This window comes from Vreelandella indica (genome assembly GCF_037070225.1).
In the GTDB taxonomy this organism is placed as follows: Bacteria; Pseudomonadota; Gammaproteobacteria; order Pseudomonadales; family Halomonadaceae; genus Vreelandella; species Vreelandella arctica.
On record NZ_JBANSO010000028.1, the window covers coordinates 1 to 57,671 of the forward strand.

The following is a 57,671-nucleotide window of genomic DNA, read 5'->3' on the forward strand; positions in this document are numbered from 1 at the left end:
GGAAGTGTATCTGAACGACGGAAAGTGGTTAAAAAGTAGGCAATTTAAGATGTACCAATAGGTTTTTAATAGCATGGCGGCCTGGGTGCGGTACTTGCTGAGGTGCTATGAGAAATCCGGGCTAGTAGATTTTGTAAAACTATTGATCAATCGATATTTTTTATCCGCATATCGTTTGCCATAACGCTTCAAGTCACAAATATAAGGTGGAAGCTTTTTAACTCTATCGTAAAAGGCACTTCGCCCAACAGCTACAAACTTATCATCTGGATTTTCATTATTATGGACTAATATTAAATCCTTATAAAATTGATAAGTGGTCGCAACAGACCCCCTCACTCTTGTAAGATATTTCTTTTCGATTGCGTCCCAAAAAAAAGTATCATTTGAAAAAGATTTAAAATCACAAAAATTATTTTTTATAGCTCTCATATCAACCAAGCAAAGCAAATTTTTATCGGCACGATACTTTGCATTCCATCTAGCTACGCTTTGCCACCCAGGCTTTTTATCTATAACACCTTCACTATACATTTCATAGATAATTGGCTCTATATTCTTCTTCGTCCAGCCTCCATTAAGCCTTTTATTGACCAATTTTATTACTTTATACCTGAACAAAGCTTTATCGGCGTACTCCTCATCAAGATCATCTATTGTTATGAATGCCACATCCTCAATTTCATCACGGCTTTTTTTACTCGCTGTATGCGAGAAATCTATGCCTGCTAAAGACTCATCAAAAAAAGGATCTTCCAACATAAGTCACCTCATGCCCAAAGAAGCAAATCGTCACCAATTTCTTTTTCCAATATATTGGCCTTTAATTTCCCAGAGGCTATTAACGAAACCAGTGAGCGAATAACTCTAGGACGGAAACTAATTTCATATAGAGCACAAATTTCATGCATAAAAATGGGGGAGTGTCTTATTACAAGGCCATAAACACTATCATACAACTCACAATGGCTTTGAAAACCAGCGTAACGATGTAGCAGCTTAAAATTATTCAAGACTGGATACTTTCTGATTTGAAGCTCAGTTACTAAGCTCAGCTCGAAACCTAACTGGCATGCTGCTTCTTTTTTTGCCTGGAATTTTTGAACAAATTCTGGATGGAGGGTTTTACTATAGGGCTTGACCTCAATAAAGGCTATTTTTTGATTATTATTTATTATCTTAAAATCAGGAGTATAAGGATTAGTTTTCCCATGAATTGAGTAAGTAAAACCTATAGGCTGGGCGATGAAAGACTTAACTTGAGGGGAGTATTCAAAATGGTAGCAGGCATCAAATTCTAGGGAAGACTCTACAGTGTGAGCAGAAGCAGTTTTGAAGCTAGCAAATTTGTAGAGGTTCTTGACACGGGAATGACGGAGCTTACGCCTGTACATGACAACACCCCATTTCGTAGGTTTACTACAAAAATAGGTTATGTCATGAGAAACCGCAAATTATGTCATTTTAACCGGAATTTATGTCAAAACAGACCGGAAACGACACCAAAATGGAGGCGGCCCCAAAAGCCACATCCCGGCACACGCAGCCACCACTACCGTTGCTCCCTTCCGGGCCTGGCGGGGTTCGCAGTTTAGCGTTGCGGGAGGACCTAAGGGGCCACCATAACGGCACACGCGGTTGTTAAGTAAGTGTGCTAATGCTGATGTGGTGGCTACGCCCTGATTTGAACAGGGGACCCCATCATTATGAGTGATGTGCTCTAACCAGCTGAGCTACGTAGCCTTTCCTCATCAACGGGTGCAGATTATGCCTATCTTAACGATGAAAGGCAAGCCGGATTCCGGCTTGCCCTGCTAGTTAACAAAGCGTATCGAAATTGACTTATTGAATAGCAGTACGCACGGCCTCAGCACCAGGCTCGCCGTTGCGTGTGGTCACGCCGTCTAACCACTCGTCCAGCACGCCATCATTGGCCTTCAAGTAATCACGCGCGGCATCACGGGGGTCTTCGCCATCATCCATGATCGCGCTCATTAGCTGGTTTTCCATTTCCAGGGTAAACGTCATGTTGCGCAATAGCGTGCCCACATTTGGGCACTCCTCCACAAAACCTGCCCGGGTATTGGTGTGCACCGTGGCGCCGCCCAGATCTGGGCCAAAATAGTCATCGGCATCAGAAAGGTAGGCCATCTCAAAGTTGGAGTTCATGGGATGCGGCTCCCAGCCCAAAAACACCATCCACTGCTCGTTGGGTACTCGGGCGCGCAGTTCTGCCAGCATTCCCGCTTCGCTGGAATCGATTACCTGCCAATCGCCAAGGCCATAAGCGTCATCATCGATCATCTGCTCGATCATCTCGTTGCCGTCGTTACCCGCCTCGATACCATGCAAGCTGCGATCAAACTGGTCGGCATGCTCCGCTAAATCGTTAACCGATGTCACGCCAGCATCGTAAACATACTGGGGCACTGCGAGGGTGTACTTCGCCCCTTCCAGGTTAGCCACCAAGCGCTCAACCTCGCCACGCTCGATATAGGGGTCGCTGATGGAAGCCATCGAAGGCATCCAGTTACCCAAGAAAACATCAAAATCATTGTTGCGCATGCCTGCGTAGGCGATCGGCACGGAAACCGTATCCACGCTTGGCTCGTAACCAAGCCCTTCAAGTACTTCACTGGCTAGCGCCGTCGTCGCGGTGATGTCCGTCCAGCCCACTTCTGCAAAGCGCACGCTGCTGCACTCGTCGGCGTAAGCCACCGCTGGTAGGCCTGCTGCCAGCAATAAAGCACCTGCGTAGCGTGAAGAAGTTCTGCTCATGATCGTGGTTCCCCTTAAACGTCTGCTGCGAACACTCATTGATGGCTAAGGTCGCATCCAGTGTAAATGTCGGCGCCTTTTTATTGATTGAACGTTCAATAAAAAAATGCCATCATGGTTAGGTAATCATGCCTGCGCCTGGGTTTCAAGCACCTACCCAAGTTAGGCATTCAACGAATTAGGAGAACGCTGTGCCAAAGGTGGGAATGGAACCGATACGCCGCCAGCAGTTGATCAACGCGACCATGGTAGCCATTGACGAAGTCGGTCTGGCAGAAGCCACCGTCATGCGTATTGCACGTCATGCGGGCGTTTCAGCGGGTATTATCAGTCACTATTTTGGCGGGAAGGATGGGCTGCTTGAGGCCACCATGCGGCAAATTCTGACCGATCTTACCAAGGCCGTGGCAGTGCGCCGCCATGCGCTGGAAGACGACGCCCCGGGTGCTCATATCGGTGCCATTATCGAGGGCAACTTTGACCGCACCCAGGTCACCGGCCCAGCCGCCAAGACCTGGTTAGCCTTCTGGGCCAGCAGCATGCATAAACCCATGCTACAGCGGTTGCAAAACGTCAATGATCGCCGCCTTTACAGCAATTTATGTCACCAGTTTAAACGCGTCATGCCCCCTACCGAGGCCCGTAACGCGGCCCGCGGCTTGGCGGCCATGATTGATGGCTTATGGCTGCGCGGCGCCCTGACGCCTGAAGGTCTTGACGCGGCAGAAGCTCGCCACCTTGCGCACACCTATCTCGACCAGCTTTTTGCTCATCATGGATGCACTACGAAAGCATCCAACATTTACCGTTAATTTTCTTATTCATGGAGACCGACATGGCCGCTCAAAACGTACAGCCACTCTATATTGATGGTCGCCAGGTAGACGCCACATCAGGCGACACCTTTACAGTCACCAACCCTTTTGATGGCAGCCTACTGGCCACGATTGGTCAAGCCAGCCAAGCGGATGTCGATACGGCCGTAGAAGCTGCTCAGCGGGGCCAGCGAGAATGGGCTGCAATGACCGGCATGGAGCGCTCGCGCATCCTATTGCGCGCCGTTGCGCTATTGAGAGAGCGCAATAACGAGCTTGCGGAGCTTGAAACCCGCAATACCGGCAAGCCGATCAGCGAAACGGCTAGCGTCGATATCGTCACCGGCGCAGATGCGCTCGAGTACTACGCTGGCCTAGCGCCTGCTATTCAAGGCAGCCAGATTCCCCTACGCGACAGCTCTTTCGTGTATACCCGCCGCGAGCCGCTAGGCGTAATTGGTGCGATTGGCGCCTGGAACTACCCCATTCAAATCGCCTGTTGGAAAGCCGCCCCGGCACTGGCCGCAGGCAACGCGGTGGTGTTCAAGCCCAGTGAAGTCACGCCACTCACCGTGATGAAACTGGCGGAAATCTTTACCGAAGCTGGCCTGCCCAACGGTGTCTTTAACGTGGTACAGGGCGATGGCCGCGTAGGCGCCATGCTCACTGAGCACCCCGGAATCGCCAAGGTATCGTTCACCGGCGAAGCGGGAACCGGCAAGAAAGTCATGGCCGCCGCCGCTAGCTCGACGCTAAAAGACGTCACCATGGAACTAGGTGGCAAATCGCCGCTGCTGGTCTTTGCAGATGCTGACCTTGATCGCGCTGCAGACGCCGCCATGATGGCCAACTTCTACTCCAGCGGCCAAATTTGCACCAACGGAACGCGGGTATTTGTTGAGCGCAGCGTAAAAGACGCCTTTGAAGCTAAGCTGGTAGAACGCGTCAAGCGCATCAAAGCAGGCGACCCGATGGATCCCAGCGTCAACTTCGGCCCGCTGGTTAGCTTTGAACATCAAGAGAAAGTGCTTTCGTATATTGCTCTGGGCAAGGAGCAAGGCGCTCGCCTGCTCGTAGGCGGCGACGATTGGAACACTGGCAGCTTTGCCGATGGCGCCTGGGCAGCGCCTACCGTGTTCACCGACTGTACCGACGAAATGCGCATCGTGCGTGAAGAGATCTTCGGCCCAGTAATGTCGGTACTCGCCTTTGATGACGAAGCAGAAGTCATTCGCCGTGCCAACGACACCACCTATGGCCTTGCCGCCGGTGTCTTCAGCGAAAGTTTGAACCGCGCCCACCGTGTCATTCACCAGTTGGAAGCGGGTATCTGCTGGATCAACACCTGGGGCGAGTCTCCCTCCGAGATGCCGGTAGGCGGTTACAAAGAGTCGGGTATTGGTCGTGAGAATGGTATCGAGACGCTTAATCACTATACCCAAACCAAGTCAGTTCAAATCGAGATGGGGCCTTTTGAGTCAGTTTTTTAAATCAAAGCACCATTTTTTGCGCACTAACTGACCAGGGCGCTGGGGGTGGCTTGTAGCGAGGGTCTTTTCCCATGGATGGGAAAAGTAGCGCCCAGGGATGGGTTCACAGCGCCCTCGCGTAAAGCTACCGCCAGGAAGCCCCGCCCCATCTTCAGCCTCGGTAATTCACTATGTCTCAACCACGCGAATTTGATTACATCATTATCGGCGCAGGCTCAGCGGGCAACGTGCTCGCTACCCGCCTCACCGAAGACAGCAGCGTCAGCGTACTGCTGTTAGAAGCGGGCGGGCCGGATTATCGCTTCGATTTCCGCACCCAAATGCCCGCTGCCCTGGCATTTCCGCTACAGGGCAAGCGCTACAACTGGGCGTTTGAAACCGACCCCGAGCCGTATATGGATGGTCGCCGTATGGAGTGTGGCCGCGGCAAAGGCCTGGGCGGCTCCTCGCTAATTAATGGTATGTGCTATATCCGCGGCAATGCGCTTGATTACGACAACTGGGCCAAGCAGCCCGGCCTCGAAGACTGGGACTACTTAAGCTGCCTGCCCTACTTCAAAAAGTGCGAAACCCGCGACACTGGCGCCAATAGCTATCACGGCGGCGATGGCCCGGTCAGCGTGACCACGCCAAAGTCCACTAACAACCCGCTCTATCGCACCTTTATTGAAGCTGGTAAACAGGCAGGCTACCCAGAGACTGAAGACGTCAACGGCTACCAGCAAGAGGGCTTCGGCCCCATGGACCGTTTTGTAACGCCCAAAGGCCGCCGCGCCTCCACGGCCCGGGGCTACCTGGACACCGCCAAGAAGCGCCATAACCTTACTATCGAAACACATGCCGTTACCGATGTGATTGAGTTTGAAGGTAAACGCGCCGTTGGTGTTCGCTATGAACAAAAAGGCGAAAAACACCAGGCCTACGTACGCCGCGAAGTGTTGCTATGCGGTGGCGCTATCGCCTCGCCGCAGATTTTGCAGCGCTCAGGCATTGGCAATCCAGAACTGCTGAACGAACTTAATATCGAGACGGTTCACGCCCTGCCCGGCGTGGGTGAAAACCTCCAGGACCACCTGGAAATGTACATTCAGTACGAGTGCAAAGAACCCATCTCGCTCTACCCAGCCTTGAAGTGGTACAACCAGCCCAAGATCGGTGCCGAATGGCTGTTCAATGGCACCGGCGTTGGCGCCAGCAACCAGTTTGAATCCTGTGGCTTTATCCGCAGCCGGGATGAAGAGGAGTGGCCCAATCTTCAGTACCACTTCCTTCCCATCGCCATCAGCTACAACGGCAAGAGCGCGGTGCAGGCCCACGGTTTCCAGGCCCACGTCGGCTCGATGCGCTCTGAAAGTCGCGGTCGTATCCGCCTGACGTCAAAAGATCCACACGCGGCGCCCAGCATCCTGTTTAACTACATGGCCAAAGAGAAAGACTGGCAAGAGTTCCGTGATGCGATCCGCCTGACTCGCGATATCATCGCCCAGCCAGCCTTTGAGAAGTACCGCGGTCGTGAAATAGCGCCGGGGCCAGACGTACAGTCCGACGCCGAACTCGACGCCTTCGTCAAACAGCATGCCGAAACCGCCTATCACCCCTGCGGCAGTTGCCGCATGGGCGAAGGCGAGATGGCCGTTACCGACGGCCAGGGGCGCGTGCATGGTATTGAAGGCCTTCGCGTCGTAGATGCCTCACTGTTCCCGGTGATTCCTACCGGCAACCTGAATGCCCCCACCATCATGCTGGCGGAAAAGATCGCCGACCGCATCAAGGGTAACGAGCCGCTGCCCCGGTCGAGTGTGGACTACTACGTCGCCAACGGCGCGCCTGCCAAACGCGCCTGAACATTCCCTCTGTTCGCCTCTCAACATGCCATGGCTTCACGCCATGGCATTTTTTTATATCTAACAAGGCATCCGGGTGTAAACATACCTAAAGGCTTGCATAAAACCGCGCCTATCTGCCAATATTCAAACAAGTGTTCGATTAACGCGCTCATTAACAACAGCAGGCTGTCGTTATAGGCCTGAAACAGAGAGAACTACTATGCTCACCCTACTCCTTATCGTGCTCGCCATTGGTGGCCTGCTCGTGGTCATGCGTCGCGAAGCAGGCGCCCCCGCGGCGCTTGTGGTACTTGGCGTATTGGGCCTTGTCGGCCTGCTGTTAGACGCTGAAGTGATCGGCGTTCTGCTATTGATTGGCGCCGCCGCTGTCGCCGTGGCAGGCCTGCCCGTCTTGCGTCGCAAATGGCTGACGCCGCGCCTATTCGCCACCTTTAAAAAAGTGGCGCCCAAAGTATCCGCCACCGAGCGCACGGCCCTGGAAGCAGGCAGCGTCTCTTGGGACGGTGAGCTATTTTCGGGCAAACCCCAGTGGGAAAAGCTGCTCGCCTTTAAAGACGAAGGCCTGCGCGACGATGAAAAAGCCTTCTTAGCCAATCAGTGTGCCAAAGCCGCTGGCATGTGTAACGCCTGGGATATCGCCCAAGAGCGCGCCGACCTGCCCCAGCAGCTTTGGGACTACCTGAAAAAAGAGGGCTTCTTCGGCATGATCATTCCGAAGGAGTACGGCGGCCTGGGCTTCTCTGCCAAAGCCCAGTCGATGGTGCTGCAAAAACTCTCGGCCAACGAAACCCTAATGGTTACCGTGGGCGTACCCAACTCTCTCGGCCCTGGCGAGCTGCTGCTGAAATACGGCACCCAAGAGCAGAAAGATCACTACCTACCGCGCCTTTCCGATGGACGTGAAATTCCCTGCTTTGGCCTCACCGGCCCGCGGGCAGGTTCTGACGCCACCTCACTTCCCGATACCGGCGTGGTGTGTAAGCAAACCATCAACGGCGAAGAAGTACTTGGCCTGCGCCTTAACTTCGAAAAACGCTGGATCACACTGGCGCCTATCGCCACTGTGGTCGGTCTTGCCTTCCGTCTTTTTGACCCGGAAAAACTGCTGGGTGACGAAGAGGATCGCGGCATTACCCTCGCGCTGATCCCTCGTGATACCGCCGGTATGGAAATTGGCCGCCGTCACCACCCCATCGGCAGCCCGTTTATGAATGGCCCTATTATCGGTAACGATGTTTTTGTACCGCTAGACACGATCATTGGTGGCCCGGACATGATCGGCCAAGGCTGGCGGATGCTGGTCGAGTGTCTCTCGATCGGCCGCTGCATCACGCTACCCTCCGGCGCTACTGGTACCGCACGCTACGCCTTGGGTTGGAGCGGCGGCTTCACTCGCGTACGTCGCCAGTTCAACGTGCCGGTGGCCGAAATGGAAGGTGTGCAAGAGCCCCTTGCTCGCATGGCGGCGCTTGCCTATATCTCCCAGGCCACCGTGTATCAAACTGCCAACATGATCGACCATGGCGAAAAGCCTGCGGTGCCCTCGGCCATCCTGAAAAGCCAGCTGACCGAGTTCCAGCGCGTGCTGCTTAGCGACGCCATGGACGTTCACGGCGGCAAGGCGGTGACCCTTGGCCCACGTAACTACCTCGGTATCGGCTACAGCGCCAACCCAGTGGCGATTACCGTGGAAGGCGCCAACATCATGACCCGCAACCTGATGATCTTTGGTCAGGGTGCTATCCGCTGCCATCCCTACGTGCTGGACGAGCTGGCGGCGAAAGACGCCAATGATATGCAGGCGTTTGATAAAGCCTTCTTCGGCCACGCGGGCTTAATCTTTGGTAACGCGGCCCGCGCCTTTACTTTGGGCTTTGGCATCGGCAAAGCCAGCGTGCCCTTCGATGGCCCCGCCACCGTCTATGCTCAGGATATTGCCCGTCTCTCCGCTGGCTTTGGCCTGTGCGCCGACGCCGCCATGGCAAGCCTGGGTTCAGCGCTCAAGAAACGCGAAATGATCTCTGCGCGGCTGGGAGATGTGCTGTCTAATCTTTACCTAACTTCGATGGTGCTCAAGCAGTGGCAAGCGGGCAGTAAAGTAGAAGGTGAGGAAGCACTACTGCATTACAGCTGTCGTTTCCTGCTTCAGCGTGCAGAACAGGCGTTTGTGGAGATTTTCGATAATCTACCCAACCGCGCCCTGGGTAAAACCCTCAACGCCGTAGTGATGCCGACCGGCCGCCGCTGGAACAAGCCTCACGACGACCTGGCGCGGGACATCGCCAAGCGAATCTCCACCCACAGCGCCCTACGCACGAAGCTGCTGGAAAATACCTGGGATACAGACGACGGCGAACAGCGCAACCCGCTGGCGCGCTACAACGCTTTGTTGGTCGATTATGACCGCGCCGAAGCGATCTACCGCACATTGAACAAGGCATATGCCAAAGGCGAACTCCCGCAAACGGCGCTGCATCCAGAGGCACGTGTAGAGGCCGGTCTGGAAAAAGGTCTGATCAATGAAGAAGATGCCGACTTCATGCGCACCTTTGAGGCCGAGGTTCTGGAAATGCTCACCGTGGATGATTTTGCCTACGACGCATTTGCCAAGAACAAGTCCACGCTGATCGATCACAACGGCAAAACAACATCTGCACCACAGCAGGAAGAAGAAAACGTTAAGTAACCACTTATTGTTCAGTAAGTTACTGATAGGGATAGCCGACTACTGCGCGACAGTAGTCGGCTTTTTTGTGTTCGCTTTCTACGCCTAAATGCCTAGTCCTATCGCCCAAAAACGCGTTGCAAGTTCGCAAGTGATCAACTAGCCTTTCGTAAACGAAAGCGGCCTCACCTATTTTGTCGCCTTTCTAATAGCATGCTCCAATAACAATGACGCTAGCGAGATCGGCATGTCCTTACATTTGCAAAATATCGATCACATCGTTAACGGTGTGCCTCATATCAGTGGAATAGACCTAGCGCTTGAGCCAGGCTCATTCAATGTGCTGCTAGGGCGGACGCTGGCCGGAAAAACCACTCTAATGCGTCTTATGGCGGGGCTTGAGCCCCCTACCCGCGGAAAGATCATCATGGATGGCAAGAACGTCACTAACGTTTCCGTGCGCAAGCGCAACGTCTCCATGGTGTACCAGCAGTTTATCAACTATCCCAGCCTCACCGTTTACGACAACATTGCGTCGCCACTGAAACTGGCCAAACACCCGAAAAGAGACATTGAGAAGCGAGTAGGCGAAATTGCTGAAATGCTGCATATCGAGCACCTGCTTAACCGCTACCCGCAAGAGCTTTCCGGCGGCCAACAGCAGCGCACCGCCATGGGGCGGGCCTTGATCAAAGATGCCGACTTAATTCTGTTTGATGAACCGCTGGTCAACCTGGATTACAAGCTCCGCGAAGAGCTGCGCGATGAGCTGCGTGATCTCTTCAAAGCACGCAACTGCATCGCGGTGTATGCCACCACCGAGCCCAATGAGGCGCTGGCGCTGGGTGGAAACACCGCGGTACTGCATGAAGGCAGATTGCTTCAGTATGGCCCTACCGAACAGGTTTACCGGGAGCCAAACGGCCGCTTCAGCGCCGAGATGTTCTCCGAGCCGCCAATTAACATTGTTCCCGGTCAGCTTACCGATACCGAAATCACTTTCGATCAAACGTTACACTTTCCCTGCGATGACAAGCTAAAGCGCTTAGAGCCGGGTGACTATGATTTTGGTGTCCGTGCTTCACACCTCACCCTGCAACCACAACGAGCCGATGACCTAGCGCTGGATGTCCATGTGGATGTAGCTGAAATCAGCGGTTCTGAAACCTTCCTGCATGTTCACCACGAGCGCTTCCCCTTAGTGCTGCACTTAGCAGGCATCCACCAGTTTAGTGTTAATGAACCCCTGAAGGTTTACTTCCCCACCCATCAACTTTACGCCTTCGACAAACAGGGACACACGGTTCATATTCCTGTAAGTCAAGGAGGAGCTGCCCATGGCTGAGATCACTTTAAAGGGTCTGGCGCACTCCTATGAAAAAACGCCCAAGGGTGCAGCGGATTACGCTATTCGGCAGATGGATCACGTGTGGCATCAAGGCGGTGCCTATGCGCTCTTGGGGCCATCGGGTTGCGGTAAATCGACGCTGCTCAATATCATTTCCGGCCTGCTTGAACCCTCAGAGGGTGACGTCCTTTTTGACGGTCAGCGAGTTAACGAACTCCCCCCCGAAGAGCGCAATATTGCCCAGGTTTTTCAGTTCCCTGTGATCTACGACACCATGACGGTGTTCGACAATCTCGCTTTTCCCCTGCGCAATATGAATACCCCTGAGTACCGGGTAAAACCCAAGGTACTCGAAGTCGCCGACATTCTTGAACTGACACCGCTGCTGGATCGCAAGGCCAAAAACCTGACCGCCGACGAGAAGCAGAAGGTCTCCATGGGGCGTGGGCTGGTGCGCGATGATGTGACAGCGATTCTATTTGATGAACCTCTCACCGTGATCGACCCCCAATTAAAGTGGAAACTGCGCCGCAAGCTCAAAGAGATTCACGAGCGCTTTAATATCACCATGATCTACGTCACTCACGACCAGTTGGAGGCGTCGACCTTCGCCGACAAAATAGCCGTGATGTATGACGGCCAAGTGGTGCAGTTCGGTACGCCCCGAGAGCTGTTTGAACGCCCGGCCCACACCTTTGTAGGCTATTTCATCGGTAGTCCCGGCATGAATTTCATGGCCGTCGAGTATCAAGATGAACAGGCCATGTTCGGCCACCAATCACTACCGGTCAGTGAACCGATCAAACGTGCCATTGCGCGTGCCAGCAGTAACAACATCAAGCTGGGTATCCGTCCCGAGTTTATTGACATTAGCGCAAGCCCAAGCGCTGAAAGCGTGCCCGTCGAGGTCATCAGTGTGCAGGATCTCGGCACTTACTCCCTGCTGACCTATAAGCTCAACGGACAAACCTTCAAGGCACGCCTTCCCGAAGGGCACTCACCCGTGGGAGAAGCGGCGTTTGCTGAGTTTGATACAGCAAAACTCGCCCTCTATATCGATGAATACCTCGTGGAGACCGGCCATGAATAACAAGGTACCCAACAACAAAGCGTGGCTGCTGGTGCTTCCCATGCTGGTATTGGTGGCGTTCTCCGCCATCATTCCACTGATGACCGTCGTCAACTACTCAGTGCAGGATGTGCTCGGCCCTAACGCCAGCTTTTTCACTGGCACCGAGTGGTTTAAAACCATGCTTAACGATGAGGCGCTACAAGCGGCGTTTCTGCGCCAGATTTCGTTCTCATTAATTATTCTGGCTATCCAGATTCCGCTGGGAATAGGGATTGCCCTGATCATGCCTAAACGGGGCTGGCAGGCCTCGGCGGTGTTGATATTAATTACCCTGCCATTGCTGATCCCTTGGAACGTCGTGGGCAGCATCTGGCAAATCTTTACCCGTGGCGATATTGGCTTAATGGGCTGGGGGCTGCGCGAACTGGGCATCAGCTACAATATCACCGGTGACGCCAGCGATGCCTGGGTAACCATCGTGCTGATGGATGTATGGCACTGGACCCCGCTGGTCGCCATGCTTTGCTACAGCGGCCTGCGCTCGATTCCTGAAGCCTACTATCAGGCTGCACGTATCGACCGTGCCTCCAAGTGGGCAGTGTTTCGCTATATCCAGTTGCCCAAGCTCACCAATGTGCTCGTTATTGCCGTCCTGCTGCGCTTCATGCACTCGTTCATGATCTACGCCGAGCCCTTCGTGTTGACCGGCGGCGGCCCTGGCAGCTCGACCACCTTCCTGAGCCAGTCGCTGGCCACCATGGCGATCGGCCAGCAGGACCTGGGCCCTTCTGCCGCGTTCTCGCTGATCTACTTCCTCGTAATCCTGCTGGTGAGCTGGGTGTTCTACACCACCATCATGCACATGCAGAAAGACAAGCCCCCGCATGGAGGTGCTTAACATGAGCTACCAACTCGAAAACACCCAGCGCGGTGAAAAGTACAACACGATTTTTAGCAAAGTTTCATCTGCCAAGCGGCGTAACCGCACTGCTCGGGCGCATTGGCGCTCGCGTATCCTGCTTGGCCTTTATCTGGCGCTGATGATTCTGCCCATTTACTGGCTGATCAATATGTCGCTCCAGACCAATAGCGAAATCCTTGGTTCTATGACGCTATGGCCCCAGAACCTTACCTTTGATAACTATATCGGCATCTTCACCAACTCAAGCTGGTACATGGGTTACGTCAACTCGATGCTCTATGTGGCGATGAATATGCTCATCACCATCTGCGTCGCGCTACCCGCCGCCTACGCCTTTAGCCGCTACACCTTTATTGGCGACAAGCACCTGTTCTTCTGGCTGCTGACCAACTTGATGGCTCCCCCCGCCGTCTTCCTGCTGCCCTACTTCCAGCTCTACTACTCAGTTGGTCTGTTCGACACCCATATTGCTGTCGCGCTGGCTCACTGCCTGTTCAACATCCCGCTGGCCATCTGGATTTTGGAAGGCTTTATGAGCAGCGTGCCTAAAGAGATCGACGAAACCGCTTATATCGACGGCTATAGCTTTCCACGCTTTTTCGTCAAGATCTTTATCCCCATGATCCGCTCCGGCATTGGCGTCACGCTGTTCTTCCTGTTCATGTTCTCTTGGGTAGAACTGCTGCTGGCCCGGACATTGACCGCCACCGACGCCCAGCCCATCGGCATGATCATGACGCGCACCTCGACAGCATCGGGAATTGACTGGGGCACCCTGGCCGCCGCCGGTGTACTGACCATTATTCCCGGCATTCTGGTGGTCTATTTCGTCCGTAACCATATTGCCAAGGGCTTTGCCCTGGGCCGTACCTGAGGAGATCTCGCTATGTCTTGGATGGTATGGACAGTACCCACCGCCATATTCTTTTCATCGATCGCTGCCATGTTGGCGGGGATGACAATCTGGGAGATTTTGTCGCCCACCATAGAGCGCAAAGGGTTTTTACCCATTGCCACCACTCGCGGAGACCGGCTATTTATCGGCCTGCTCTCGGCGGCCTTTATCCACCTGGGAGTGATCGGTTTCACCTCACTATCTATTTGGATTGCACTAGCAGTATCAGCCGTATGGCTACTGGTTTTAATGCGCTGGGGCTAGCCCTTGAGACAGCTTCTTGAGATAGCCCTTAACAAGTTGTTGAAAAAGCAATTCAGCGTTTATTCGGTATCAAGGACGGCCAAGCCATCAAGGAAGAACACAACAAAACGAGGTCACCATGCAAAAGCACGACAATAAATCCAAACGGACTAAGTTCAAACTGACAACCCTCGCCGCCAGCTTGCTGCTGGCATCGGGTACGCTGTCAGCGCAGGAAGAGGATGCCCGCGCCATTGCTGAACGCTTGGTCGATGAGCACTTCCAGAACTCTACGCTAAGCCGTGAAGAGCAGATCGAAGAACTGATGTGGTTTGCCAAGGCTGCCGAGCCTTTCCGTGACATGGACATTCAAACCGTGGCGGAAGGCCTCACTACTCACGTTTATGAAAGCGAAGTGTTAGCGGAAGCCTTTAGTGAGCTGACCGGTATCAATCTGACCCACAACATCATTGGTGAAGGCGATGTCGTAGATACCATGCAGAACCAGATGCAGTCGGGCAACAGCATCTATGACGGTTTCGTCAATGATACCGACTCCATTGGCACGCATATCCGCTACGGCACCACCATCAACCTCTCTGAAGCGATGGAGAACGAGTGGGCCGACTACACCCTGCCCACGCTAGACCTGGATGACTTCATCGGCCTGCAATACGGTACCGGCCCAGATGGCAGCATCTACCAACTACCGACTCAGCAGTTCGCCAACCTTTACTGGTTCCGCCATGATTGGTTCACTGACCCCGACCTGATGGCCCAGTTTAAGGAAATCTACGGCTACGAGCTCGGCGTACCAACCAACTGGACCGCTTACGAAGATATCGCCGAGTTCTTCACCGAGCATGTCGGCGAGATAGACGGCACCAAGATTTACGGTCACATGGATTACGGTCGTCGTGATCCGTCACTAGGTTGGCGTTTCCACGACTCCTGGCTCTCCATGGCGGGCATGGGCAGCCAAGGGGTTCCCTTCGGCAACCCGGTGGATGACTGGGGTATCCGCGTCAATGAAGATAGCCAGCCGGTAGGCGCCAACGTTAGCCGTGGCGGTGCTACCAACTCACCGGCCTCCGTGTTTGCGATGCAGAAAGCCGTCGACTGGCTACGCGATTACGCGCCTGAAGAAGCGCAGGGCATGACCTTTGGTGAAGCAGGCCCCGTGCCCGCGCAAGGCCATATTGCCCAGCAAATTTTCTGGTACACCGCGTTCACAGCTGACATGACCGACCCCTCCGTTGCCGTGACCGATGATGAAGGCAACCCGCTGTGGCGCATGGCTCCTTCCCCCACCGGCCCATACTGGGAAGAGGGTATGAAGGTTGGCTACCAGGACGTAGGAGCATGGACATTCTTTGACTCAACGCCCGAAGACCGCCGCACCGCCGCCTGGCTGTTTGCCCAGTTCACCGTGGCAAAAACCACCTCGCTGGAAAAACTCATGCATGGTTTAACGCCGATTCGTGAGTCTGACATTTTCTCTGAGCAGATGACCGAAATGGCACCCAAGCTGGGTGGCCTGGTGGAGTTCTACCGCAGCCCCAACGAGTCCAACTGGACACCGACCGGTACGAACGTACCTGACTATCCGCGCATGGCACCACTGTGGTGGCAGAACCTTGCACCGGTCATGAGTGGTGAAGTCACACCCCAGGAAGGTCTCGACAAGCTAGCAGCAGACCTGGACAGCACCATGAACCGTTTGGCCCGCGCTAACGTCTTCGACAGCTACGCGCCTGTACTTAACGAAGAGCAGGACCCACAGGTCTGGCTGGATCAGGAAGGCGCCCCGAAAGCCAAGCTGGATAACGAAATGCCGCAAGGCACCACCGTTCCTTACGATGAAATGATGGAAGCCTGGATGGCCGCCGGTACGCGCCAAGAATAACTAAGCTTAATAACTAAGTTTAGGAAAACTACGCGTCAAAGCTTGCAGGGCGGGCAGTCGCCCGCCCTGCCAAGGGTTTCATTGGCGGTATGCCAGAGCAAAAGAGAGAACACCCACTGCAACCGGGCTATTGATTGGTTAATTGGATCCGCTATGAAACTGCGAAATAGAAACATTGAAAAGTTACCTAACGAAACCTTTGATGCTCTGATTATCGGCGGCGGCATCAATGGCGCGGCCACCGCAGCAGCGCTGGCGGGTAAAGGCGCAAAAGTTGCACTAATTGACCGCGGTGACTTCGCCGGCAGTACCAGCATGCACTCCTCCAACCTGGTATGGGGAGGCATCAAATACATGGAAAGCAAGGATTTTGCACTGGTTCGCAAACTATGCAAAAGCCGCAATCACCTGATCAAGAGTTACCCTTCCACGGTGCAGGAGATCCGTTTCCTGACCACAATTTCAAAAGGCTTCCGCCACTCTCCACGCTACCTGTGGGCGGGCACCTGGCTTTACTGGCTGATGGGCAACGGCTTCACCAAACTGCCGCGCCTGCTCTCGCCGAATAAAATCAAGCAGGAAGAGCCCATCATCGATATTGAGGGGGCCGTTGGCGGTTTCGAATATTCCGACGCCTACCTGCACGATAATGACGCTCGATTTGTCTTCAACTTTGTTCGCCAAGCGCTTAACTATGGGGCGATTGCCGCCAACTACGTCGAATCACTTGGCGCCGAGCGCCAGGATGGCCTATGGGTGACCAAGGCACGCAACGTGATGGATGGCAGCACCTTCGATATACGCGCCAAGGTACTCATCAATGCGGCCGGCCCGTGGGTGGATCAGCATAATGAGCTGACCGGCCAAAAAACCACTCACCACCACCTCTACTCCAAAGGTATTCACCTCATCGTTCCGCAATTAACGGATTCCCAGCGGGTGCTGGCGTTTTTTGCTGACGATGGCAGATTATTCTTTGTCATTCCCATGGGAAACCGTACCTGCATCGGGACGACCGATACCCATATGGAGCACCCGGAGGTGGAGGTTACCGCTGACGATATCGCCTTTGTGCTGGAAAATATCAACAAGCGTCTGACCCTGACCAAGCCATTGAGCCAAGACGATATTATTTCTACCCGCTGCGGCGTACGGCCGTTAGCGATCAAGGATGATCAAGGCAACGATCGCGACTTCCTGCAGCTATCACGCAAGCATGTAGTCGATACCAATGCCGAAAGTGCACATATCAGTATCTTTGGCGGCAAACTGACCGATTGCTTGAATGTGGGGGATGAAATTGCCGAAGAGATCAGCCAGTTGGGCGTTACCCTCACAGACCCTAAATTCCACTGGTACGGCGAACCACCCAACCCCGTCAAGCAGCAGTTTATGGATCAGGCCAAGCGCATGAACCTGGATGCCATGACCGCCCAGACCTCATCTGAGCTGCTCTCCACACGGCTCTGGCGACGTTATGCCGACCAGGCTATTCAGATGTTGGAGAAAATCCGCCAGGATCCTGCCCAGGGTGAAATTCTAATCGAGGGCACTGAGTACATTCGCTGTGAGCTTGAGCATGCCCGCGATCACGAAATGATCACTCAGCTTGAAGACTTTCTACGCCGTCGTGCCAAGGTCTCGCTGGTTGTGCCCCATGAGCAGTTGCGCCATTCAAACGGTCTGAAAGAAGCCTGCCGGGTATTATTTGGCGACGATGCAGATGAACGTTTTAACAGTTACTTTGAACAACACCGGGACACATCGCTGCCTTTTACACCCGTAGCCAATGCTTAATCGTTGATAAAACTAAAAAGCCCCCTTATATCAATAAGGGGGCTAAGGGTTATTTAAGCAATTGTTCTATTTTACTCTTCATCTTCAATACGAAGTTGAGAGTCTCCCGCGAGCACTTCATCCCAGGCTTCTTCCAGTGTGTAGCCTGAACGACTATCCACCGTGTCGATAACCTCAACCGCATGTTGCAGTGACTCACGATTACCCTTCAGCGCCACAACCAACCTGGCGAGATCTTGCTTGCTGAAGGAGCTGGCGATGCTATTGGCTTGTTGGCTCAGTTCGATGCAGTTCATTAGTACTACCTCATGGTATGGTCATCCGCTGCCTAACCGCCAATCGGTTTAAAAGCAGCCATCTTAATTAACGACGTATGGTGACGTTGCTACTCATGCTGGGCCGGATAAGTGCCCAGTTCGGTAACTGCGAAACGGTCACAAGCGTTACAAGACCTTCGCCCTTTAGCGCTAGGGTAATACTGAAGCGCTATCGTTCTGTAGCAGGGATTAGTTCAGTGATTCGGGATAACGAGTCACCTTCCTGATCCATGACCTCACTATGGGCTACAGCAGGAAAGCTCACAATGCGTCATTGGCCGCAGGCATGGTTGTAACTCGACTACATAAACGCTCAATAAGCGTTAATGGTGTTAAAGACTTTCATGAGGGGCGCTAAAAGCGAAGAAAGGCGGCCAATTGCTTAATTGGCCGCCGCATTATAAAGAATCGAAAGAGTGAATAGATAGTGTGCTTAAGTAGGAAGGCTGCACTTATTAGTTGAATTCAGGTCATTATCTAAGGCGTGGAGCGGACTCTCGACACCGCATCCAACCAACCCTGGTAAAGCTGCTCACGTGTAGCTTCTTCCATGGTGGGCATAAAGCTCTTCTCGCAGCGCCACAGTTGTTCGATCTCTTCCAGGGTTTGATACCAGCCCAGACGCAGACCCGCTAAATAAGCAGCCCCCAGCGCAGTGGTTTCCAATATGGTGGGGCGATCCACCTGCACGCCCAGCATATCGGCAAGAAACTGCATCACCCAGCTGTTTTTCACCATACCACCGTCAACCCGTAAATTGCCCGGCGGCGCCTCCATATCGTCATTCATGCAGTGCTGCAGGTCACGGGTTTGGTAGCACACCGCCTGGAGCCCCGCGGCGACTATTTCAGCAATACCGGTATCGCGGGTTAAACCAAAAATCGCGCCACGTGCTTTTGGGTCCCAGTGCGGCGCCCCTAAACCGGTAAAAGCGGGCACCAGATAAACGCTATGCCCGCTACGGGTCTTCTGAGCCAGCGCTTCGGTTTCCGAGGCATCGGCAAACAGATTCAGACCATCGCGCAACCACTGCACCGTCGCCCCGGCCACGAAAATACTGCCTTCCATCGCATAGGTCGGCTTACCGTTAAGCCGGTAGCCAATCGTGGTCAACAAACGATTACGCGAAAGCGAGGGCGTCTCACCGGTGTTCACAATCATAAAGCAGCCGGTACCGTAGGTACTCTTGCCCATCCCCGGCTGAAAGCACGCCTGCCCGACCAACGCAGCCTGCTGGTCGCCTGCTACCCCTGCGATGGGAAGCGGTGCGCCTAGCCAGTGCGCCTCGGTAGTACCGAAATCATCGCTGGAATCTTTCACTTCGGGCAGTAAATTGGCGGGTATATCGAATAGTGCCAGTAGCTCGTCATCCCACTCTTGGGTATGGATATTGAACAGCGCGGTTCGAGACGCGTTGGTAGCATCGGTGACGTGCTGCTGGCCGCCGGTCAACCGCCAGATTAGAAAGCTGTCGACGGTGCCGAAGGCCAGTTCCCCCCGTTCGGCGCGCTCACGTGCGCTCTCGACATTCTCCAGCAGCCAGGCAAGCTTGGTCGCCGAGAAATAAGGATCAATCAGCAGGCCGGTCTTGGCTTGAACGATCTCGGTATGCCCTTTATCCCGCAGCGACTGGCACAAATCCGACGTGCGGCGATCCTGCCAGACAATGGCGTTATACAGCGGCTTGCCGGTTTTTCGATCCCACAGGATGGTGGTTTCACGCTGGTTGGTAATGCCTATACCGGCAATCTGGTCTGGCGTAATCTCGGCACTGGCCATCACTTCTCGGCAGGTGGCCACTACCGTTTCCCAGATATCTTCGGGGTTGTGCTCAATCCAGCCGTCATGAGGGAAGTGCTGGGTGAATTCCTGCTGAGCGACGGCCGCCACCTGACCTTCGCGGTCAAAGAGAATAGCGCGCGAGCTGGTGGTACCCTGATCAATGGCGAGTATATAAGAGGACATGTCGAGTTCGCTTTGTTGTATTGTCTTTCGATTTTGTTGACTTGCTTTCGCTTTATTATGTTTTAAGGCTACTCCAGCCGCTCTAAATGCTCAAGGATGAAACTGCGACAAAGACGGCTAGGCTAGGCTAGGCTAGGCGATATGCAGCGCTACATCGTGCTGGGTCAGCAAGCGCTGGATCGCTTCCGGCGGTTTGCGATCGGTGAAGAGCGCATCCAACTGGTCCAGATTGCCCTGCCGCACCACCGGGTTACGGTGAAATTTGGAGTAGTCTGCCGCTAGGTAGATGCGCCGCGAATTGGCAATAATCGCTTGGGCGACACGTACTTCCTGGTAGTCAAATTCCAGCAGTGAGCCATCCTCGTCAATGCCACTGATGCCGATGATGCCGTAATCCACCTTGAACTGATTGATAAAGTCGATGGTGGCTTCGCCGATAATCCCGCCATCGCGAGAGCGCACCTGCCCCCCGGCGATGATTACGGTAAAATCCTCTTTATGCTGAAGAATGGCCGCCACATTCAGGTTGTTAGTAATGATCTCGAGACCCTGATGCTCCAGCAACGCGTGGGCAATCACTTCATTGCTGGTACCGATGTTGATGAACAGCGATGAGTGGTTGGGTATGTGTTGCGCCAAGCAGCGGGCAATGCGCTCCTTCTCTTCCAGGTGAAGCGTCTTGCGCGTGCTGTAGGCGGTATTCACCGTGCTGGATTCGATGCCTACACCGCCATGCACACGGCGCACACGGCCTTCATCAGCCAGGGTATTCAAATCCCGCCGAATGGTCTGCGGTGTCACCGCAAAGTGGTCGGTGAGCTGTTCGATACTCATGTAGCCGTGCTGACGAACTAGCTCGACAATGGCATCCTGACGAAATTGTTGGTTCATAAGCCCGGCCTGTTCGATTTTCTTGGTTTCTGAACGTAATAGGTTAGCAAAATTTTCGAAACCTAATAGCCTTCATCCCCTCTTCGCTACCATCACACCGACAGGCCGGACCGTTAGACGTTTTTTAAAGCGGCCATACCAGCAGAATAAGCGGGATAGCGGCAGCCAATACTACCAGTGAAAGCGGTAGCCCCAGTTTCCAGTAATCGCCGAACCGATAGCCGCCAGGGCCCAGCACCAGTGTATTCGACTGATGGCCGATGGGAGTTAAAAACGCACAGGAAGCACTTACGGCCACCACCATCAAGAACGGATCGAGCGAGACATCGAACCCATTGGCCAGGCTGACTGCAATCGGCGCCATCAGCAGCGCAGCCGCCGCGTTGTTGACCACATTCGAGAGCAGCATAGAGAGCAGGAACAGCCCCACCATGGTGACCACCACCGGCCAGTCGCTGCCAAAGCGCAGCAGTGCATCGGCAATCAGGTCGGCGCCGCCACTGGTTTCAAGCGCCTCCCCCACGGGTATCATTGCGGCCAACAGCACGATCACAGGGCCGTCGATGGCTTGATACCCTTCGCGCAACGGCAATACGCCAATCAGTAGCGAAATCAAAGCAGCGGTACTCATGGCGACTGCCGCAGGCAGCAGATCGAACAGCATGGCAATAATTGCTAAGGCAAAAATGGCGATCGACATTGCCAGCTTGCGCGGCTGCCCCAGATGCAATTCCCGGCTCGCTAACGGCAGGCAACCGAGGGAGGCCAGACTGTCGGACATTTCATTCTCACTGCCCTGCAGCAGCAACACATCGCCGTTCTTAAAGCGGATATCACGCAGACGCTGCTTCAAGCGCCCACCGTCACGGGCCACGGCCACCAAGTGCAGGCCAAACTGGTGATTCAGGCGTAACTGGCGCACGCTGCGGTTAATCATCATGGAATCATTGCGTACCACGGCTTCAATTAGCTGCAAGCCTTCGGTATCCACCGGCTGCCGGTCCTGTGCCGCATCTTTCGCTTCACCCATGCCAGCTTTCTCGCCCTCTTCGCCGCTTGCGGTGTGCTCAGGGCCGTCCGCCTCCTCTTCCAGTTCGGCTATCGCACTAAGCCCTACCTTATCTTCCAGCATCTGGAGTTCATCGGGTCCTGCTTCCAACAGCAGGATATCGCCCTCTTCCAAGGCGCCGTGGAAGTTATAGCCAGCACGACGGTTATCATCGCGAACGACCGCTAACACGGGGATGGTTTCGTCCAGCTCATCGCGCAATTGCTGTAACGTTAAGCCTTTGGCTTTCGACTCTTCACCTACTTTCAATTCCACCAAATAGTTGGCGGTATCGAACATTTCATCGGTAGAGGCTTGGCCGCTGCGCTTCGGCGTCAAGCGCCAGCCCACCAACACAATAAACACAAGCCCCACCAGCGCCACCGCAATCCCGACAGGCGAAAAGCTAAACATGCTAAACGCTTCACCCGTCACATCGCGCCGGTAACTAGAGATAATGATATTGGGTGGCGTGCCAATTAAGGTTGTCAGGCCGCCCAGCAGAGACCCGAACGCCAGCGGCATCAGCAGTAAAGAGGGCGAGGTATTATGTTCACGAGCCAACCGCATCGCCACCGGTAACAGCAGTGCGAGAGCGCCCACATTGTTCATAATGCCCGATAACAACACGACGGTACCCACCAGCACTAATAGCTGAAGCAGCAGGTTTTCACCCACTTTTACCACTTGATTGGAAATAATATCGACCACACCGGAGCGTTCAAAGCCCCGGCTAAGTACTAGCACGGCGGCCACTGTAATAACCGCCGGATGGCCGAAACCCATAAAGGCATTCTCGGCAGGCACTAGCCCGAGCATGACCGATCCCAGCAACGCCGCCAACGCGACTAGATCGTAGCGAAAGCGCCCCCATATGAACGCAACCAGCGTCAGGCCAAGCACGATAAAGACCAACGTACTTGGCGAAAGCGCCAACCACTCAAGCCCTAGCGCTTCAAGATTAAGACTCTCAACTCCTGAGCCCTCAGCACCTGAGCTCTCAACACTCATGTCCTCAGCCGACATCCTTTTCCTACTCCCTTGCCACCGTTTGATAGCGGCAGCATACGATTGATGCACTCCACGCCACAGGCATGGCTATTCCCCACGCACATTAGACGTTTACTATACACAGATATAGTCCCTGCATACGCACCGCCCGTTGAATAGCCGACCGTGGCATTCGGCCCTGAGCAGCTTGCCAATAACGTGGCAAGCGATGAGAGCCGAATGCGTCAGCTGAGTGTGTATGTAGGTGCGTATGTAGGGTATTTATGTAGGTAGGAATTAGGGCAAGAGAATAGTCGAGCCGGTAGTTTTACGGCTCTGTAGGGCGTCCTGGGCCTTACCCGCTTCTGCCAGCGGATAGCGGTTGGCGATGTCAATCTTGACCTTTCCGCTCTCGAGCATGGCGAAGAACTCCTGGCACATCATCTCCAGACGCTCGCGCGTGTCGGCGTAACCGTTAAGGCTGGGGCGGGTCACGTAAAGCGCGCCCTTCTGGTTGAGGATGCCGATATTAACACCATCCACCGGGCCAGAAGCGTTGCCGAAGCTCACCATCAAGCCGCGCGTCTTCAGGCAATCCAGCGACATCTCCCAGGTATCCTTGCCTACCGAGTCATACACCACATCGCACATCTCGCCGTTAGTCAGCTCGCGCACCCGCTCGACCACGTTCTCTTCGCTGTAATTGATCGTCGCCCAGGCACCATTGGCCATAGCCAGATCCGCTTTTTCCTGGGAACTGACAGTACCAATTAGCTTGACGCCTAATGACTTCGCCCACTGGCAGGCAATCGACCCTACCCCACCGGCAGCCGCATGGAACAGAATGGTTTCGCCGCCTTTCAGCTCATAGGTCTGGCGCAGCAGGTATTGCACGGTCAGGCCCTTGAGCATACTGGCCGCTGCCGTCTCGAAATCGACAAAATCGGGGAGCTTAACCACTTTCGCCGCAGGCAACGTATGCAGTTCTGCATAAGCGCCCAAAGGCCCTTGGGCATAAGCGACGCGATCACCGACGCTTAAGTGCGTCACGCCAGCGCCGACAGCATCGACTACACCGGCGCCTTCGGTGCCAAGGCCAGAAGGCATCGCGGGGGCAGGATAAAGCCCGGTACGAAAATAGATATCAATAAAATTGAGGCCAACGGCTTTATTGGCGATACGCACTTCGCCCTGGCCGGGTTCAGCGGGGGTCACGTCGACCAGTTCAAGCACTTCGGAACCGCCGGTCTGGGCAAATTGGATACGCTTAGACATTAGGGTGTCCTTTCATTGTTGGGTTTGTACAAGATAGTCAAGACAACAGGTGCCGCTATACAAGCGCGTCGCGTGCTATAAATCAAGCTAGTACGCTATCACCGGTTGCGGCTGAACACTGGCGCGATGAAATCCTGTTGTCATGCACTCATGTTAGAATCAATACTCCTTTATCGTCCAAGACTTAGAGCGCTGTCATGACGCATCCCGCTATTCAAGTTCCCTCGCTGATTGCCCACCGCGGCTACTCTGCCGCTGCTCCCGAAAACACCTTGACCGCAGTGCGCGCCGCCCATCAGGCGGGCGCCACCTGGGTAGAGCTGGATCTGCAATTGCTCGGTGATGGCACCCCGGTCATCTGGCACGACGCCGACGTGTCACGCTGCTCAAATGGCCGCGGTAGCCTGGCCTCAATGAGCTGGGCAACAGCGCAAACGCTGGATGCGGGCAGCTGGTTTGGTGATCGCTTTGCAGGTGAAAAAATGCCCAGCTTGGGAGAGATGCTGGCGCTGCTTAACGAGCTGGAGATGGGCGTCAACATGGAGATCAAGGTTAACAAAGGGCGCGATCCCATCGCGCTGGTTGAGCGCGCCCTACCTGAGATGCTGGATACCCTGCCTTCCGAACGGCTGATCATCTCCTCCTTCAATACCGAGGCCCTGACCCACTGCCGCCAGTTAGCGGGCAAGGAGCGTCTGGCGCTGGGCGTGCTGTACAATGGCGTACCCAAAACTTGGCGAGCACAGTGCGAAGCCATTGAAGCCTTTAGCGTGCATCCCTCCTGGTCACGCCTGAAGCGCGCCCAAGTCGACGCCATGCAACGGGACGGCTATCAGGTTCTGTGCTATACCGCCAATGACCCCAGTGCCTTCCATAGCCGCTGGGCGTGGGGTGTCGCCGGTGTGATTACCGACGAACCCGCCGTGTTCAAGCGCTTTCTAGATAGCCATTGATCCATTCAGATACTTGAATACGTTCAAACAATGACAAGGAGTCCGTTGTGAAATACCTGGGAGCCCACGTGAGCGCAGCTGGCGGCGCAGACCAAGCCGTTCACCGGGCGGTAGAGATCGGTGCCGATGCCTTTGCGCTGTTCACCAAAAACCAGCGCCAATGGAAAGGCAAGCCGCTCACCGATGACGCGATTCAAGCCTTTCGTGACGCCTGTGCTAAACACGATTTTTCACCTGGGCAAATTTTACCCCACGACAGCTACCTGATTAATCTGGGTCACCCGGAGCAGGAAGGCTTAGCCAAATCACGGGAGGCCTTTTTAGATGAAATGCAGCGCTGCGAGCAGCTCGGCCTCACGCTGCTCAACTTCCACCCAGGCAGCCATCTAAACAAGATCAGCGAAAGCGACTGTTTAAAGCGTATTGCCGAGTCCGTTAATGAGGCGCTTACACATACCCAAGGTGTCACGGCAGTGATTGAAAACACCGCTGGGCAAGGCACCAACCTGGGCTGGCGCTTCGAGCATCTGACCGAGATCATTGACCATGTAGACGATAAAACCCGGGTAGGCGTATGTATTGATACCTGCCATGCATTTGCCGCTGGCTATGACCTGCGCAGTGCAGAAGCCACACAGGCAACGCTCGATGAGCTGGGTAAAGTGGTGGGGTTCAACTACCTGCGAGGCATGCATTTGAACGATGCCAAAAGCGGATTCGCCAGCCGTGTGGACCGCCATCATAGCCTGGGCAAAGGCAATATCGGGCTACCCGCCTTTACCACCATCATGCAGGATGCCCGGATTGACGGTATCCCCTTGATACTGGAAACCATCGAGCCAGCTATATGGGCCGAGGAGATCAGTTGGCTGCGCGCCCAGGCGCCCGAAGAAGCCACGCCGAGCCATTAAACTCTGCACGGCTGCGGCTTCTGCATGGCGCGGCTTTTGCACCCCAGGCAATGCTTGCCTACCCTTAGATTCCTTTCCCAAGCCCAGCCGACGTAAGGAGTATGCAATGAGCGGTACCGATCTTGGCAGCCTGGATGCCCAAACCTTAGCTCACTTGTTCGAAAGCCGTGAGGCTTCACCCCTCGAGGCGACCCGAGCCGCCCTTGAGCGGATTGAGCGCTTCAATCCGGACGTGAACGCTTATGTTCACGTGGATACCGAAGGCGCCGAATCAGCGGCAAAAGCCTCGGCAAGGCGCTGGGGGCAAGGTAAACCGCTCAGCCCCATCGATGGGGTGCCGGTATCGCTGAAAGACCTGACTCAAGTGGCAGGCATGCCATGTCGGGAAGGGTCACTGACCTCCTCCGACGCGCCATGCGATACAGATGCGCCTCCGGCCCGCATGTTGCGCGAAGCAGGGGCGGTGATACTGGGCAAAACCAATACGCCCGAATTCGGCTGGAAAGCAGTCACCGACAACCGCGTCTTTGGCGCCACGACCAACCCCTGGAATACCCGTTTGACCCCTGGCGGCTCCTCCGGCGGAGCCGCTGCAGCCGCAGCTCTCAATATGGGCGTGCTTCACCAGGGCGGCGATTCAGGTGGCTCGATCCGTATTCCTGCGGCGTTTACGGGGGTATTTGGCTTCAAGCCCACCTACGGCTGGACACCTCAATGGCCGCCCGCAAAAGAGCCCAGCCTTTCACACCTGGGACCACTGACGCGCACCGTGCGCGACGCGGTCAGCATGCTAAATGTAATAGGCCGCTACGATTATCGAGACCCCTACGCCACTCGCGGCCAGCCGGAGTGCTGGGGGGTCGACCTGGACAAGGGATTAACCGGGCTACGGATTGGCTACTCCGCGGATCTTGGTTACGCCAAGGTAGATCCGCAAATTGCCGAGCGTGTGTATGAAGCAGCCATGAGACTGGAGGAGTTAGGCGCTGAAATCGTCGAGATAAACCCAGGCTTTTCGTCGCCACTGGAAACTTTTCGCAAGCTATGGTTTACCGCCTCATTAGAGCAGTGGTCGCAAACGAGCCAACATCAGCGCACGCTTTTAGATCCCGGCATGGTAGCCAATGCCCGCGAGGCGGAGCCCTGGAAAGCCGTTGAGCTGTTTCGTGCCCTGGCCGACCGCGCGGCATTAACGCAACGCCTGGAACACTTCAATCAAGGATATCATTTACTGATGACGCCCTCAGTGGCAGTCAGTCCGTTTGAAATTAATCAGGAAGTGCCCCCAGGTAGCGGTATGCAGGACTGGGAAGAGTGGGCGCCGTTCAGCTACCCCTTCAACCTCAGCCAGCAACCCGCCGCATCGGTACCCTGCGGGTTTACTAATGAAGGCTTGCCGGTTGGCTTCCAGCTCGCCGGCGGCAAGTTTGATGACATCCGTGTTTTACGCGCTTGCCACGCTTACATGGAAGCATACCCGCCGCGTTTTCCCAGCGTTCCCAATCCTGCCCAGTATGCGTAACATATATACTCAGCATAAAAAAACCCAGCCCGGCAGAAAGCCGGACTGGGTTTTAGCGAGCAGCGTTAAACGTTACATCGCGGAAAGCTTTTCCTCGTCCAGCACGCCTGACATACGCACCATGGCCAGCGCTTCATCGAGGCTACCCATTTCTTCAATCATGACTAACTCGCTCTCTAAGCTCACCGGCTGACCAGCCTTCTCAGAGAGTATTTTTTCCAGGGAAGCCACATCCATAGCGTCGTCTAAGTGGTGAACATCTACTGAGGCGCTGTTGCGGCCGGGCAGATAGATGGTGCCATTAGAGAAATCCACGGCGTAGGCAATCACCCCAGGTACGATAAAGAACAATAACCCTACCCCATTGGCAATAGCGACAACCGGATCAATATCGCCACTCATCTGGCCTTTTCGCTCAGGATGAAACAATGTACCACAACCACTTAATGACACGATGGAAACGCCAATCACGGCGCCTGTCAACCAGCGACGAACTACTTGATGCATGAAGATTCCCTCAATCAAAAAAATAACCATAGTCGGCGTAACATGCTGTCGTGCAGCATTTTTTTATGGCTATTCATTGCCGACTATCGCGCTCTAAACCAGCGTAGTCTAGCACAGCCTGCCAAAAGCATAGATGATTTGGCGATAAGCACTATTTTGCCGCTTTAACCGCTAGGCCGTACAATGGTCCTATTCAACGCTAATGGGGCTAAGCCCCGATGGTGAGTAAGGCTTCTTCCAAGCACATTTTCTTCTAAACGCTATTTTCTAAGCTCTAAGGAATGCTCTAACCCATGCGCGCCAGCCAATTATTGATTGCCACTCTGAAAGAAACCCCGGCCGACGCCGAAGTCATTAGCCACCAGCTAATGCTACGTGCTGGGATGATTCGCCGTTTAACCTCAGGGCTTTATACATGGCTGCCGCTTGGCCTGCGCACACTGCGTAAAGTAGAAGCCATTGTGCGCGAAGAGATGAACCGCGCCGGTGCACAAGAAGTATTGATGCCGGCCGTTCAGCCGGCAGAGCTTTGGCAGGAGTCTGGCCGTTGGGAGCAGTACGGCCCTGAGCTGTTACGTTTAAAAGACCGTCACGATCGTGACTACTGCGTTGGCCCGACCCACGAAGAAGTCATTACCGATTTGGTGCGTAAAGAGATCGCCAGCTACAAACAGTTGCCGGTCAACTTCTACCAGATTCAAACCAAATTCCGCGATGAAATTCGTCCGCGCTTTGGCGTAATGCGCTCACGTGAGTTCATCATGAAGGATGCCTACTCCTTCCATCTTGATGAAGCCTCGCTGAAACAGACCTATCAAGATATGTATGATGCCTATACGCGCATTTTCACGCGTTTAGGGCTGAACTTTCGCCCTGTGATTGCCGACAACGGCTCTATCGGCGGCACCGGTTCTCACGAATTTCACGTGCTGGCGGATTCCGGCGAAGACGATATCGTCTTCTCCAACTCCTCTGACTACGCGGCCAATATGGAAAAGGCCGAGGCGCTACCTGCCCCGCTTGGCAGTCAGGTCGCCCGTGCCGAGCCCAGCGAAGAATTGCGCTTGGTCGATACCCCCAACACTAAAACGATCGCCGCCCTGGTGAAGCAGTTCGAACTGCCGATTGAAAAAACGATCAAAACGTTGATGGTTCACGCTGCTGAAGGCGGCTTGATCGCGCTGCTGATTCGTGGCGATCATGAGCTGAACGAAGTTAAGGCAGAAAACCTGCCCCAAGTTGCCACACCGCTGACCATGGCCAGCGAAGAAGAGATTCGTGCGGCGGTGGGTGCCGGTCCCGGCTCACTGGGCCCGGTCGGTCTGAACATGCCGGTCATTATCGACCGAAGCGTGGCATTGATGAGCGACTTTGGCGCCGGTGCCAATGTGGATGACAAGCACTACTTCGGTATTAACTGGGAGCGCGACGTGGCCCTGCCGGAAGTGGCTGATCTACGCAACGTCGTAGAAGGCGACCCGTCACCTGATGGCCAAGGCACGCTGTCTATCAAACGCGGTATCGAAGTGGGCCACGTTTTCCAGCTCGGCCAGAAATACTCCCAGGCCATGAATGCCAACGTGCTGGGTGACAATGGCAAAACCAGCCATCCGTGGATGGGTTGCTACGGCATCGGCGTGACTCGCGTGGTCGCCGCCGCCATTGAGCAGAACCACGACGAATCCGGGATTATCTGGCCCAATGCGATTGCGCCCTTTCAAGTGGCGCTGGTGCCAATGAATGCGCACAAATCTCAACGTGTTCGCGAAGAGTCGGAACGTCTTTACCAAGCGCTAACCGCAGCCGGGTTAGACGTACTGCTAGACGACCGTGATACCCGCCCTGGGGTTAAGTTTGCCGATCTGGAATTAATGGGCGTACCCCATCGTCTGGTGATTGGTGACCGTGGCTTAGACAACGGCGAACTGGAATACAAAGGCCGCCGTGATAGCGAAGCCACAATGGTGCCCGCCGATCAAATTATCGACTTTTTGTGTGAGAAGTCCCGCTAACCCCACCAAAGCAGCCACCGCAACTAGTGTTTGGTTTAGCGCCACGCGGTGGCTAACCGTTAGGCTGGCACTGGGCGTACTGCTGCTCAGCACTGCAGGGCCATTAGCAGCACAGCCGCTGCCACCGGCCCTGCGGCCGACTCTAGAAGCGGCCAACCAACAGCATCAAACGGCTCAACAACAGTGGGCAGCCCGCCAGTGGCGCATGCAAATGGATGCGCCACTGGCGCGCTTCATTGATGATGCGGCCCAACGTCAAACGCTGCTCACGCGTATCTACCAAGAAGCCAGACTCGCAGGTTTGCCGCCGGATTTGGTCTTAGCCTTAATCCAAGTGGAAAGCGCATTCAAAGCCGATGCCATTTCATCAGCAGGTGCTGTCGGCTTGATGCAAATCATGCCCTTTTGGGTTAACGAGCTAGGATTACCTATCGACGACTTAACCCACCCGCCGCGTAATTTGCGCTATGGCTGTACGATTTTGGCGCACTATTTAGCTATCGAAAATGGCGACTTTACCCGTGCACTAGCGCGCTATAATGGCAGCTTGGGGAAAACCTGGTACCCAGAGCGAGTCATGCATGCCTGGCGCGATACGTGGCGCTAGCCTCTAAAGAGTTAAGTATCCTGCTCAGCAGCTTCAATCAGGCCGACCGCTAAGAATTGGCCCAACAGTTCGGCCATGTCCTTACGCACTTGTTCTAGTGAAACAGGCATAAAAAAAGCCACCAAGGTTTGGCTTAACGCCTCAATCGTCAGTGCCTCATGCTGTAACAGCGCCCACGCCGCTCGGCTAGTAACGTTCATACGATGAATCGCACCGCCCTCTTCGACAATCACAAACAGCTCATCGCCTAAGGGGTATTCGTGGGCGGTTTGGCGCGCACGCCAATAGCGCTGATCGCCTCTTTCGAGAGCTACCAATTCAGGCATAGCCGCCGCCTGGGAAGGAGCAGTGTAAGTCGACGGCTGGACATGTAGCGCGGCTTTTAACTCACGCCCGACAAAGGCTGCTGCTTCGTAGGCATCTGAATAGCGCAGCAGGAAACAGGGCATCCGTTGCACCATCGGCCAGAATTTATCAATGAGCTGTTGGTCAGAAAGCGTATCAGCGAAGTTCTGCTTTAACAGCTGCCATAACCCCTCCCCATGCTGTAGCGAGGTAAGCTCAGGACTCGTCACACCGTCATCACGATCAATCAATACAATGGCGCTTATCGGACACTGCTCGCCGTGACTAGCCAACAGCGTTTCATCCAACGCTACATAGCCATACCGTTCATCACTTGGCCCTTTATGCTGGCCAATAAAGTCAAGGAGCTCAGGGGCAAGCGACTTAGGAAGGGGTAAACGTAAACGCGGAGCAATCCCCAGCGAAACACCTTTTCCTTGTGAGGTCAGCGCCACGACATCGTCGCCAAATATACGATAACCGGCTGCCGCAAAGGCACAGGTGAGCATACTTTTACCGGCTCGATGCGACTCGGGAAAAATTATTAATTGGCCATCTATCTCCGCCGCGCCACAGTGTAAGCCAATAACGTCTGGGTTCTTGCGTAAAAAGGCGCCTGACATATCTGCAATAACACTGCACGCCGTGCTGACCGGGGTTTCAAGCCACATACCATCTTTCGGCAATGCAGGTGCTCGTTGCCAGAAGCCCTTTTCCTGCTGCCAAACACAAATATCTGGCTTGTTTGGCTGTAGCGGACATGGGGTAAGCGGCCAGCCTGGCATGGCAGCTTGAAGGACCGGCAGCAGTGGTTGCGCATTCACCAGGCGAAGGCACGGTCCCAGACCGGTGAGCGCATAATCAACGGCCTCGGCGTCAAACGTCATCATCGATTTCACCAGCCACGTGGGAGTAAGCGGCTGATACGCAGCTCAATCACACCATCACGCTCCCAACGAGGACGTTCGTCATGTCGGTGAGGGCGCGAATAGCCATTGCGCGAATATTCAGGCTGGGAATAATCTGGTCGGGAGTAGCTGGGCCTGGAATAGTTAGGTCTGGAATAGTTAGGCCTAGAATAGCTAGGTCTGGAATAGTCGGATCTGGAATGGCGAGGTCTTGAATGGTCAGGCCGTGAAAAACTCGGCTTTGAGTGGCGACGCCCCGAATGATGTTGGTGCTGATGCTGGTGGCGTCCCCTGGGGCGAGAGCGCCCGCGTTCATGGGCTTCGGCCTGCCCCGTTGAAAGGAGTGTGGGAGCCACATAAAGTGCCGCTGCGCCAAGCCCTAGACTAGCCAAGACCTGTCGGCGTGAACGCCGCTGTTGTAGCATTGTGGTGCCTTCATCCTGAGTTCTCATATCACTTCTCCGCAGTTATCGAACACCGTTTTCTTAGTATTCACTTTAACCACTGCTTTAGTAGAGCGCCACTAATTGGGGCTGCTTTCCCCATTGTTTACTCTTTTTTGCAAGAGTTGGCTTACCGTTAAGCTAAAAGCATGACTTTCTTGCATAATCCTTTCACTATTAAGTCCTACGCTTTATCAGCCAATGTGGAACACCCCTTCAATGCCAACAACAATGATGCAACGCCGCCCTTTTTATGGGCTTACCAGCACCTATATTGTCCTGCTGTTTTTGCTGGTGAGCAGCCTGTTTAACGCTGCCGCTTTCGCCGCGCAAATCACCATACACAATGCTGAAGGGTTACCGCTTGAAAACGCCGTTGTTGAGGTTTACTACGACACTGAGGCAAATCAGCCTCAAGAACAAAACATTTATCAGCGCGATGCGGCTTTTCATCCCAAGGTGCTAACGGTGCCTACCGGAAGCTATGTGGCCTTTCCCAATAAAGACACCACACGCCATCACGTCTACTCCTTTTCACCGGCCAAAACCTTTGATTTAAATCTTTATCTTCAGGAAACACCGCCTCCCGTCCGCTTTGAACAGGCAGGCATTGTCGTGTTGGGGTGCAATATCCATGACCACATGCAGGCCTTTATAGTGGTCAGCGATGCGCCCTATGCGGCAATAACGAATGCTGACGGTACGCTGACCCTACCCGCTTTATCGTCAGGCCAGCACCGTGTGCGTGTTTGGCATCCTCGCCTTGATGACAGTCAACAACGCTGGTGGGAAGGCACGATTACCGACACAGATCAGTTGGACGTCCGTTTAGAGCTCAATGCGTTGCCACCGCCCGAGCCAACGCTGTCTCCTCTTCAGCAGCGGTTTAAAGATGCCAGTTAGGCACTTTCCACTACTTAAAAATACGTTGATCCGCCATTTATCGAGGTTGCTATGCGCTTTCGAACACGCCTGATGCTAGTACTGCTAACGGTGGTGATTGTTTCGCAACTTGCCACCGGCGTGGCGTTTCTGCGCGCTACGCAAAATGACATCCTCGCCAAAGGGTCCCAGCGTTTAGAGGTTGGCGCCAACGTATTGCAGCAATTGCTGGGCTCACGCGGCGAACAGTTAAGAGATAACGTCGCTATCCTGGCCGATGATTTCGGTTTTAAAAGCGCCGTTTCCACCCAGGATACCGAGACACTCTACTCCGTGCTGGCCAATCACGGTGATCGCGCCAAGGCCGACATGGTGCTTTTAAGTAGCCTTGATGGCCATATTTTGGCAAGCAGCCATCATGCACAAAATAGCCCGATGCCTTTCCCGCAGCTCTTGGCGCGCGCTCGCCAAGAGGGCACCGCGGTTAGCGTCGTGATTGCCGAGGGGCAGCCGTATGAGTTCGCGCTGCTGCCAGTGCGTGCGCCTAATCTGATTGGTTGGGTGGGGATGGGCTTTTTAATCAATGAAACAGTGACTGAGGAGATTAATGCGCTAACCGGGCTAGAAATAAGCGTGGTTAACTACCGTGATAACGGCGAGATAAGCTACCTCTCAAGCTCCCACCATGAGCAATTAGCACGGCAGTTAATGAGCGGCAGTGGTGAAGAACTCATGAAAGGGGAATATTCGTCCACTAGCCAAATGACGCCCGATGCTGAGTATTTTTCCTATGCCAGCCCGTTATATGCCGATGACACCAATCAAACCTATGCATTACTGCAACTTTCGCGCAACGAGCTGCTGGGGGCTTACCGCTCACTGCAGTGGCAGCTACTCGGCATTGTCGCGTTAATCCTACTGTTTACCCTATTAGTGGCCATGTGGAGCGCGCGAAGCATGAGCAAACCGCTAATAGAGCTGGCCAATGCGGCGCGGCGTATCGGCCAGGGTGAGCGTATTACCCGCTTATCCATTGGCCAAGAGCGCAGTGAAACGGGTCTTTTAGCCTCAACGCTGCTCTCTATGCAGGAAGATATTATTCAGCGCGAGGCCATACTTCATCATCAATCCCGCCACGACTTACTTACCGATTTACCCAATCGCATCAGCGCCCAGGAAGACATTAGCCTCTCAATCCAACGGGGCGAACCCTTCACGCTACTGCGCCTGGCGATCAATAATTTTCGCGATATTAATGACACCTTTGGCTACGCACTAGGGGATCATCTATTGGTTACTCTGGCCAATCGCTTGCAACATTTGCCTGCGCCCGAGAACAAAGCGTATCGGCTGGATGGCGATGAGCTGCTACTGCTCGTCAAACAACCCAGTAGCAGTGTTGCTTGGCGGACACAGCTGTTTGGCATCCTAAGCCAACCTATTGACCTGGATAAATCGCCCATCACCCCCTCGCTTTCAGCGGGTGAAACGAACTACCCCGAGCATGGTGATAGCCCTCAGCTATTATTGCGCCGTGCCGATATAGCGTTAGACATGGCACGCCGCCATCGGCATACGCATCAATACTACCTGGAAGGGCAAGATGAACATCATTTGCGCCAGCTCACGCTCATTCGTGACCTGCAGGAGGCCGTCGGTAATGGGGAACTCTGGATGGCGTATCAACCCAAGGTGGATATCCATACGGGATTAGTTCATCAGTGTGAAGCGCTGATGCGCTGGCGTCATCCATCACTGGGCTTTGTGCCGCCCGATGAATTTATTGGACTAGCCGAACGCTCTGGCAATATCCGCATGCTTAGTCAATGGATGCTAACCCACGTTTGTGCGCAGATCCAAGCTTGGCAGCAGCGTGGCTATCACGTGTCGGTAGCCGTTAACCTCTCTGCCAGCGATGTCATGGATCCACAATTAGCAACGCACCTAGCCGATCTCCTCAAGCGTTATCAGCTCACCCCCGACCAGTTGAGTTTAGAAGTGACCGAGAGTGCGGTAATGCAGGATGTGGATGCGGCCATGGCCACCCTGCTAGAACTCACCCAACTAGGGTTGCGTATCGCCATTGATGACTACGGCACCGGCTACTCCTCGCTGGCACAAATTAAACGCCTGCCCGTGGATGAGCTGAAAATCGATAAATCGTTTGTACTGGCACTCGACACCCAGCAGGACGACTTCACCATTGTCCGCTCGACTATCGAGATGGGCCACAGCTTAGGCCTGCGTTTGGTTGCAGAAGGAGTTGAGAATCGCGTCAGTGCTGAACTACTTAGCACGCTCGGCTGTGACTATCTACAAGGCTATTGGATTGCCAAGCCGATGCCCGCTGAAGAGCTCACCGGCTGGTTGGATAATTTCGCCCCGCTGGTGCTTCCCCTCCCTGCTCTATCGCCCATGAGCACCTAACTAGGGATCCCCATGACGTTACGCTACACCGCGCCAATGTATTTAGCTTCGCCCAGAACCTTATCGAAGGCCTTACTTTGTCGTCTCGTTGTTGCCTGCCTCATCTTTAGCCTGGCGATAGCCGTCATGCCTAGCCATGCTGGTAGCCGCATTTTAGGCACCGGCGGGGTGAGTGCCATTGAAGGCGCAGCCGGAGGAGGTTTATCTCCCTGGGCGGTACTTGCCAGCACAGCAAGCGAGCAGGAAGTAGGCGTTACCGCCGCCGCTACCCGCGCCTGGGTAGACGATTACCGGCTGACGGTAACCGGCGCCAGTCTGAATATTTACGATCGAGCTGAAGTCTCTATAGCGCGTCAAACGCTTGATTTAGACACACTCGGCGGCGAACTGGGTCAAGATATTTACGGCGCTAAAGTACGTTTACTGGGCGATGTGCTTTATCACCCCTGGGGTATTTGGAGCGTTGGGTTACAGCACAAACGGCTCGTGGACGGCACCATCCCCACCGCCCTCGGTGCCGATGAAACACACGGTACCGATATTTATTTCAGCGCCAGCAAACTACTGTTTAGTGCGGTTGCGGGACGCAACGTGCTGTTCAACGCAACACTGCGCAATACCGATGCCAACCAAGGAGGCCTACTCGGTTTTGGTGGCAACCAAGATGGCCGCTCGTGGGTAGCCGAGGGTAGCGTGGGGCTGTTTGTTACTCCCCATTGGATTATTGGCGCTGAGTATCGTCAGAAACCCGATAACCTCAGCGCGGCGAGAGAAGATGACTGGCAAAGTCTTTACAGTGCTTACTTCTTCAATAAGCATCTATCGCTCACAGGCGCTTGGCTGGATTTAGGCGACATTGCTGGCCTGCCTTCCCAGCGCGGCGGGTACCTTTCACTCCAGGCCGCTTTTTAAGTTCACTGCTTTAAGTTCACTGCTTTAAGTTCACTGCTTTAAGTTCACTGCGAGAGCTCATCCAAAAGGACATAACAATGCGCCGCTATTTAATGGCTTTGATGTTGACGACCATCGCCCTCTCTCTAGCCAGCTGTGCACACAATCGCAACCAAGCGACGCTCTATGAGCGCCTGGGAGGGCAGCCTACGATCGACGCAGTGGTTGAAAACCTCTTATACCGGATTGCGGATGATGCCGAGGTGGTGGTGTTTTTTGCAAACACGAATATCGACTTATTTGCTGAATCGCTGGCTAGCCAACTATGCGATATCAGCGACGGCCCCTGCCGCTACGAAGGCCCGCCGATGGATCGTGCCCACCAGCACATGGGAGTGACGAACGTACATTTTAATCGTGTGGTGGAACATCTCGACGCAGCGATGGAGGAGGAAGGTATTACGCTTGGCGCACGCAATGAACTACTGGGGAGGCTCGCGCCCCTGTATGCAGAGATTATGCGTCTTCAGTAACCTGCCAGCCATCACGTCCTGCTGCTTTCACACGGTAGAGCGCTTTATCGGCGGCTTCGTAGGCGTAGGCAAAGGTTGCTTCATCGGCCACAAAACGGCTCCCACCGACACTGAAGGTAACGCCTTTTTTATCTGGATGGGCGGGGTGCGCAAAGTCAGATGCGCGAATCCCTTCAATTAATTGATGGCAGTAGCTCTTCAGCGTTTCAGTGTCCGGACAGCGAATTAGTGCCGCAAACTCATCGCCTCCCAAGCGGTAGAGCTGCGCTTCATCATTAAGCGTTTCACCAATCAATGTGGCCAGCTGGCGCAGCAGGGTATCACCTTGCGGGTGCCCGTAGGCATCGTTGTACTGTTTAAAAAAGTCGATATCGACCAGAATCAGTCCCAGCGATTGGTGCTGTTTCGCTAACATATCTTGATGCAAAGCACTGCGATTGCCGATTCCAGTAAGTGGGTCACGCATCGCGCGCTGCATCCACTCGAAAGTCTCTTGCGTTGCATGATCGGTGCGCCGTAACTGGCGCTCATGAAGCCACCAAAACACCAGCCCCATCACGAAGATCAATAGGCTGGAATACGTCAGTACTTGGTTATGTTGGCGAGTGCTTACGGAGAAATCATTGATCGCCGCACCACGCTGGTCTAACTGATCCATCTCAATGTGGGTAAGGCACTGTATTGGCCCAAACAACTCGCCTACCGCGCCGACTCGATCAATTTCGGCCACCTCTAACCGTGCTAATACACGGTTTAAAATTCTCAGGCTTGGCTCCGTGCACTCATACTGATGCCGATAAACATGCATATCGGATAAGCCGTAAGAGAGCTCAATGTCGGTGATAGCCGCAGCGAAAGCTTCCTGCTCAGGCTGGTCGGCTAGCAGCTCGGATTGGGCATTTTGTAAGTAAACCCGCGAACGGGTGGCCAGTTGCTGACCGGTCAAATTGCCCGTCTGGCTAAAATAGGCCTGTATTTCTGGGTAAACCCAGCGCGACTCATAAACAATCAGCACCATCAGCGCCAAAAAGCTCATCACGCTCAGCGACAGCCATGTGACATAGCGAGGCTGGCGAGCTAAAGGGCGTGGTTGAATGGATGGCGCCACCGCAGGCTTGGCTTTGGATATCACCACTTCGCCTCTATGCTACGAATCATCCAGATCCAGTCATTGAAATCCCGCAGGTTCGCGACATCGCGGCCACTATAGTCTCGCTCTACCAGCCGCACGGGACCTCGTGTACGAATGGTTAACGGGGCACCATCTTCTGAGGTAATTAAATACCAGGTGGGGTCGTCCCACCCTTCAAGGGTCACTTCGTAGTCATCCCAGGCGGTGAAGTGCAGCGCTGGCGGTACTTCACCAAACTGATCAATCAAAAAATCTTGAAACGCTACGCCCTGCATTTCTACATCGCGCCCCTGGTAAGGGTCGTAAAGTGTAAAAGTGGTATCAGATATAGCGTGTAAATCACTTAAAGCGATCTTCTGGGTGACATCGCCATTGATAATATCCAATGCTTGTGCAAAGGCAGACGCGGGCAATAAGGTGCTAGTGCTAATTAACACGCACGCTAATAGACCACGTGCACGAACCCATGGGCTGCGTTGTAAGACAACTGCGTTCATGGCAAAGCTTCCTGATGTGTTAATCCTTTCAACGAACTTTACCAGAGCCCGCCTAGCTTTGCTTTTCAACGCAGGCCATATAATTTCAACTCACGATGAATATGAAATATGGAATATGGAATATGAAACATAAAAAAGCCAGCCCACTGTGGGCTGGCAACAAGAGGCTCACTACGCTAGTAAACCCCCTCCCCTGACAACGTTGACGCAAGGCAGGTCGGCTATTTTTTGCGCTCATCCTTACGCAGATGATCGCGAATCACGAAGCCGACCCAACCCACCATAAAAGCGATAACCAAAGCGACGGTGACCAAACCGAAAACAACTGTGTCATCCCAATACATGGTGAATCCTCCCGCCGTGATGTATGCGTTCATACTAGTCACTCATCGGTGGGAGAATGCTGACCTAGGTCAAGTTGCGAGTGGCGGGAGTAAGCGGTTGAACAGGAAATTGATACTAGTCAATTTTTGGGCGTTCATAGCAGCGCAACCACGCTATAGAACTTTACGGTCTTCAACTTTGCTGTGCTCAGTGCCCGGCGGTAACGGGTGACCTTTGGCAAGCTCTGCGCGGGTGGCGTCGCGTACGTCCAGAATCGTTACCTGATAGTTAAGCGTGCGCCCGGCAAGCGGGTGGTTGGTATCCACAGTGACACGGTCGCCCTCCACTTCCAGCACGGTGACGATTTGCGGGCCGGCTTCGCCTTCGGTTTGAAAACGGCTGCCGGGGGTCAATTCCGCATTGCCAAAGGAGGCAAGGCTGACCTCCTGGATCAACGCCTCGTTTCGCACTCCGTAGGCATCGGCAGGCATCAGTTGAACGCTTAGCACGGCGCCCACCGCTTGGCCCGCTAGGGCACTTTCAAGCCCCGGCACAATATTGTCGTGGCCGTGAAGATACTCCAGCGGCTTATTGCGCGCCTGGGAGTCATCCAATACCTGCTTGCTGCCATCGTTGAGCACGTCGCTAAGAACATAGTGCAAGGTAACTACCTGATGCGCCGTAATCGACATGGAAAACTCCTCTCCGGTAAGCTGTCGGCTTTGTAATCGAACACTGCCTCAGTTTACCACTTGGCCATTGCTAACGTCTTTCCAGGAGTAGCGCTTAATGTTAAGCCCCACCCCCCAGCGCAGTTGGCTTGCTGCGCTGGCGATTTATTGTCGTGCGCCCGTTATCACCATGCTGTTTCTGGGGTTTTCCGCAGGCCTGCCCTTTCTGTTGGTGTTCTCGACGCTCTCCGCCTGGCTACGCAGCGATGGCGTGGAAGTTGCGGCGATCGGCTTTTTTGCCTGGATCGGCATGCTCTACTCGATCAAGTTTTTCTGGGCCCCGGTCGTTGACCGGTTAGCGCTACCGTTGATGACCCGCACTTTCGGCCAGCGCCGCGGTTGGATGCTATTAGCGCAAGGGATGATTGCTGCCGGGCTGGTGGGACTCGCCGGTTTAAGCCCGGTCGGCAATCTCGGCTGGGTGGCCCTCTTTGCGCTGCTGGTTGCCTTTGGCTCAGCGACGCAAGATATTGCCATCGACGCCTACCGTATCGAATCCGCGGATGACAACGTCCAGGCAGCCATGGCCTCGACCTATATTATTGGCTATCGCGGGGGTCTGCTTGCTGCTGGCGCAGGGGCGCTGTATATCGCGGCATCCGCCTCTTGGGATGTTGCCTATCTCAGCATGGCAGCACTCATGAGCATTGGCGTGCTGACCGTACTGCTGCGCCCGGAACCCAAGCGGGCATCACTTTCCATTCAGCTTATTCACGAACCCAAGGTACGTGCATTCATTCGCGCCAGCCGCGGTAAGCCCAAATTTTTACGCCGTATGGGCGCCTGGAGCATTGGCGCGTTAGTCTGCCCCTTTACCGACTTTTTTAGCCGCTATGGGGTAAAAGCGCTATGGATTTTGGTGTTTATCGCAGTATTTAGAATCAGCGATTTGGCCATGGCCTCTATGGCCAATCCGCTCTATATCGATTTGGGCTTTTCGCTAGCGGAAATTGCTAACGTGACCAATATATTTGGTATCGCGATGAGCATTACTGGCGGGGTTTTAGGCGGACTGCTGGTGGTGCGTTACGGCATCGGCCCGCTGCTTATCTTCGGGGCGGGGTTGGTCATGGTGACCAACCTGCTGTTTGCGGCGCTTGCGGTGGTGGGTAATCAACTACCTATGTTGGTCGTCACGATTATCGGCGACAACCTCGCCAACGGGTTGGCCAGTGCGGTGTTTATCGCCTTTCTTTCCAGCCTCACTTCACGCGCTTATACCGCGACGCAGTATGCGCTTTTCTCATCGCTGATGACGCTACCGGGGAAATTCTTGAGCGGTTTTGGCGGGCTCGTAGTTACTGCCGAGGGCTACCCGAGCTTCTTTGTCATCGCCACTCTACTCGGCGTGCCCGCCATTGTGCTTGCTATCTGGATTAACCGCGACAAGCAGTTAGTGCCCTACCCCCAAGCCTGCTTAAACAGGCTTGAAGACTGAGACGAGTGAATATTTGGGCTAGCGGTGTGATTCAAGCCAATCCAGGGCGCCCGGCGTCGTGCGCCACTGGTCGCGCATCAGCGTGCGGTACTGCCATGCTTCGGCCCGGGAGCCGGGGTCAACCTGGCCATCTGGGTGGGGCATGGAAGGCCGCGGGTTCTCGGCGCAAATCAGCTCTAGCGCATAGCGATTATGACCAAGCACATCACTAAGCGCCGTTTCAGCGGCTTCGCGCTGCTCTAAGCGATAGAGCGCCAAGGTCTTGCCCATCAGCAGCCCAAGTACCAGCGAGCCGTCGTCGTCATTATCTTCGGCCAGCGCCAGCGCTTCTTCGTTACGGTCGTCGCGCAGCAGTTGATCTAACACCAACTCACGCAGCCCCAAGCTATCTTCCTGGTCGATCAGCAATAGCTCTTCGGCCAGCTCGCGAGAGTGCTGGCGCGCGCCACGCTCCATACCGACCACCAGCGCCAGGCCGGTGCGCAGTAGCATGGCATTGTCAGCATCATCCCAACACAGGTTGCCGTCACCCTCGGCGCGGGCCTGTTCCATCCAGCGTGAAAGACGCAGTGCCAACGGCTCCAGCAGGCTGGGTGCCATCCACGGCAGGCTGCCAAAACGGCTGGTGAGTGCCAACGTTAAATCTTGCACCACCTGCGGGGCATCCAGCCATTCTGGATGTGCGCACAGCGCCGACATCCATTCAACCGCATTGCCCCAGGGGTCATCGCGGAAACCCAGCGCCACGTCTTCATCCACCAGCACCTGAAACTGCTCATGCCAAGCGGCAAACAACGTCGCTTCGCGGGCGCTGGTGTTATACAGCAACCGACCACTTTCAGAGTCAGCCTGAATATCGATTTTCGGCGCAGTAGGCAACGCTGCCAGCAACGCCTGAAGCGACACCAGCGGTGTGGCCAAGTCTTCTTCTGCACTGAGCAGTTGGTCGGCAAGCGTAGCCCCGGGGTTTTCCGCAAGAGCAGCCAGGAAATCCAGTTGGTCTTCGTCCAGTTCGCCCTGACGAACCAGACGGCGATACCAGAAGTTGGCGCGCTCCTTGGCTTCCTGCTCGTGGCCTTCATGCAGCAGCAGCATGGCTTCGATGTAAGCCAAGGTAGGCGAATCGGGCAGCGCCTGTTGTGCTTTTACAAAGGCACCCCGGGCGCTATCCAAGTCATCATTATCCAGGTGCATCAAGCACAGGCGTTCGAGAGCGACGCCGCGCAGGAACAGCGGGCCACGTTCCATGACTTCGTCAAGCAGATCGGCACGCTTGCGGGTAAAACCGCGCTCTTGATAAATATCCAGCAGGATTTCAAACGCGGGTTCAGCCTGTTCGGGCAGCCGTGACCAGTCGCTGCCATCAAACAGTGACTCTAGAATCTGCATGGCGCGACCGGTCTGGCCGCTTTCAGCCGCAATAAGGCCCGCTTCCAGCAGCGCTTGCGCCGGTGCCTGCTGGCTATCCAGCGCCGCTTTCAGGGTGGCACCCTTCCACTCGCGCAGCGATAGCATCCACATCATCTGATCGGGGATGTCGGTGGGAAACTCGACTTTGTAGCAGCACTGCTTAAATTTGCGCCCAGAGTCGCACCAGCACGGCTCGTTGCGCCCCGGCGTGGCAAGTGGCTCGCAGGCAAAGCTAAGCCGCTCCAGCGGGGTTTGTGACCACAACACCGGCGCCAGCGCCTGTGCCATGGCCACATCGCCTTCAAAGGCGTCCGCGCCCTTGGCGCGCACCCAGGTCATGAAATCGGGATAATGCTCTTGCTGCCTGATTGCCGAGAGTGCCCCAGAGGCAAACCCCAGCAGCTGATCGACCCATACCGCCAGCATTGCCATCTCCACTGTGTTTAAAGGCGACATAGTTTATCACGAAGGCTGACACCATCGCAGCGGCAATCGGTTTATCGTTAATGCGCCCACTCAAGCAGTGGTCGTGTACGCTCATGCATATCCAGCCGCGCGCCTAAACGCACCAGATTCCAGTAGTGGCCATTGAGCGCGCGCGAGAGCAACAACGTATCCGCGGGCGGCTGCAGACGATCCATCGCCGCCCACACTTTCGGCGTGAGCTCACGTAAACGGCGGTGCACTCGTACATCGCTGAAATCCTGTTCACCCGGCGCGAACAGCGGCGCGATGCACTCCGCCGATTCGCGATAGAGCGCCAGCGGCGCGCCCTGCCCCTGGCGACCGCCCATCTGCATCAGCGCCTCATCCATGCCCATGGGATCATGCTTTAACGTGGCATCAAGCAGTTGCATCATGGCTTTAATGCGCGCCTCGGGCACTGCGATGATGGCACCTAAATCGTAAATCACCAGTCGCCCTTGGGCGTCGGCAGCGAAGTTACCCGCATGGGGGTCAGCGTGCAGTTCGCCGTAGGTAAACAGCTCCTGGGTAATCCAGTCTGCCAATGTCTGGGCAATGCCTTGACGGGTGGCATCATCGGCGTCTGCTAGTTCTCGCAGCGGCGTACCTTGCACATAGCGCATCGCCAACACATGTTGGCCGGAAAACGCTGGTAGCGGCTCGGGAATCACCAGCCGGGGATCGTTCTGATAACGTTCACGGTAGCGGGCCAACGCGGCAGCTTCGGCGTAATAATCCAACTCCCCACGCAGGCTTTCAGCGAGCTCATCAAACAGCGCATCCAACCGCGTCTGTGGCACCTTAAACCAACGGCCTAACCGCATAATGCGCCGCACCTGAATCAAATCGCTCTCCAGCACCTCGGCAAGGCCAGGGTACTGCACCTTGAGCACAATCGTTTCGCCTTCGTGGGTAGTCGCCCGATGCACCTGCCCCATGGAAGCGCTGGCAAAGGGTCGCTCCTCGATCTCACTGAAATAGTGATCGATGTCACCGTACTGCAGTACCAATGCTTCACGAATACGCGGCCACGGCATGGGTTCGGCCTGGCGCTGCAGGCGAGCTAGCTCCTCCGCAAGATCCGGGGGCAGCAGGTCATCCCATTGAGACATGATTTGCGCAAGCTTCATGGCCGGGCCTTTCAGTTCGGAAAGCCCTTCAAACAGCGCTTCGCCCAGGGCACGCCAATCCGCTTGGCCACCTAAGCGGGTTTTCAGCAACGCCCCACCAGTACGTGCGCCCAAGCCCATCAAGCGCCGTGCTCTACCTTGTTCGCGCATGCTTATACCCCTTAAAAACCCATCACGATGACCCAACTCAATCTAACTACAAGCAATTATTTATACACACTTTGTACAAACTAACAGCATTGAAAACTTATCGCATCACTCTACTGCCTTGCTGCCCCATCCACCAATGCCAGTCACTAACGATGAAGGCGTCTGCTACCATAGGCGTCATCAAAGGATACGATAAAGGCTTCGCTGCCATGCGCCTGATAATTGCCGAAAAACCCAGCCTCGCCCAAGCCATTGCCGAGGCGTTACCGGGCACTAGCCGACGCCAAGATGGCGCTGTGGTATGTGGTGACACCACGGTCACCTGGTGCCTGGGGCATTTATTAGAGCAAGCGCCGCCGGAGGCCTACGATCCCGCCGATAAACAGTGGCGTTTAGATCGCCTCCCGATTGTGCCGCACCAGTGGAAATTGATGCCTCGTTCTAAAGCACGCGGCCAACTGGCAGTGATTCGTAAACTGATCAAACAGGCCACCGATGTCGTGCACGCTGGCGACCCGGATCGAGAGGGTCAGCTGTTGGTGCAGGAAGTGATCGAGTACATGAAGTATCGCGGCCCGGTACAGCGACTGTTGATTAGCGACCTGAACAAGCCCGCCGTTAGCCGAGCGCTTGCCAAGCTAAGCTCCAACGTTGAGTACCAGCCGCTCTTTCTAGCAGCCCAGGCGCGTTCCCGTGCCGACTGGCTGTATGGCATCAATCTAACCCGTGCGTGGACACTCACCGGCCGCCAAGCGGGTCACGACGGCGTGCTTTCCGTAGGCCGCGTGCAAACCCCGGTGCTGGGGCTGATCGTGCGCCGCGACAACGCCATCCGCGACTTTGTACCCCACCCGTTCTATCCACTATGGGTGGATCTCAAAGTCGCCCAGGGTCAACTGCGCGCCTGGTGGGCCCCCAAAGAGCATGAGCCTCTCGATGATCAAGGGCGCTTGATTGATCGCGCGCCCGCGGATGTCCTAGCGGCACAGTTACCCGGCGCATCAGGGCAACTGACCAAACTCGATCAGCAGGAGAAACGCCAGGCACCGCCGCTACCCTACTCACTCTCCGCGCTGCAGGTAGATGCCGCCCGCCGCCATGGGCTTTCCGCGCAAATGGTGTTGGATATTTGTCAGCGGCTCTATGAGCGCCACAAGCTGATTACCTACCCCCGCTCCGATTGCCGCTACCTGCCCGAGGAGCATCTTCAGCTAGCCCAGCGCAGCCTGACCAGCGCCTGCCAAAACGATCAGGAACTTCAGCAGTGGCTGAAGGGCGCAGACTTCACTTTGCGCTCCAAGGCGTGGAACGATAAGCAAGTGGGCGCGCACCATGCGATCGCGCCCACCGGCAAACCGGCAGATTTCAGTCAACTTTCTGACACCGAAGGCCATGTGTTCCGCTTAATCGTGCGCAACGTGATGGCGCAGTTCTACCGCCCGCTGCGCACTTTCGAGGTCAAAGCGGAGTTTACGCTACTGAATGAAGCCTTCCGCGCCCGCGGGCAAAGCATTCTCGACCCCGGCTGGAAGCCACTCTTCACCACCCGCGATGAAACCCCACCGCTGCCCCCGCTCACCCAAGGGGAGTCCTGCCAAGCACTTAGCGCAGGCGTTGAAGAGAAAGAGACTCGCCCGCCAGAACCATTCACCGATGCCAGCCTGATCAAGGCCATGATGAACATTGGCCGTTACGTGGATGATCCGGAGGTACGCCGCACCCTACGCGACACCGACGGCCTGGGCACCGAAGCCACCCGCGCGGGCATTATCGAAACCCTGGTACAGCGCGGCTACTTAGTTCGTCAGCAAAAAGCCCTGCGCGCCACCAAGCTTGGCACTGCCTTGATCACCGCCCTGCCCAGCGCCGTGAGCACGCCTGAACGAACCGCCCTTTGGGAACAGCGCCTACGGGCGATTTCCGAACAACAGGACGACCCTGGCGCGTTTCAGCAGGCGTTGCTGGATGATCTACGCGACCTGCTCACCCACAGCGACGCGGCCAAGTTAAGGCAGAGTTTGCAGAGCGCACAGGGTGAGGCAGGTGGCGCAATGAAGCGTCCGGGTAAGACAAGGAAAACTACTAAAACCAAACGCGCCAACTACCCGAAGCGCAAAGCTGCCAACCCTCGCTGAAATTACTTGCAACTAGCACTAACGCAGCTTGAATCTTCACTAGCAATCAGACAAACTGTCACCAGATATAAACAAGTGGTGACAGTTTGTCTGACCAAGAATCCATTCCCCCATCTTCTCGGGCGCACCTCCAAACCCTGTTCCGCCAGCACGGCGGACAGCTTCGCCTGAGCGAGGCACTGGCTCGGGGCCTTAGCCGATACCAGTTCTATCGGCTCCGCGATGAAGGACTTATCGAGCCGCTCAGCCGAGGCCTGTACAGGCTAGTGGACCTGCCGCCGATTGAAAATCCGGATTTGGTGGCCACCGCTTCCCGTTTTCCTCATGCCGTGCTATGCCTCATTTCGGCGCTGGATTGGCACGGCATCACCACGCAAATTCCCCACCAAGTTCATTTAGCGGTGGAACGGAATGCCCGCTTGCCGATTTTGGATTACCCCCCAGTGGCCGGATACCGATTCTCCGGCCAAGCCTTTAGCGAAGGTATCGAGCAGGTCGAGGTAGATGGCATCACGCTACAGGTCTACAACCCGGAAAAAACCCTGGCGGACTGCTTCAAGTTCCGTAATCGCATCGGCATGGATGTGGTGCTGGAGGCTCTGGAGCTTTACCGCACCCGCAAAACCCTCCTGCCTGGGAAGATAATGGAATACGCTAATATCTGTCGCGTCGCCAAGGTCATGGCGCCTTATGTGGAAGCCAAGCTGTGAAGAAAGCCCACGCAAAGTGAAAGGGGATGATCGTGGCCCAAAACATCACCGCCTCTGTTCGCCAGAAATTGCTGAACAAATCCCGAGAAGAAAAACGCCCCTTTCAGGAGTTACTACAGTACTACGCCATGGAGCGTTTTCTTTACCGGCTTAGCCAATCGACTCATAAACGCAGTTTTACCCTTAAGGGTGCCCTGCTGCTATGGGTTATGCAGGGGCCGGATATACGACCGACGCGTGATATCGATATGCTGGGCCAAACAAGCAATCGCCCAGAGGCTATTCTGGCCCAAGTGAGCGATGTGCTGGCCACGGGCGTTGTGGATGATGGTTTATCTTTTGATTCAAATACTTTAAAAGCCGAAGCCATTACCGAAGATGCCGACTATCAAGGGATTAGGGTGACGTTTACAGGGTTGCTCGGCAACGCCAAAATTCCCATGCAATTGGATATTGGCTTTGGCGACATTATTTTCCCACTGCCTTCCTGGCAGACGTTTCCTGCCTTGCTGGACTTCCCCACCGACAGAATTCTTTGTTACTCACCAGAATCATCCATTGCTGAGAAATTTCAGGCGATGATTAAGCTGGGCGAACTAAACAGCCGCATGAAAGACTTTTACGATATTTGGTCACTCTCGCGGCAGCACTCTTTCACACTCTCGGACCTAGCTGGCGCAATAACAAGAACCTTTGCCAACCGGCATACGGAGCTCCCTGAAACCAATCCTTTTTCTACCGCTTTTGTGGACAGCAAGCAGCCACAATGGCAGGCTTTTCGTAAGCGTCTTGGCCAACCCCATGTGCCGGAGGCATTTTCGGAGGTTGTCGCAGCGGTGTTGGAATTTCTTGCTCCTGTGATAGAAAAAACAGCCGCCGACCTCGTGCAGAAAATCTGGCACCCACCCGGACCATGGAGTCGGCAGGTCGATGGCTAGTTATTTTCCGAAGACAACATCAAACACTAAAGCTCGCCGCAAATAAACATAAACGGTTCGATGACCAACTCTCATAAAAAGTTTGGTGCATTATCCTTATTAAGCAAACGTTATAGCCCCTTGTCTCAAGCTCAGCTTACTAAGTGATTACTCAAAAGTAACCACCTAGCAGCAAGCCTTACCCCCAAAGCTAAGTGCTTCACAAATAAATTCTCCTTTAGCCTCCGTATAAGCTTCTCGATCACTCTTAAAATCTGCCGCCCACTGACGCTTTTTCGTCTCATACTGCTGTGCAAGCCCAATATCAACACGAAGTAGATCGCGAAACGCTAATCGCCGATTCCATTCCTGACAGTTATGTACCATTAAATGCAGATGGTGTGTCCTGCGCCCATTGGCCCACCGCATCAACCAGCGTCTCCCAACCAACAAGGCGTTGTACTCCATTGAGGTTGTATATTTTGAAGCGCATAACGGTGTCATTAAATCATCGGCGTTTGGCATAGAATCGACGCCTGCCAAGATATCAATGATCGGTTTGGCAGAAAGCCCAGGTACGGCAGTGCTACCAATATGTTCGATTGCCACAAACTCACCAGGAAACAAACCCAAAAGCCTATCTCGCTCGTCCTCAAACAAAGCTGGCCAAGCAGTATTGTATGGAGTGAGCACCACCTCCTCGTTAATCGCTCGACTTAAGGATTCCGCTTCATCCACGACTTTCATGCTCCCTGTTTAGAGTATTGATACGCTTTGTTATATAAGCTCAATGTTGGCCCATTTTTTATGACTAAATGCGTTTGCATACTGCATCTTTTCTCCCCTACATTTACCAAGTCTCATCCGTCCCCGGCGGCCCCACATCAATCTGCATATCGGGCGCAATATCCACCACGCCTTGTATATGCTTTAGCCGTTCCGCCGTGACATCGTCTGCCGAGCCGGTTATACAGCCGATTTCTTCAAGAATATCCTTGATGGTCAGCCCTTCCTCACTGAGGCGTGTGGCCACTTCATTTATCGGTTGATCGCTGGAAATAGTGATCAACCATAGCGCTACCGCTGGCATCTGGCATATCTCCATAGTGAGTGCGCTGGGCGGCCTGAAAGAAGTGGCTGCACAGCGCGTCGCCCACGTTAGGGCGCTTGCACCAATCCTACTCCCACGCTGGATTCAGGCGATGGCAGCGCTTGCACCGAAGCCATCAGCTGCTGCCACAGCTTCCTTCCCCTCAATTCATCATCAGACTGAGCCCAAAGGGCTGCGCAGCCTGCTACGTGTGGCGCCGCCATGCTGGTGCCACTGATCGCCTTATGACGAGTAGGCCGTGGCCATGAGGAGAAGATATCGCGCCCAGGCGCGGCAATTTCAATCTTGCCATGATTGGAAAAGCTGGAAGGCTTCAGGTTCTGGTCCAGGGACGCCACCGACATCACCGTAGGCGAGTTGGCAGGCGCGCCCGTATTGGTCGCAGAATTCCCCGCCGCGGCAATAATGAGGCACCCATTACGCAGCGCCGCTTCACCCGCATGGGTGTAGGCGGCCTGCACCGGGCTCTGGCTGCCAAGCGACATTGAGATTACCTCACACCGATTGGCGATAGCCCAGTTCAAGCCAGCCAGTACGCCCGCCCCGGTACTACTGCCCGAGTTGGTCAGCACCTTGCCGACGAAGACCTGCGCTTCATACGCGATCCCGTAGCGCTGTTTGTTTCCACTGGGTGCCTGGGGGCCACAGGCCGTGCCGATACAGTGCGTACCGTGCCCGTTGATATCCTGCACCGGCTCCCCGACGAACGAGCGGGTAACGAATTCCCGTCCAGCGAAATCCAGGTGGCCAAGATCCATCCCGGTATCCAGCACGGCCACTTTAATGCCTGCACCGCTCCAGCTGCTTTGTGGCACCCTGCAACGAGTTAGCCCCCATGTCGACTGCTGAGCATCAGACTCAGTCCCATCACCGGTGTCCTCCCTATCAAGGTCGACACCCAAGTCGTGCGCGATGGTGCTCGCTGCCCGCAAGAAGCCGCGGAGGTATTCCGAATTTTTAGAACCAGAGTTTTTAAAATCAGAGCTTTTAAAACCAGAGCTCTCGGAAAACGCAAAGTACTCCGGCTCAATGATTTCGATAGGACTATCCGCTGACACCTTATCCAACACACTCATGCCATGTTGCTCCAAGGCATCACCACCCACCAGTGCCACGCCTAGCTCGGGAAACACCATTGCTTCGGCATCCCCTGCGTCTTCCAGACTGACGGCCTGATCGGTAAAGTCGCGGGCATCAGCCACCCGAAAGTTCTGGGCTTTTAACGACTTGATACCCTCTTCCATCCATCCGTCACGAAAGCTGATAAGAAAACGTCCTGTTTCCAGACAACTGCCTCCCCGCTCCAGGGCCGCCAACAGCAGCTTTTCGGTGCTACACGATACGGTGGCAAGCGCCCTGCTTGCGCGTGTGGGTTTGCTGCCATTTCCACGGCCTGTCGGTTTTTTAGCCATCGCTGACCTCCATTTCGTCTGGCTTTCAAACGTTGCGGCTTAAGTGCTTACCTATAGAAAGCAAAGCTTCTCTATGCAGAAAGTCGTGCTTTCAGCTTAACGCACCTAATGATCTTCGCCAGATTGATTGAGTTCAGCGGGAATACGCTCGTCATCCCGAAGGGTGAGCACTTCAGGTACATCGTTACGCTAAGTTGCCACGTTGGAAAGAGGTTTCAACGCCACTACTTTCTTGCGCAGCGCCAGCTTCGGCTTCTCTAACGAAGCGCGCCACTGGGCACACTCCTGGGGTTGCTGCGGGTCGTTATCAGGGCTTGCGCTGAAGGCATCCAGCCAAGCTTGACGGGAACACAGGTCTTGATACTCCCCGAGTAGGCCCTGGCGATACTTCAATTCAGTCAGGAACGGCTCAGGAGTCTTTGGATTCAGATCAGCCAGGTAGCGAATCCGCTTCACGCCCTTGCGCAGCTCATGGAACTCGGCGTCTTGAGCGTCTAATGAGAGTGCCGCCAAATCCTCATCGTGGCGTGCGATGCGCGCATCCAGTACCGCCTTGATGCGTTTTGGCGTGAGTTTTGACAGCGCTTTCCCAACATCATCGGAAGCGATAAAACTCTGCCAGCCCTCAAGCTCTTCAGCGTACTCCGGTGTATTTAACTGCTGGCACAGCGTCTGATGCCGTTCCCGCTGGCTAGCCTGCAGCCACTGCGTTAACCCCTGGCGAGCTACCGAAGAGAGCGGCGGGGGCGTCTTGGCCATATCCTCCAGAAACACATCAATATCACGCAGGTCACTGGTGGCCTGGGCACGATGTTTGAGCCGCTTAAGCATCTTCTTCAGGCCTGGCACTTTGGTAATGGAGCGCACGGATTCACCCACTGCCCGGCTACGGCGCAGGTTGACCCGGTACTGGTGCAGAAACTCAGGATCAACACCTGCGATGACGCCAGGCTCCAAGGCCCGAATCAACTGATACTGGTGCTCCAGCATGGCGCAGATACGACTGGCGGTGTCGCCTTTGTGTTTGGGTGGTTGGGGGGCAAGGCGCTTGAAAAGTGAATAACTGACCGCTTCCGGGGTGAGGCACCCCACTAGCTTGGCATCGCCCTGCCCTACGCTTTTCCAGGCAGTATCAGGCCGCGTGAAATGCAGCACGCTACCGGTGGGCAGCGAATGCGACGCTGTCTTATCGAGCCAACGGGCCAGGTCATGCAGCGCCGGGTTATGCCCAACCACCAGCACCCTTTCGGCTTCATCCGGTAACGCTTTGAGCCATGCCTGCAGCCCGGCGCCATCGAAAGTGTAAAGGTCTTCATCGAAGTGAACCTGATCGACCAGAGTATGTTCAGGCAGTTGCACCGCGATCTCGTCGAAGGTTTCCCGCGTGCGAGCTGCTGTACTGACGTAAATCTCCCCTTCGAACGCTTGCCAGCGCTGCAGCACAGGCGCCATCGCCGCTGCCTGACGCTTACCCCGCTTTCGCAACGGCCGTTGGTGGTCGGTCATATCGCCACTGGGCTGTTTGGCCTTGGCGTGCCGCATTAGGTATAAGTGCCGCATGGGTTCGCTCACAAGTAAAGGGTGTTGAACGAAGTTTAGTACACGCGCATCAACTATTGAGTAAGATTAAAGGCGCCCCCGCCTTTGCCCTCTTTTATACCATCGCGACACACCACGACTTTGTTCCTGCCGCCGCGCTTGCCAGCATAAAGCATCTTATCCGCCCGCGTGATGAGAGAGTCTAGATCGACCTCATTACTATTCGTTGCAGCTACCCCGATGGTGACACTTGGGCTCAGCTCGCTCATTTCTTCCTTTAACGGCAACTCAGCGACCTTCTTTTTCAAGCACTCAGCGATGATTTGCGCATCGTTTGGGTTAGTGTTCGGCAGGGCCACTACAAACTCTTCACCACCAAATCGCCCTATTACATCCGATGGACGCAGAGACTCTGCGCAAACCTTAGCGATTTTGGACAGCACCCAATCCCCATGGCTATGCCCCCAGGTATCGTTAATATTTTTGAAATGGTCCACATCAATCATAAAAAGGCTAAACGGCATCTTTTCGGACTGGGAGTGCTGTAACAGCTCATGGGCCAATTTCATAAAATGGCCGCGATTATTGAGATTTGTCAACGCATCCCGCTCAGCGACTATCCGCAGTTGCTCTTCCAGTGCTTTTCGGTGCGCAATTTCGTTGTGCAACTGGTGATTTTGATCACGCTCTTCGTGAAGCAACGCATACTGCTTACGCTGCAGACTCTCCAAACGCAGCAAGGCAAAGAACCCCACCACGATTCCCATGATCAACAAAAGTGCGATGCGAAGCGCCGTTATCGGGGCAATCTCCGTAAACAGAACAGCAGCGACTAAAAAGCCAATATTTAAGTAGAGGCTGGCAAAAACCACCACGGTTAGCAGGCTGGGAATTAGAAGATAGAACGCCATAGTGGCGACTACCACCGCGGTGATTTGAGTGGAGAGACTTTCGGGGCGCAAGGGAATAATCAAAATGATACCCGTTGCTAATATCCACAATGGCAAGGCGTGCAACCAAGCTCGATAAAAGCGCCCTCTCCCGTACCTGACAATGAAGGCCACAAGCAGGCAAAGGCTTACCACTACAATGCGCATGGTAAGGAGCAGGTAAAACTTTCGGGTGAGACCGAGCAAGTAGTAATCCGAAATCGCAAACATACCAAAGACTAAGGTGGCAACACTCAGAGAAAGGCTGAACTCTAACCTAACGCTTTCCTGGATAGACTTGCGATACATCGACTCACTGTCAGCGTCGCAAAATTGGCCCGTTAACCAATGCACCTGGTTCCGCTTTTTTTGTAATGGCAAAGCCCCACACTCCCTGAGTAACGCGGTGATTTCTTTCGGGTTCACTAAGCAAAGCTACTCCACTAACCGGAACAGTCAACTGGAGTGAGTTAGCGAACACGCTTATGCGGCTTCACCACCAGCCAACTGGCCAACACCAAGCTGCCGAATAGCGAATAAACCACCACAAACACCCACGCCGGTAACGTGAAATAGAGCAAGCTATGCAGCCAGTGCTGAATAAATGACCCCGAATAGTTGCCAGCGCCCACCTCTGCTCTAAGCGCCATTTCCCAGGTGGTTAACGGACAAACAACACCTAACCAGGCTTGAACGACCACATAGCCAATCGCGCACAAATGCACGATGCGGAAAATGCGATTGCGCACCCACTGCCAGTTCAGAAAATAGCCCGCGTATACTGCGAATAAGCCGAGTACCACGAAGGTCACAAACAACACATGAAGTATGAGGATGGCGTCGGCTAGTAAAAGTAGCAGGGACGGTGGCATAGGGAATGGGCTATCTGGCACAAAACACCTCAACCTCTAACTGAAACATTTGTTTACATGAATACCAGCGCTCGTTAATAACATCCTATTTATAATACTTATCGCTCATTGCGCACTAGACTTACTCCTGTATAACAGCGCAATATTTTTGGTCACCGCCGACAAAAAGACCGCCTGTAAGGCCCTCCCAGCGTCTCCTCCCATTGGGGCAAAGCTTTACCCTCCCACCATAGCCCAAGGACAACAACAGCAGATGGCTCAGAGTAACCGTCGTCTCGCCATGCAGGCTTGGCTTTTGATTCTGCTCACTAGCAGCTTGCTGATCAGTGTCAGCAGCCTGCTGCTAGACCGCGTTGCACACCTTCCACTACCCCCACAGTGGCGTTTGAGCCCTGACGGCACCCTTGCCGTGCTGGTGGTTAGCGTCGGCCTGCTGGCCCTTCTGAGCCACCAGTCACGCTGGCGACGTTTAGCTGGCGGCCTGATGCTCGCATTGGGTGGTTATAGCCTTGGCCACGATCTTCTCGCACCGGGAACGGACGACGGGCTTTCATGGCTCACCGGGCAGCCACGCCTGGGCACGGTACCTGCGTTGCTGGTAGTGATTATGGGAACGAGTTGTTTCTTTTCTCCAACATCAGGGGGCACCCGGCGCGGTTATCGTTTGATCGGCTGGGCATCGATCATCATCGGCGTTACTACGTTGGCTTACCCACTGATCACCCAGACGCCACCCAACTCGGTGGCAGGCCTCACCTCCATGGGTAGCTTATTCTGCCTCCTGCTGGGCGCAGCTCTATTGATTATTGCCCATCAGCGCACCTATCCGACGCTGCCACTGCCCCGCTCTGCCATTATCGTTGGTGTGTTAGGCGTCACAGTCAGTATCATGATCTGGCTGGTCAGCAGTTGGGTACAGTACAACGCCCGCCTCACCGCTGCCGATACGCTTGTAAACAATGTCGCCGATGGCATGGAGCAGCGAATTGAGTCAAAAGTAAAACAGGTTGAGCGCCTAACAGAGCGCTGGATGGCGTTAAGAGGCGAGGGTCGTAACGTCGTTCGCGAGCTCCAAGAAGTAGAGATGCGAACCTTTATGCGTGACGAGCCAAGCTTGCTGGCCATCGTTCACTTAGCCGATGACGCCCAAATACGATGGCGAGTGGGCCGCGAACCCGCAAACCTACTATGGATGATGGATCAGCTGACCGGCCCCGCGACACTGGGCTGGCTACGTCTACAAAATGAACTTCATCAGCGTATCAGCTGGCATTTTCCTGATCCCGAACGCAGCAGCCACGGTTTACTAGCGGTGACGCTCGATCGGGGACAGACCACCATGCTGGCTGCCATCGACTTAGCCGAGATCATCCAGTTGCAGCGTCACCTGGATACAAGTGGCTTCATCATCACTTATACCTCAAACGACCAAACGTGGGGCACGTTGGCCGCCAAAAGTTGGCACGGAGCGCTTATCCCGAGGGCGTTTGATTCCCACGAGGTAGCGCTGCCCGGCGGGCCGACCTTCACGATTACAGCACTAGACGGTCCGCTGTCGCTGAGCAGCCTGCCCGGCGCTTTGCCGGTGATCTTCGGCCTAATGGGGTTAGTGTTTTCTTATCAGTTGATCATCAGCCGTGCCCTAAGCGCTTTTCGTGATCAACAGGCCGCCACTTTGCAGCTCAATGAGCAGCGCTTCCGATCCCTGTTCACCCAGAACCCAGATGCGGTATTTGCCTATAACCGTGACGGCACCTACGAAAGCCTCAATCCGGTGACGGAAGCCATCGTGGGACTCTCGGAAAGCGAGCTACTGGAAAAGCACTTCCGCTCCGTCATCTGCGAACCAGCCTGTTCCAGGCAGGATATTGAGCGAACGGAGTCCGCTTTCCAGCGCGCCGTTAACGGCCTGCCCAGCAGCTATACTATGCGCTTTGCGCACGACGAGGCAGCTACTCAAGATTTGGAAGTAACGATGGTGCCCATCGTGGTCGATGGTGAGGTCAACGGCGTCTTCGGTATTGCCAAGGACATCACCGATCGCGTTGCCGCCGAGGAGCGGCTGCTCATTCTAGAACGAAGCCTTGCGGCAAGCGGCAACGGCGCCATGATCATTGACGTTCGTACGGAGGAGAAACAGGTAGTTTATGTGAACCCTGCGTTCACGCATATTACCGGTTACCTAGAGCAAGAAGCCGTCGGCCATGCGCCGCTACTCCTCAGCGGCGCTGAAACGGATACTGCGGACACCGTGCAGATCCAAGCAGCGATCCAGCAAGGCATTAGCCTATCCACCACCGTGCGCACTTATCGTCGCGATGGCTCCCCCTTTTGGAACCAGCTGCTTCTGTCGCCGGTGAAGGATGCCAATCAACAGGTTAGCCACTTTATCTGCATCATCAATGATATCTCCGATCGCAAGGAGCAGGAGAGCCAGCTGGCTTATCAGGCGACCCACGACGTTTTGACCGGCCTTGGCAATCGAGCGCTATTCAGCGACCGTCTGGCCCATGACCTCGAATTGGCCGCTCGCAATGGCCAAACATTGGCCGTACTGTTCGTTGACCTGGACGAGTTCAAACCAATCAACGATACGCTCGGCCACAACGTTGGTGATCAGCTTTTGATCAGCGTGGCAGAGAAGCTGCAGCAAGGATTGCGGGTCAGTGACACCCTCGCCCGTTTGGGTGGCGATGAGTTCGTGCTGCTGCTACCCGACTTGAATCACCCCGATGAAGCCGAAGAAGTGGCCGGCCGGCTGCTGGATGCACTCAATAAGCCTCACCGAGTCAGCGGCCACGAGCTCCACGTATCGGCCAGCATTGGTATCGCCGTGAACCGCGGCGGGCTCGATGAACCTGAGCGGCTGCTTCAGCACGCTGACATGGCCATGTATAAAGCCAAGCAGCAAGGTCGTAATACCTACGAGGTGTACACAGAAGATCTCGACAGAAAGCTCAGCCAGCGCGTTACCCTGCGCAGTGAGCTACAGGAAGCCATCGAGCACGGTCATCTCAACCTGCATTACCAGCCCCTGATTAATCGAGAAGGCGAGGTCGACGGACTGGAAGCGCTGGTTCGCTGGTACCACCCGACCAAGGGTTTTATCTCGCCAGCGAAATTTATTCCCATTGCGGAGGAGACTGGTCAGATCATTCCGCTGAGCCGCTGGGTGATGCGGCAGGCCTGCAAAGATGCTCAACAGCTGGTGGCACAAGGCTTATTAAAAGGACGTATGGCAGTCAACCTGTCGCCCCTTCAGTTTCACCGTCCCAACTTCCTCAGCACGTTGCGCAACGTACTGAACGAGACGCACCTTGCACCTGAGCATCTGGAGCTGGAACTGACCGAAGGCATCTTGATGCGTGATGCCGACGGCGCCATCGATATCCTCCATGCCCTGAGTAGCATGGGCGTCAGTACTGCCATTGACGACTTCGGCACCGGTTTTTCCAGCCTGAGTTACCTGCGCGACCTGCCCATCGACAAGATCAAGATCGACCGCAGCTTCGTGCAGGATGCCGCCAAGAGCGACAAGAACGCCGCCATCTGCCAGGGCGTTAT

The 57,671-nt window shown here is 54.8% G+C and carries 48 protein-coding genes, 1 tRNA gene and 1 other RNA gene (1 of these 50 running past the window's edge); 25 read left to right on the forward strand and 25 right to left on the reverse strand.

The annotated features are described in order from the left end of the window. Positions 1 to 105: 105 nt before the first annotated feature. From V8L71_RS16905 to V8L71_RS16925, 5 genes are all read right to left on the reverse strand, one after another. Positions 106 to 762, reverse strand: a complete 657-nt coding sequence (locus tag V8L71_RS16905; protein WP_336274870.1) for a hypothetical protein — start codon at positions 760 to 762, stop codon at positions 106 to 108. Positions 763 to 770: 8 nt separating this feature from the next. After that, on the reverse strand, positions 771 to 1,394 hold the full coding sequence (locus V8L71_RS16910) for a TnsA endonuclease N-terminal domain-containing protein (protein WP_336274871.1): 624 nt from the start codon (positions 1,392 to 1,394) through the stop codon (positions 771 to 773). A 123-nt stretch (positions 1,395 to 1,517) separates the two neighbouring features. After that, positions 1,518 to 1,614: signal recognition particle sRNA small type (ffs, locus tag V8L71_RS16915), an RNA gene on the reverse strand. Between the two features lie 52 nt (positions 1,615 to 1,666). Beyond that, positions 1,667 to 1,743: transfer RNA gene (locus V8L71_RS16920), tRNA-Met, on the reverse strand. A 99-nt stretch (positions 1,744 to 1,842) separates the two neighbouring features. Continuing rightward, positions 1,843 to 2,778 (reverse strand): choline ABC transporter substrate-binding protein, encoded by a 936-nt coding sequence (locus tag V8L71_RS16925; RefSeq protein WP_008956649.1) that lies wholly within the window; start codon positions 2,776 to 2,778, stop codon positions 1,843 to 1,845. Between the two features lie 191 nt (positions 2,779 to 2,969). On the opposite strand from V8L71_RS16925, the gene betI reads away from it, so the two are divergent. The 11 genes from betI to V8L71_RS16980 all read left to right on the forward strand — a co-directional run bounded on the left by betI (position 2,970) and on the right by V8L71_RS16980 (position 17,778). Beyond that, positions 2,970 to 3,590 (forward strand): transcriptional regulator BetI, encoded by a 621-nt coding sequence (gene betI / locus V8L71_RS16930; RefSeq protein ID WP_336274872.1) that lies wholly within the window; start codon positions 2,970 to 2,972, stop codon positions 3,588 to 3,590. 23 nt (positions 3,591 to 3,613) lie between these two features. After that, positions 3,614 to 5,083, forward strand: a complete 1,470-nt coding sequence (gene betB / locus V8L71_RS16935; protein ID WP_336274873.1) for a betaine-aldehyde dehydrogenase — start codon at positions 3,614 to 3,616, stop codon at positions 5,081 to 5,083. Between the two features lie 170 nt (positions 5,084 to 5,253). Next, positions 5,254 to 6,927, forward strand: coding sequence for a choline dehydrogenase (gene betA, locus V8L71_RS16940; protein WP_336274874.1), 1,674 nt, complete (start codon positions 5,254 to 5,256; stop codon positions 6,925 to 6,927). A gap of 202 nt (positions 6,928 to 7,129) precedes the next feature. Further along, a complete protein-coding gene (locus tag V8L71_RS16945; RefSeq protein ID WP_336274875.1) occupies positions 7,130 to 9,616 on the forward strand; it encodes an acyl-CoA dehydrogenase in 2,487 nt (828 codons plus the stop codon). 226 nt (positions 9,617 to 9,842) lie between these two features. Then, positions 9,843 to 10,940, forward strand: coding sequence for an ABC transporter ATP-binding protein (locus V8L71_RS16950; RefSeq protein WP_335597258.1), 1,098 nt, complete (start codon positions 9,843 to 9,845; stop codon positions 10,938 to 10,940). Then, positions 10,933 to 12,033, forward strand: a complete 1,101-nt coding sequence (locus tag V8L71_RS16955) for an ABC transporter ATP-binding protein (protein WP_336274876.1) — start codon at positions 10,933 to 10,935, stop codon at positions 12,031 to 12,033. The genes V8L71_RS16950 and V8L71_RS16955 overlap by 8 nt, the downstream gene beginning before the upstream one ends. After that, positions 12,026 to 12,913: a carbohydrate ABC transporter permease gene (locus tag V8L71_RS16960; RefSeq protein WP_101145344.1), complete on the forward strand. Its 888-nt coding sequence runs from the start codon at positions 12,026 to 12,028 to the stop codon at positions 12,911 to 12,913. The genes V8L71_RS16955 and V8L71_RS16960 overlap by 8 nt, the downstream gene beginning before the upstream one ends. Position 12,914: 1 nt before the next feature. Then, positions 12,915 to 13,811 (forward strand): carbohydrate ABC transporter permease, encoded by an 897-nt coding sequence (locus V8L71_RS16965; RefSeq protein ID WP_335597256.1) that lies wholly within the window; start codon positions 12,915 to 12,917, stop codon positions 13,809 to 13,811. Between the two features lie 12 nt (positions 13,812 to 13,823). Beyond that, positions 13,824 to 14,096, forward strand: coding sequence for a DUF2160 domain-containing protein (locus tag V8L71_RS16970; RefSeq protein ID WP_035563634.1), 273 nt, complete (start codon positions 13,824 to 13,826; stop codon positions 14,094 to 14,096). Positions 14,097 to 14,214: 118 nt separating this feature from the next. After that, the gene (locus tag V8L71_RS16975; RefSeq protein ID WP_336274877.1) at positions 14,215 to 15,981 is read left to right on the forward strand and encodes an ABC transporter substrate-binding protein; all 1,767 of its coding nucleotides are present in this window, start codon (positions 14,215 to 14,217) and stop codon (positions 15,979 to 15,981) included. A gap of 153 nt (positions 15,982 to 16,134) precedes the next feature. Then, the gene (locus V8L71_RS16980; RefSeq protein WP_176303500.1) at positions 16,135 to 17,778 is read left to right on the forward strand and encodes a glycerol-3-phosphate dehydrogenase/oxidase; all 1,644 of its coding nucleotides are present in this window, start codon (positions 16,135 to 16,137) and stop codon (positions 17,776 to 17,778) included. A gap of 71 nt (positions 17,779 to 17,849) precedes the next feature. Here the strand turns inward: V8L71_RS16980 and V8L71_RS16985 are convergent, their stop codons facing one another. The 5 genes from V8L71_RS16985 to V8L71_RS17005 all read right to left on the reverse strand — a co-directional run bounded on the left by V8L71_RS16985 (position 17,850) and on the right by V8L71_RS17005 (position 24,264). Next, entirely contained in the window at positions 17,850 to 18,074 is a 225-nt protein-coding gene (locus V8L71_RS16985; protein ID WP_101145347.1) for a hypothetical protein, read from the reverse strand. Positions 18,075 to 18,572: 498 nt separating this feature from the next. Next, entirely contained in the window at positions 18,573 to 20,060 is a 1,488-nt protein-coding gene (gene glpK / locus V8L71_RS16990) for a glycerol kinase GlpK (RefSeq protein WP_008956669.1), read from the reverse strand. A gap of 132 nt (positions 20,061 to 20,192) precedes the next feature. Further along, on the reverse strand, positions 20,193 to 20,951 hold the full coding sequence (locus tag V8L71_RS16995) for a DeoR/GlpR family transcriptional regulator (protein ID WP_101145348.1): 759 nt from the start codon (positions 20,949 to 20,951) through the stop codon (positions 20,193 to 20,195). Positions 20,952 to 21,075: 124 nt separating this feature from the next. After that, the gene (locus V8L71_RS17000; protein ID WP_101145349.1) at positions 21,076 to 23,025 is read right to left on the reverse strand and encodes an SLC13 family permease; all 1,950 of its coding nucleotides are present in this window, start codon (positions 23,023 to 23,025) and stop codon (positions 21,076 to 21,078) included. A 261-nt stretch (positions 23,026 to 23,286) separates the two neighbouring features. After that, entirely contained in the window at positions 23,287 to 24,264 is a 978-nt protein-coding gene (locus tag V8L71_RS17005) for an NADPH:quinone reductase (RefSeq protein ID WP_176303497.1), read from the reverse strand. 197 nt (positions 24,265 to 24,461) lie between these two features. Between V8L71_RS17005 and V8L71_RS17010 the strand changes: the two genes are divergently transcribed. From V8L71_RS17010 to V8L71_RS17020, 3 genes are all read left to right on the forward strand, one after another. After that, complete coding sequence (locus V8L71_RS17010; RefSeq protein ID WP_336274878.1) at positions 24,462 to 25,217, forward strand: glycerophosphoryl diester phosphodiesterase; 756 nt, start codon at positions 24,462 to 24,464, stop codon at positions 25,215 to 25,217. 47 nt (positions 25,218 to 25,264) lie between these two features. Further along, complete coding sequence (gene nfo, locus V8L71_RS17015) at positions 25,265 to 26,128, forward strand: deoxyribonuclease IV (RefSeq protein ID WP_101145352.1); 864 nt, start codon at positions 25,265 to 25,267, stop codon at positions 26,126 to 26,128. Between the two features lie 106 nt (positions 26,129 to 26,234). Continuing rightward, entirely contained in the window at positions 26,235 to 27,650 is a 1,416-nt protein-coding gene (locus tag V8L71_RS17020) for an amidase (protein ID WP_336274879.1), read from the forward strand. A 72-nt stretch (positions 27,651 to 27,722) separates the two neighbouring features. Here the strand turns inward: V8L71_RS17020 and V8L71_RS17025 are convergent, their stop codons facing one another. Beyond that, positions 27,723 to 28,157: a hypothetical protein gene (locus V8L71_RS17025; RefSeq protein WP_336274880.1), complete on the reverse strand. Its 435-nt coding sequence runs from the start codon at positions 28,155 to 28,157 to the stop codon at positions 27,723 to 27,725. Positions 28,158 to 28,450: 293 nt separating this feature from the next. On the opposite strand from V8L71_RS17025, the gene V8L71_RS17030 reads away from it, so the two are divergent. Then, the gene (locus tag V8L71_RS17030; RefSeq protein WP_336274881.1) at positions 28,451 to 30,169 is read left to right on the forward strand and encodes a proline--tRNA ligase; all 1,719 of its coding nucleotides are present in this window, start codon (positions 28,451 to 28,453) and stop codon (positions 30,167 to 30,169) included. Positions 30,170 to 30,239: 70 nt separating this feature from the next. After that, positions 30,240 to 30,776 (forward strand): transglycosylase SLT domain-containing protein, encoded by a 537-nt coding sequence (locus V8L71_RS17035; protein WP_431313189.1) that lies wholly within the window; start codon positions 30,240 to 30,242, stop codon positions 30,774 to 30,776. A gap of 11 nt (positions 30,777 to 30,787) precedes the next feature. Here the strand turns inward: V8L71_RS17035 and V8L71_RS17040 are convergent, their stop codons facing one another. Next, a complete protein-coding gene (locus V8L71_RS17040) occupies positions 30,788 to 32,011 on the reverse strand; it encodes a PqqD family protein (protein WP_336274882.1) in 1,224 nt (407 codons plus the stop codon). 46 nt (positions 32,012 to 32,057) lie between these two features. Further along, the gene (locus V8L71_RS17045) at positions 32,058 to 32,345 is read right to left on the reverse strand and encodes a hypothetical protein (protein WP_336274883.1); all 288 of its coding nucleotides are present in this window, start codon (positions 32,343 to 32,345) and stop codon (positions 32,058 to 32,060) included. A gap of 346 nt (positions 32,346 to 32,691) precedes the next feature. On the opposite strand from V8L71_RS17045, the gene V8L71_RS17050 reads away from it, so the two are divergent. From V8L71_RS17050 to V8L71_RS17065, 4 genes are all read left to right on the forward strand, one after another. Continuing rightward, positions 32,692 to 33,375, forward strand: a complete 684-nt coding sequence (locus V8L71_RS17050; protein ID WP_336274884.1) for a cupredoxin domain-containing protein — start codon at positions 32,692 to 32,694, stop codon at positions 33,373 to 33,375. 51 nt (positions 33,376 to 33,426) lie between these two features. Continuing rightward, complete coding sequence (locus V8L71_RS17055) at positions 33,427 to 35,781, forward strand: bifunctional diguanylate cyclase/phosphodiesterase (protein ID WP_336274885.1); 2,355 nt, start codon at positions 33,427 to 33,429, stop codon at positions 35,779 to 35,781. A gap of 126 nt (positions 35,782 to 35,907) precedes the next feature. Next, the gene (locus V8L71_RS17060; RefSeq protein WP_336274886.1) at positions 35,908 to 36,693 is read left to right on the forward strand and encodes a DUF3034 family protein; all 786 of its coding nucleotides are present in this window, start codon (positions 35,908 to 35,910) and stop codon (positions 36,691 to 36,693) included. Between the two features lie 77 nt (positions 36,694 to 36,770). Next, entirely contained in the window at positions 36,771 to 37,205 is a 435-nt protein-coding gene (locus V8L71_RS17065; RefSeq protein WP_336274887.1) for a group I truncated hemoglobin, read from the forward strand. Here V8L71_RS17065 and V8L71_RS17070 read toward each other — a convergent pair. From V8L71_RS17070 to V8L71_RS17085, 4 genes are all read right to left on the reverse strand, one after another. After that, complete coding sequence (locus tag V8L71_RS17070; protein ID WP_336274901.1) at positions 37,189 to 38,337, reverse strand: GGDEF domain-containing protein; 1,149 nt, start codon at positions 38,335 to 38,337, stop codon at positions 37,189 to 37,191. The two genes, V8L71_RS17065 and V8L71_RS17070, sit on opposite strands and share 17 nt — an antisense overlap. After that, positions 38,334 to 38,834 carry a hypothetical protein gene (locus V8L71_RS17075; protein ID WP_101145361.1) on the reverse strand — a complete coding sequence of 167 codons (501 nt, stop codon included), beginning with the start codon at positions 38,832 to 38,834 and terminating at the stop codon, positions 38,334 to 38,336. Before V8L71_RS17075 ends, V8L71_RS17070 begins: the two co-directional genes overlap by 4 nt. 221 nt (positions 38,835 to 39,055) lie before the next feature. Further along, a complete protein-coding gene (gene ccoM / locus V8L71_RS17080; protein WP_157826455.1) occupies positions 39,056 to 39,211 on the reverse strand; it encodes a cytochrome c oxidase subunit CcoM in 156 nt (51 codons plus the stop codon). Positions 39,212 to 39,331: 120 nt separating this feature from the next. After that, a complete protein-coding gene (locus V8L71_RS17085) occupies positions 39,332 to 39,850 on the reverse strand; it encodes an FKBP-type peptidyl-prolyl cis-trans isomerase (RefSeq protein ID WP_101145362.1) in 519 nt (172 codons plus the stop codon). Between the two features lie 97 nt (positions 39,851 to 39,947). Between V8L71_RS17085 and V8L71_RS17090 the strand changes: the two genes are divergently transcribed. Then, positions 39,948 to 41,327 carry an AmpG family muropeptide MFS transporter gene (locus V8L71_RS17090; RefSeq protein WP_336274888.1) on the forward strand — a complete coding sequence of 460 codons (1,380 nt, stop codon included), beginning with the start codon at positions 39,948 to 39,950 and terminating at the stop codon, positions 41,325 to 41,327. An 18-nt stretch (positions 41,328 to 41,345) separates the two neighbouring features. Here the strand turns inward: V8L71_RS17090 and V8L71_RS17095 are convergent, their stop codons facing one another. After that, positions 41,346 to 43,163, reverse strand: coding sequence for an SEC-C metal-binding domain-containing protein (locus V8L71_RS17095; protein WP_336274902.1), 1,818 nt, complete (start codon positions 43,161 to 43,163; stop codon positions 41,346 to 41,348). Positions 43,164 to 43,240: 77 nt separating this feature from the next. Then, positions 43,241 to 44,482 (reverse strand): ABC1 kinase family protein, encoded by a 1,242-nt coding sequence (locus V8L71_RS17100; RefSeq protein ID WP_336274889.1) that lies wholly within the window; start codon positions 44,480 to 44,482, stop codon positions 43,241 to 43,243. A gap of 209 nt (positions 44,483 to 44,691) precedes the next feature. On the opposite strand from V8L71_RS17100, the gene V8L71_RS17105 reads away from it, so the two are divergent. The 3 genes from V8L71_RS17105 (at position 44,692) to V8L71_RS17115 (ending at position 48,265) form a co-directional block, all read left to right on the forward strand. Next, positions 44,692 to 46,617 carry a DNA topoisomerase III gene (locus V8L71_RS17105; RefSeq protein ID WP_336274890.1) on the forward strand — a complete coding sequence of 642 codons (1,926 nt, stop codon included), beginning with the start codon at positions 44,692 to 44,694 and terminating at the stop codon, positions 46,615 to 46,617. A gap of 86 nt (positions 46,618 to 46,703) precedes the next feature. Continuing rightward, the gene (locus tag V8L71_RS17110) at positions 46,704 to 47,327 is read left to right on the forward strand and encodes a type IV toxin-antitoxin system AbiEi family antitoxin domain-containing protein (RefSeq protein ID WP_336274891.1); all 624 of its coding nucleotides are present in this window, start codon (positions 46,704 to 46,706) and stop codon (positions 47,325 to 47,327) included. Between the two features lie 32 nt (positions 47,328 to 47,359). Then, a complete protein-coding gene (locus V8L71_RS17115; protein WP_336274892.1) occupies positions 47,360 to 48,265 on the forward strand; it encodes a nucleotidyl transferase AbiEii/AbiGii toxin family protein in 906 nt (301 codons plus the stop codon). A gap of 165 nt (positions 48,266 to 48,430) precedes the next feature. Here the strand turns inward: V8L71_RS17115 and V8L71_RS17120 are convergent, their stop codons facing one another. From V8L71_RS17120 to V8L71_RS17145, 6 genes are all read right to left on the reverse strand, one after another. Then, a complete protein-coding gene (locus V8L71_RS17120) occupies positions 48,431 to 48,982 on the reverse strand; it encodes a GrpB family protein (protein ID WP_336274893.1) in 552 nt (183 codons plus the stop codon). 112 nt (positions 48,983 to 49,094) lie between these two features. Beyond that, a complete protein-coding gene (locus V8L71_RS17125; RefSeq protein ID WP_336274894.1) occupies positions 49,095 to 49,334 on the reverse strand; it encodes a hypothetical protein in 240 nt (79 codons plus the stop codon). A gap of 68 nt (positions 49,335 to 49,402) precedes the next feature. Next, the gene (locus V8L71_RS17130) at positions 49,403 to 50,767 is read right to left on the reverse strand and encodes a S8 family serine peptidase (RefSeq protein ID WP_336274895.1); all 1,365 of its coding nucleotides are present in this window, start codon (positions 50,765 to 50,767) and stop codon (positions 49,403 to 49,405) included. 189 nt (positions 50,768 to 50,956) lie between these two features. Continuing rightward, positions 50,957 to 52,327 (reverse strand): CHAD domain-containing protein, encoded by a 1,371-nt coding sequence (locus V8L71_RS17135; protein ID WP_336274896.1) that lies wholly within the window; start codon positions 52,325 to 52,327, stop codon positions 50,957 to 50,959. Between the two features lie 53 nt (positions 52,328 to 52,380). Beyond that, positions 52,381 to 53,616 (reverse strand): GGDEF domain-containing protein, encoded by a 1,236-nt coding sequence (locus V8L71_RS17140; RefSeq protein ID WP_336274897.1) that lies wholly within the window; start codon positions 53,614 to 53,616, stop codon positions 52,381 to 52,383. Positions 53,617 to 53,705: 89 nt separating this feature from the next. After that, positions 53,706 to 54,107: a DUF2784 domain-containing protein gene (locus tag V8L71_RS17145; RefSeq protein ID WP_101146531.1), complete on the reverse strand. Its 402-nt coding sequence runs from the start codon at positions 54,105 to 54,107 to the stop codon at positions 53,706 to 53,708. 253 nt (positions 54,108 to 54,360) lie between these two features. Here V8L71_RS17145 and V8L71_RS17150 point away from each other — a divergent pair, with 253 nt between their 5' ends. Continuing rightward, positions 54,361 to 57,671: the 5' portion of a putative bifunctional diguanylate cyclase/phosphodiesterase gene (locus V8L71_RS17150; protein ID WP_336274898.1), read on the forward strand. Its footprint extends 184 nt past the window's final position; the window shows 3,311 of its 3,495 coding nt (coding positions 1-3,311); its start codon is at positions 54,361 to 54,363; its stop codon lies off the right edge, out of view.

Excerpts from the sequence above, each read along its gene's own strand:
- V8L71_RS16905 (WP_336274870.1), bottom strand. The coding sequence starts at position 762 with ATGTTGGAAGATCCTTTTTTTGATGAGTCTTTAGCAGGCATAGATTTC.
- V8L71_RS16910 (WP_336274871.1), bottom strand. The coding sequence starts at position 1,394 with ATGTACAGGCGTAAGCTCCGTCATTCCCGTGTCAAGAACCTCTACAAA.
- V8L71_RS16925 (WP_008956649.1), bottom strand. The coding sequence starts at position 2,778 with ATGAGCAGAACTTCTTCACGCTACGCAGGTGCTTTATTGCTGGCAGCA.
- betB (WP_336274873.1), top strand. The coding sequence starts at position 3,614 with ATGGCCGCTCAAAACGTACAGCCACTCTATATTGATGGTCGCCAGGTA.
- betA (WP_336274874.1), top strand. The coding sequence starts at position 5,254 with ATGTCTCAACCACGCGAATTTGATTACATCATTATCGGCGCAGGCTCA.
- V8L71_RS16945 (WP_336274875.1), top strand. The coding sequence starts at position 7,130 with ATGCTCACCCTACTCCTTATCGTGCTCGCCATTGGTGGCCTGCTCGTG.
- V8L71_RS16950 (WP_335597258.1), top strand. The coding sequence starts at position 9,843 with ATGTCCTTACATTTGCAAAATATCGATCACATCGTTAACGGTGTGCCT.
- V8L71_RS16955 (WP_336274876.1), top strand. The coding sequence starts at position 10,933 with ATGGCTGAGATCACTTTAAAGGGTCTGGCGCACTCCTATGAAAAAACG.
- V8L71_RS16960 (WP_101145344.1), top strand. The coding sequence starts at position 12,026 with ATGAATAACAAGGTACCCAACAACAAAGCGTGGCTGCTGGTGCTTCCC.
- V8L71_RS16965 (WP_335597256.1), top strand. The coding sequence starts at position 12,915 with ATGAGCTACCAACTCGAAAACACCCAGCGCGGTGAAAAGTACAACACG.
- V8L71_RS16970 (WP_035563634.1), top strand. The coding sequence starts at position 13,824 with ATGTCTTGGATGGTATGGACAGTACCCACCGCCATATTCTTTTCATCG.
- V8L71_RS16975 (WP_336274877.1), top strand. The coding sequence starts at position 14,215 with ATGCAAAAGCACGACAATAAATCCAAACGGACTAAGTTCAAACTGACA.
- V8L71_RS16980 (WP_176303500.1), top strand. The coding sequence starts at position 16,135 with ATGAAACTGCGAAATAGAAACATTGAAAAGTTACCTAACGAAACCTTT.
- V8L71_RS16985 (WP_101145347.1), bottom strand. The coding sequence starts at position 18,074 with ATGAACTGCATCGAACTGAGCCAACAAGCCAATAGCATCGCCAGCTCC.
- glpK (WP_008956669.1), bottom strand. The coding sequence starts at position 20,060 with ATGTCCTCTTATATACTCGCCATTGATCAGGGTACCACCAGCTCGCGC.
- V8L71_RS16995 (WP_101145348.1), bottom strand. The coding sequence starts at position 20,951 with ATGAACCAACAATTTCGTCAGGATGCCATTGTCGAGCTAGTTCGTCAG.
- V8L71_RS17000 (WP_101145349.1), bottom strand. The coding sequence starts at position 23,025 with ATGTCGGCTGAGGACATGAGTGTTGAGAGCTCAGGTGCTGAGGGCTCA.
- V8L71_RS17005 (WP_176303497.1), bottom strand. The coding sequence starts at position 24,264 with ATGTCTAAGCGTATCCAATTTGCCCAGACCGGCGGTTCCGAAGTGCTT.
- V8L71_RS17010 (WP_336274878.1), top strand. The coding sequence starts at position 24,462 with ATGACGCATCCCGCTATTCAAGTTCCCTCGCTGATTGCCCACCGCGGC.
- V8L71_RS17020 (WP_336274879.1), top strand. The coding sequence starts at position 26,235 with ATGAGCGGTACCGATCTTGGCAGCCTGGATGCCCAAACCTTAGCTCAC.
- V8L71_RS17025 (WP_336274880.1), bottom strand. The coding sequence starts at position 28,157 with ATGCATCAAGTAGTTCGTCGCTGGTTGACAGGCGCCGTGATTGGCGTT.
- V8L71_RS17030 (WP_336274881.1), top strand. The coding sequence starts at position 28,451 with ATGCGCGCCAGCCAATTATTGATTGCCACTCTGAAAGAAACCCCGGCC.
- V8L71_RS17040 (WP_336274882.1), bottom strand. The coding sequence starts at position 32,011 with ATGATGACGTTTGACGCCGAGGCCGTTGATTATGCGCTCACCGGTCTG.
- V8L71_RS17045 (WP_336274883.1), bottom strand. The coding sequence starts at position 32,345 with ATGAACGCGGGCGCTCTCGCCCCAGGGGACGCCACCAGCATCAGCACC.
- V8L71_RS17050 (WP_336274884.1), top strand. The coding sequence starts at position 32,692 with ATGCCAACAACAATGATGCAACGCCGCCCTTTTTATGGGCTTACCAGC.
- V8L71_RS17055 (WP_336274885.1), top strand. The coding sequence starts at position 33,427 with ATGCGCTTTCGAACACGCCTGATGCTAGTACTGCTAACGGTGGTGATT.
- V8L71_RS17060 (WP_336274886.1), top strand. The coding sequence starts at position 35,908 with ATGCCTAGCCATGCTGGTAGCCGCATTTTAGGCACCGGCGGGGTGAGT.
- V8L71_RS17065 (WP_336274887.1), top strand. The coding sequence starts at position 36,771 with ATGCGCCGCTATTTAATGGCTTTGATGTTGACGACCATCGCCCTCTCT.
- V8L71_RS17075 (WP_101145361.1), bottom strand. The coding sequence starts at position 38,834 with ATGAACGCAGTTGTCTTACAACGCAGCCCATGGGTTCGTGCACGTGGT.
- ccoM (WP_157826455.1), bottom strand. The coding sequence starts at position 39,211 with ATGAACGCATACATCACGGCGGGAGGATTCACCATGTATTGGGATGAC.
- V8L71_RS17085 (WP_101145362.1), bottom strand. The coding sequence starts at position 39,850 with ATGTCGATTACGGCGCATCAGGTAGTTACCTTGCACTATGTTCTTAGC.
- V8L71_RS17090 (WP_336274888.1), top strand. The coding sequence starts at position 39,948 with ATGTTAAGCCCCACCCCCCAGCGCAGTTGGCTTGCTGCGCTGGCGATT.
- V8L71_RS17095 (WP_336274902.1), bottom strand. The coding sequence starts at position 43,163 with ATGCTGGCGGTATGGGTCGATCAGCTGCTGGGGTTTGCCTCTGGGGCA.
- V8L71_RS17100 (WP_336274889.1), bottom strand. The coding sequence starts at position 44,482 with ATGCGCGAACAAGGTAGAGCACGGCGCTTGATGGGCTTGGGCGCACGT.
- V8L71_RS17105 (WP_336274890.1), top strand. The coding sequence starts at position 44,692 with ATGCGCCTGATAATTGCCGAAAAACCCAGCCTCGCCCAAGCCATTGCC.
- V8L71_RS17125 (WP_336274894.1), bottom strand. The coding sequence starts at position 49,334 with ATGCCAGCGGTAGCGCTATGGTTGATCACTATTTCCAGCGATCAACCG.
- V8L71_RS17130 (WP_336274895.1), bottom strand. The coding sequence starts at position 50,767 with ATGGCTAAAAAACCGACAGGCCGTGGAAATGGCAGCAAACCCACACGC.
- V8L71_RS17135 (WP_336274896.1), bottom strand. The coding sequence starts at position 52,327 with ATGCGGCACTTATACCTAATGCGGCACGCCAAGGCCAAACAGCCCAGT.
- V8L71_RS17145 (WP_101146531.1), bottom strand. The coding sequence starts at position 54,107 with ATGCCACCGTCCCTGCTACTTTTACTAGCCGACGCCATCCTCATACTT.